Source organism: uncultured Porphyromonas sp., from assembly GCF_938046015.1.
In the GTDB taxonomy this organism is placed as follows: Bacteria; Bacteroidota; Bacteroidia; order Bacteroidales; family Porphyromonadaceae; genus Porphyromonas.
Map to the genome: position 1 here is coordinate 1 of NZ_CALIXW010000036.1, position 57,671 is coordinate 57,671.

At 59.7% G+C, this 57,671-nt stretch carries 47 protein-coding genes and 1 tRNA gene (1 of these 48 running past the window's edge); 25 read left to right on the forward strand and 23 right to left on the reverse strand.

What is annotated here, in order from left to right; all coding sequences use genetic code 11:
- Window positions 1-677 precede the first annotated feature (677 nt).
- From Q0248_RS04035 to Q0248_RS04050, 5 genes are all read right to left on the reverse strand, one after another.
- Window positions 678-1,940, reverse strand: coding sequence for a lipopolysaccharide biosynthesis protein (locus Q0248_RS04035; protein WP_299320002.1), 1,263 nt, complete (start codon window positions 1,938-1,940; stop codon window positions 678-680).
- Between the two features lie 90 nt (window positions 1,941-2,030).
- The gene (gene wecC, locus Q0248_RS04040) at window positions 2,031-3,236 is read right to left on the reverse strand and encodes a UDP-N-acetyl-D-mannosamine dehydrogenase (protein ID WP_299320005.1); all 1,206 of its coding nucleotides are present in this window, start codon (window positions 3,234-3,236) and stop codon (window positions 2,031-2,033) included.
- A 33-nt stretch (window positions 3,237-3,269) separates the two neighbouring features.
- Window positions 3,270-4,310, reverse strand: a complete 1,041-nt coding sequence (locus Q0248_RS07500) for a glycosyltransferase family 2 protein (protein ID WP_363316763.1) — start codon at window positions 4,308-4,310, stop codon at window positions 3,270-3,272.
- Window positions 4,301-5,827, reverse strand: coding sequence for a lipopolysaccharide biosynthesis protein (locus Q0248_RS04045; RefSeq protein WP_299320008.1), 1,527 nt, complete (start codon window positions 5,825-5,827; stop codon window positions 4,301-4,303). The genes Q0248_RS07500 and Q0248_RS04045 overlap by 10 nt, the downstream gene beginning before the upstream one ends.
- Before the next feature lie 3 nt (window positions 5,828-5,830).
- On the reverse strand, window positions 5,831-6,964 hold the full coding sequence (locus tag Q0248_RS04050) for an MraY family glycosyltransferase (protein ID WP_299320011.1): 1,134 nt from the start codon (window positions 6,962-6,964) through the stop codon (window positions 5,831-5,833).
- 907 nt (window positions 6,965-7,871) lie between these two features.
- On the opposite strand from Q0248_RS04050, the gene Q0248_RS04055 reads away from it, so the two are divergent.
- Window positions 7,872-9,728, forward strand: a complete 1,857-nt coding sequence (locus Q0248_RS04055; RefSeq protein WP_299320013.1) for a 2-oxoacid:acceptor oxidoreductase subunit alpha — start codon at window positions 7,872-7,874, stop codon at window positions 9,726-9,728.
- Between the two features lie 4 nt (window positions 9,729-9,732).
- Entirely contained in the window at window positions 9,733-10,776 is a 1,044-nt protein-coding gene (locus Q0248_RS04060; RefSeq protein ID WP_299320014.1) for a 2-oxoacid:ferredoxin oxidoreductase subunit beta, read from the forward strand.
- Window positions 10,777-10,886: 110 nt separating this feature from the next.
- Here the strand turns inward: Q0248_RS04060 and udk are convergent, their stop codons facing one another.
- From udk to metK, 10 genes are all read right to left on the reverse strand, one after another.
- The gene (gene udk, locus Q0248_RS04065) at window positions 10,887-11,510 is read right to left on the reverse strand and encodes a uridine kinase (RefSeq protein ID WP_299320016.1); all 624 of its coding nucleotides are present in this window, start codon (window positions 11,508-11,510) and stop codon (window positions 10,887-10,889) included.
- Between the two features lie 29 nt (window positions 11,511-11,539).
- Entirely contained in the window at window positions 11,540-12,811 is a 1,272-nt protein-coding gene (locus Q0248_RS04070) for a glycoside hydrolase family 3 N-terminal domain-containing protein (RefSeq protein WP_299320017.1), read from the reverse strand.
- A gap of 15 nt (window positions 12,812-12,826) precedes the next feature.
- The gene (locus Q0248_RS04075; protein ID WP_299320020.1) at window positions 12,827-13,228 is read right to left on the reverse strand and encodes a GtrA family protein; all 402 of its coding nucleotides are present in this window, start codon (window positions 13,226-13,228) and stop codon (window positions 12,827-12,829) included.
- Between the two features lie 37 nt (window positions 13,229-13,265).
- The gene (locus Q0248_RS04080; RefSeq protein WP_299320022.1) at window positions 13,266-13,961 is read right to left on the reverse strand and encodes a CDP-alcohol phosphatidyltransferase family protein; all 696 of its coding nucleotides are present in this window, start codon (window positions 13,959-13,961) and stop codon (window positions 13,266-13,268) included.
- 117 nt (window positions 13,962-14,078) lie between these two features.
- Window positions 14,079-16,232, reverse strand: a complete 2,154-nt coding sequence (locus tag Q0248_RS04085; RefSeq protein WP_299320024.1) for an Ig-like domain-containing protein — start codon at window positions 16,230-16,232, stop codon at window positions 14,079-14,081.
- A gap of 25 nt (window positions 16,233-16,257) precedes the next feature.
- Entirely contained in the window at window positions 16,258-17,595 is a 1,338-nt protein-coding gene (locus Q0248_RS04090) for an L-serine ammonia-lyase, iron-sulfur-dependent, subunit alpha (RefSeq protein WP_299320026.1), read from the reverse strand.
- Window positions 17,596-17,607: 12 nt separating this feature from the next.
- A complete protein-coding gene (locus Q0248_RS04095; protein ID WP_299320027.1) occupies window positions 17,608-18,450 on the reverse strand; it encodes a 5'-nucleotidase, lipoprotein e(P4) family in 843 nt (280 codons plus the stop codon).
- On the reverse strand, window positions 18,447-19,046 hold the full coding sequence (locus Q0248_RS04100) for a thymidine kinase (RefSeq protein ID WP_299320030.1): 600 nt from the start codon (window positions 19,044-19,046) through the stop codon (window positions 18,447-18,449). Before Q0248_RS04100 ends, Q0248_RS04095 begins: the two co-directional genes overlap by 4 nt.
- Window positions 19,043-19,495 carry a tRNA (adenosine(37)-N6)-threonylcarbamoyltransferase complex ATPase subunit type 1 TsaE gene (gene tsaE / locus Q0248_RS04105; RefSeq protein WP_299320033.1) on the reverse strand — a complete coding sequence of 151 codons (453 nt, stop codon included), beginning with the start codon at window positions 19,493-19,495 and terminating at the stop codon, window positions 19,043-19,045. The genes Q0248_RS04100 and tsaE overlap by 4 nt, the downstream gene beginning before the upstream one ends.
- Window positions 19,496-20,056: 561 nt before the next feature.
- On the reverse strand, window positions 20,057-21,355 hold the full coding sequence (gene metK, locus Q0248_RS04110; protein ID WP_299320035.1) for a methionine adenosyltransferase: 1,299 nt from the start codon (window positions 21,353-21,355) through the stop codon (window positions 20,057-20,059).
- A gap of 452 nt (window positions 21,356-21,807) precedes the next feature.
- On the opposite strand from metK, the gene Q0248_RS04115 reads away from it, so the two are divergent.
- The 21 genes from Q0248_RS04115 (at window position 21,808) to Q0248_RS04215 (ending at window position 43,025) form a co-directional block, all read left to right on the forward strand.
- Window positions 21,808-21,990: a hypothetical protein gene (locus Q0248_RS04115; protein WP_299320038.1), complete on the forward strand. Its 183-nt coding sequence runs from the start codon at window positions 21,808-21,810 to the stop codon at window positions 21,988-21,990.
- Window positions 21,991-22,416: 426 nt separating this feature from the next.
- Complete coding sequence (locus Q0248_RS04120; RefSeq protein WP_299320039.1) at window positions 22,417-23,142, forward strand: dihydrodipicolinate reductase C-terminal domain-containing protein; 726 nt, start codon at window positions 22,417-22,419, stop codon at window positions 23,140-23,142.
- Window positions 23,143-23,164: 22 nt separating this feature from the next.
- The gene (gene lepB / locus Q0248_RS04125) at window positions 23,165-24,610 is read left to right on the forward strand and encodes a signal peptidase I (RefSeq protein WP_299320041.1); all 1,446 of its coding nucleotides are present in this window, start codon (window positions 23,165-23,167) and stop codon (window positions 24,608-24,610) included.
- Window positions 24,600-25,295, forward strand: coding sequence for a signal peptidase I (gene lepB, locus Q0248_RS04130; protein ID WP_299320043.1), 696 nt, complete (start codon window positions 24,600-24,602; stop codon window positions 25,293-25,295). The genes lepB (Q0248_RS04125) and lepB (Q0248_RS04130) overlap by 11 nt, the downstream gene beginning before the upstream one ends.
- Complete coding sequence (locus Q0248_RS04135) at window positions 25,295-25,951, forward strand: WbqC family protein (RefSeq protein ID WP_299320046.1); 657 nt, start codon at window positions 25,295-25,297, stop codon at window positions 25,949-25,951. Before lepB (Q0248_RS04130) ends, Q0248_RS04135 begins: the two co-directional genes overlap by 1 nt.
- Complete coding sequence (locus tag Q0248_RS04140; protein WP_299320047.1) at window positions 25,944-28,046, forward strand: S9 family peptidase; 2,103 nt, start codon at window positions 25,944-25,946, stop codon at window positions 28,044-28,046. Before Q0248_RS04135 ends, Q0248_RS04140 begins: the two co-directional genes overlap by 8 nt.
- A gap of 429 nt (window positions 28,047-28,475) precedes the next feature.
- Entirely contained in the window at window positions 28,476-29,060 is a 585-nt protein-coding gene (locus Q0248_RS04145) for an FKBP-type peptidyl-prolyl cis-trans isomerase (protein WP_299320049.1), read from the forward strand.
- A gap of 6 nt (window positions 29,061-29,066) precedes the next feature.
- Window positions 29,067-29,885, forward strand: coding sequence for an FKBP-type peptidyl-prolyl cis-trans isomerase (locus tag Q0248_RS04150; RefSeq protein ID WP_299320050.1), 819 nt, complete (start codon window positions 29,067-29,069; stop codon window positions 29,883-29,885).
- A 31-nt stretch (window positions 29,886-29,916) separates the two neighbouring features.
- Entirely contained in the window at window positions 29,917-30,804 is an 888-nt protein-coding gene (locus Q0248_RS04155) for an FKBP-type peptidyl-prolyl cis-trans isomerase (protein ID WP_299320051.1), read from the forward strand.
- Window positions 30,805-31,033: 229 nt separating this feature from the next.
- Window positions 31,034-31,105 (forward strand) — tRNA-Met (locus Q0248_RS04160).
- 110 nt (window positions 31,106-31,215) lie between these two features.
- On the forward strand, window positions 31,216-32,043 hold the full coding sequence (locus Q0248_RS04165; RefSeq protein WP_299320053.1) for a threonine/serine exporter family protein: 828 nt from the start codon (window positions 31,216-31,218) through the stop codon (window positions 32,041-32,043).
- A 43-nt stretch (window positions 32,044-32,086) separates the two neighbouring features.
- On the forward strand, window positions 32,087-32,578 hold the full coding sequence (locus Q0248_RS04170) for a threonine/serine exporter family protein (RefSeq protein WP_299320056.1): 492 nt from the start codon (window positions 32,087-32,089) through the stop codon (window positions 32,576-32,578).
- 114 nt (window positions 32,579-32,692) lie between these two features.
- Entirely contained in the window at window positions 32,693-35,491 is a 2,799-nt protein-coding gene (leuS, locus tag Q0248_RS04175; protein WP_299320057.1) for a leucine--tRNA ligase, read from the forward strand.
- Window positions 35,492-35,532: 41 nt separating this feature from the next.
- Window positions 35,533-36,531 carry a YitT family protein gene (locus tag Q0248_RS04180; protein ID WP_299320059.1) on the forward strand — a complete coding sequence of 333 codons (999 nt, stop codon included), beginning with the start codon at window positions 35,533-35,535 and terminating at the stop codon, window positions 36,529-36,531.
- A 628-nt stretch (window positions 36,532-37,159) separates the two neighbouring features.
- Complete coding sequence (gene nusB, locus Q0248_RS04185; RefSeq protein WP_299320061.1) at window positions 37,160-38,215, forward strand: transcription antitermination factor NusB; 1,056 nt, start codon at window positions 37,160-37,162, stop codon at window positions 38,213-38,215.
- Window positions 38,216-38,255: 40 nt separating this feature from the next.
- Window positions 38,256-38,558, forward strand: coding sequence for a preprotein translocase subunit YajC (yajC, locus tag Q0248_RS04190; RefSeq protein WP_299320064.1), 303 nt, complete (start codon window positions 38,256-38,258; stop codon window positions 38,556-38,558).
- A gap of 156 nt (window positions 38,559-38,714) precedes the next feature.
- Window positions 38,715-39,752 carry a CdaR family protein gene (locus Q0248_RS04195; protein ID WP_299320066.1) on the forward strand — a complete coding sequence of 346 codons (1,038 nt, stop codon included), beginning with the start codon at window positions 38,715-38,717 and terminating at the stop codon, window positions 39,750-39,752.
- Complete coding sequence (gene coaE / locus Q0248_RS04200) at window positions 39,730-40,362, forward strand: dephospho-CoA kinase (RefSeq protein ID WP_299320069.1); 633 nt, start codon at window positions 39,730-39,732, stop codon at window positions 40,360-40,362. Before Q0248_RS04195 ends, coaE begins: the two co-directional genes overlap by 23 nt.
- A gap of 48 nt (window positions 40,363-40,410) precedes the next feature.
- A complete protein-coding gene (locus tag Q0248_RS04205; protein WP_299320071.1) occupies window positions 40,411-40,827 on the forward strand; it encodes a DUF5606 domain-containing protein in 417 nt (138 codons plus the stop codon).
- A 79-nt stretch (window positions 40,828-40,906) separates the two neighbouring features.
- On the forward strand, window positions 40,907-42,097 hold the full coding sequence (kbl, locus tag Q0248_RS04210) for a glycine C-acetyltransferase (RefSeq protein WP_299320073.1): 1,191 nt from the start codon (window positions 40,907-40,909) through the stop codon (window positions 42,095-42,097).
- A 94-nt stretch (window positions 42,098-42,191) separates the two neighbouring features.
- On the forward strand, window positions 42,192-43,025 hold the full coding sequence (locus Q0248_RS04215) for a DNA-processing protein DprA (protein WP_299320076.1): 834 nt from the start codon (window positions 42,192-42,194) through the stop codon (window positions 43,023-43,025).
- Window positions 43,026-43,286: 261 nt separating this feature from the next.
- Here Q0248_RS04215 and Q0248_RS04220 read toward each other — a convergent pair whose 3' ends face one another.
- Genes Q0248_RS04220 through Q0248_RS04255 form a run of 8 tightly spaced genes read right to left on the reverse strand, consistent with a single transcriptional unit; the run spans window position 43,287 to window position 52,718 of the window.
- Complete coding sequence (locus Q0248_RS04220) at window positions 43,287-44,810, reverse strand: MBOAT family protein (protein WP_299320079.1); 1,524 nt, start codon at window positions 44,808-44,810, stop codon at window positions 43,287-43,289.
- A gap of 9 nt (window positions 44,811-44,819) precedes the next feature.
- Window positions 44,820-46,064: a GDSL-type esterase/lipase family protein gene (locus Q0248_RS04225; protein WP_299320082.1), complete on the reverse strand. Its 1,245-nt coding sequence runs from the start codon at window positions 46,062-46,064 to the stop codon at window positions 44,820-44,822.
- Window positions 46,048-47,502: an acylhydrolase gene (locus Q0248_RS04230; RefSeq protein WP_299320084.1), complete on the reverse strand. Its 1,455-nt coding sequence runs from the start codon at window positions 47,500-47,502 to the stop codon at window positions 46,048-46,050. The genes Q0248_RS04225 and Q0248_RS04230 overlap by 17 nt, the downstream gene beginning before the upstream one ends.
- A 43-nt stretch (window positions 47,503-47,545) precedes the next feature.
- Window positions 47,546-49,432, reverse strand: a complete 1,887-nt coding sequence (locus Q0248_RS04235) for a U32 family peptidase (RefSeq protein WP_299320087.1) — start codon at window positions 49,430-49,432, stop codon at window positions 47,546-47,548.
- A gap of 38 nt (window positions 49,433-49,470) precedes the next feature.
- Window positions 49,471-50,124, reverse strand: coding sequence for a uracil phosphoribosyltransferase (gene upp / locus Q0248_RS04240; protein WP_211789250.1), 654 nt, complete (start codon window positions 50,122-50,124; stop codon window positions 49,471-49,473).
- A 45-nt stretch (window positions 50,125-50,169) separates the two neighbouring features.
- Window positions 50,170-51,393, reverse strand: a complete 1,224-nt coding sequence (locus tag Q0248_RS04245; RefSeq protein ID WP_299320092.1) for a class I SAM-dependent rRNA methyltransferase — start codon at window positions 51,391-51,393, stop codon at window positions 50,170-50,172.
- A 16-nt stretch (window positions 51,394-51,409) separates the two neighbouring features.
- Window positions 51,410-52,180, reverse strand: a complete 771-nt coding sequence (locus tag Q0248_RS04250; RefSeq protein WP_299320093.1) for a 3'-5' exonuclease — start codon at window positions 52,178-52,180, stop codon at window positions 51,410-51,412.
- A complete protein-coding gene (locus Q0248_RS04255; protein ID WP_299320095.1) occupies window positions 52,131-52,718 on the reverse strand; it encodes a DUF5063 domain-containing protein in 588 nt (195 codons plus the stop codon). Before Q0248_RS04255 ends, Q0248_RS04250 begins: the two co-directional genes overlap by 50 nt.
- A 591-nt stretch (window positions 52,719-53,309) precedes the next feature.
- On the opposite strand from Q0248_RS04255, the gene ruvA reads away from it, so the two are divergent.
- Entirely contained in the window at window positions 53,310-53,933 is a 624-nt protein-coding gene (gene ruvA / locus Q0248_RS04260) for a Holliday junction branch migration protein RuvA (protein WP_299320098.1), read from the forward strand.
- Window positions 53,934-53,938: 5 nt separating this feature from the next.
- On the forward strand, window positions 53,939-57,671 hold the 5' portion of the coding sequence (sprA, locus tag Q0248_RS04265; protein WP_299320101.1) for a cell surface protein SprA. 3,278 nt of this gene lie beyond the right edge of the window; only the first 3,733 of its 7,011 coding nucleotides appear in the window; the start codon lies at window positions 53,939-53,941; its stop codon lies beyond the right edge, outside the window.

Sequence of the window (57,671 nt, forward strand, 5' to 3'; positions counted from 1 at the left end):
GCCAGACTAGTGTATACGCACCTACAGCCCACGAAAGGTAATTACATTGGGATTTTTTGATCCGTTCATATAATGAGGTGTTATATGTCTCATTATGGGATCGTCTTTTCTCGATTGAATGAAATCCAATGAAAACCAAAATATGTTGTAGCGACAGATAAAACACGCCTAACACAAGAGCTTCGTTTACAGGAGTGGCCCCAAATAGGATGATCTCTCCCGCACTCTGTCGTCCCCATAGAGAAAGGCCGTTAACCCCAACAAACTGTAAAGAAGCCAGCATCAAGATGTGAAAGGGATGGAAATCTCGAGCATATCGTACTTCTCTGATCAGCTGCACAGTGAAAGAACATAAGAACCACAAGCATATAAAGAGGAATAAGGCTGAAGAACCCTCCAACGAGAATCCATATATCAACACTGCGAATAGAATATGTACAAGGAATTGCAGGTACAGGAATTGTTGTCGTAATCTGATAATATTCATGCCTTATCTTGTAATCAAAACTTATAATCAAAACTTACCATTCTCTTTGGGAAAGTCCGATAGAAATGAAATAGCTTAATGTTTTGGCTCTCGATACGCTAAAAATGCTCCCGCTGTCTCTAACTACGATCAAGAGGATTAAAACCACATGCAGTACTGTTCCAAGGAGGCGGATATGGTTACGTGGGGATTATAAGGTTCCGCTATTCAACCTCCTTCCGTACTTCGTTGTATATGTAGCCATAATTATGTGAGCAACTAATAGGCTCAATACGACTTGGGACAAAGAGCTTCTCCAAGATGCTAGGGTAAAAGCGAGGGCAAGAGACGTTAAGGCAGAGGCGATATATAGAACCCCTAGCTTCGTATGATTGTTGGTGGCTATTAGGGTTATGCTGCTTGCTGTCCAAACACTTTCTAAGACGAGTATAACCAAGAATGAAGCCATGAGCGAATAGCTAAAGACAATGGCACCCTGAGTCCAGAAATCATATAGATAAGGACCGATAATAAGCAGTGCTAGTGAAGCTGCTATTGCACCCAAGAAAGTCCACTTTACAGCCTTCCGGTGCAGTGCTCTCATCCGTTCGTAGTCCTTCTCACCATAGGATATCGAATACTCTGGCCAGACGGATGAGTTGATGATCCCCAATAATCCTTTAGTCGAATTGCATAGAGTCCTCGTTGTATTGAATAATACAACACTGTCCGCGCCAAAGAAACGATTAACTAGCAATGTATAACCCTGTAGTACGATTGTATGCCCTAAGGGAAAGAATAAGAAGGATACGGACGGGAATAATAAGCTCCTGAGCTCCCTTAGATTGATTGAATTCCAAGTGAACCTGTAGTTATAAAACTTCTTGGCGTCCCAGACTTTGAATGGTAGCAATACGATGTAGGGGAGAATCAGTAGCGAGCTCAGCCATGTTAATGGTAGATCTAGATAGAGCACAAGCCCAGTTATCGCGATAGTCAATAACGTAGCGACATAGTCCAAATACATTCCCCGGCTCATATTGTGGGTCGCTCTATAGATCGCATTGGGCACCCCGAAGAGCATCTTGATGAAGATATTGACTGCCAGCGCTGTGAAAATCCATGTGGCCTCTAGCGTCGTTAATCTACCTAGGCTCAGATACTCTTTGATGTCAAAAAAGAAGGTCGAGACCCACCATAGCAAAAGGGAAAGTCCACCTACAGCGGCTATGATTAGGATGTTGTTGGTGATTAATGTATCGCACTCTTTTTGCTTGTGTTCAGCTAATCTAATCGCGAATAGATTTTGGGTGACCATATTCAGCCCCCCATCGGTCATTTGGAAGAAGGCAGTCGCAGAGGTCAAGACTATCCAGTCGCCATATAGCTCATTCCCCCAGATGTGTATATAGAATGGAATTAGGACTAGCTGATTGGCTATGTTAAGCAGTATTCCGAGGAATGATGCGAACATATTCTTCCGAATAGGTGAGTTGATTCGCTTGTATAATGATGCAAATGACATAGATACAGTTTCCTCGAATTGCTTGTGTATTTCTTCTCCCTAGCGCTTGAAGACGCCGCAGAAGTCGAGCACGACATTGGTGGTGTCGTGGGGAAGGGCCTTGAAGGGTGTATGTGCCGTCAGGAAGGCGATGATGTCGGCACGCTCATAGGCTTCGCGATACTCGGTGAGCGTGTAGTTCTTATAGCTCGAGACGTTGGGCTCGACGATGAGGAGCTGATGCTCTGGGTGCTCACGCTGTACCTGTTCCATGATGTGGATCGCGGGCGACTCACGCAGGTCGTCGATGTCTGGCTTGAAGGCAAGTCCCATCAGGGCGATGACGGGCTTGCGACCATGCTTCAGCTCAAACTCTAGAGCCGCGCTGTGGATACGTTCAGCGCACCATACAGGCTTGTAGTTATTGCGCTCACGTACGAGGGCAATCATTTGGCTTTCACCTGGGAAGGCAGCCGTGAGGAAGTAGGGGTCTACTGCGATGCAGTGGCCACCGACACCGCAGCCTGGCTGGAGGATGTTCACGCGGGGGTGCTTGTTCGCTAGCTCGATGAGCTCCCATACATTGATCCCAGCCTTATCGCAGATGAGTGAGAGCTCGTTGGCGAAGGCAATCTGAGCGTCACGGCTAGCGTTCTCCGTCAGCTTGCACATCTCTGCTGTACGGGCATTGGTAGGGTGCAGCTTGCCTTGGACGAACTGAGCATAGAAGCTCTGCGCCTTAGCCGTTGACTCGGGATTGATTCCTCCGATGACTCGGTCATTGTGCACCAGCTCGTGGATCACATTGCCCGGGAGCACGCGCTCGGGGCAATAAGCAACGTAAATCTTATCCTTGAGCTCGGGGCGCTGGCTGAAGATGAGTTCAGCCATCAGCTCCGTCGTACCTACAGGAGAGGTGGACTCGATGACAAAGAGGTCTCCTTCCTTGAGGAGAGGAAGTGCTGCGCGGGTGGCAGCCTCTACATAGGATATGTCGGGCTCATGATCTCCCTTGAAGGGGGTGGGGACGACGATGAAATACGCGTCACTAACCTCGGGACTTGTCTGGGCATACATCTGACCCGTGTGTACGACCTCTTGCAGCAGCTCCTGTAGACCAGGTTCTATAATATGCAGTTCCCCCGCGTTGGTCTTTGCGACAACGTCGGGATTGATGTCGACACCGCAGACCTTAACACCATGCTTAGCTGCGATGATAGCAGTGGGGAGGCCGATGTAGCCTAGCCCGAGGAAACAAGCTTTCATAATCCTATTACAGTACTTTTGTTGATTCTAGATCTATTTTTTGCGAAGGTGATGATAGCCTTTGAGAAGCGAATAATACGCGTTGAATAGCAGGTGTTGGAGTGGGATCGGGAGGTAGAGATAGATCCAACACAGGATTCTCTCCCGGCTAGGGCTCGCTGGATTAGTGCTGGCAGAGGCGATATCCTTTCGATATGAACTTAATCGTTCAAGCAAGGCTTTCTGCTCCGGCCCACTCGTTTGTCCCCTGTAAGCATACTCGATGGTGCGTAAGAGAGTTCCCCTTAAAAACCCATTGATATCCTGTCGGTAGTGAGTATCCCTTATGTTAAAGTGGTCTATGGCTTTGTCAAATGCAGTTCGTAGCCGCGCAAGGGAGTGCTCTGACTCTTGATATGGGTGGAGCCTCTTTGATAAACTACCTAGATGCTGTATATATGAATACTCAGTACTAGAGCGGAGGAGTATTTGCTTAACATACAGCATATAGGTTAGGACGAAAAGATGATCCTCATGAAAAAATATGCTAGTATCAAACTGCAAGGAGTGCGATCGTATCAGCTCTGTGCTGTACAACTTCAGAAAAGGGTAGCCTGAATGTAATATTTGATATCTAGGTATAAGCGTATCTACCTCATCTGGGGTAATGAGTTTGTCGGGATAAGCGATAGTCGATAGAGGCTTCCTCCCTAGATCGGTCATAATACGCATTCCCTGCAAGACTAAAGTGTTCTGCTCAGGAATCCCGTGTGCAAAAAATTCCCCGATGTACTTGGGGCCTATAAGATCATCAGAGTCAAGGAAACACAGCCAAGGCGTCCTAGTCTCTAATATGCCTTTGTTGCGAGCTGCTCCTGGCCCAGAGTTCTTCTGAGATAGTACCCGAACTCTAGAATCACGCTGCTGGTATGCCTCGCAAATTTTGAGTGAGTTATCCGTACTTCCATCGTTGATGAGGAGTAGCTCAAACTCCTTGAATTCCTGTTGGAGTACGCTCTCGATACAATCAGCCAGATATTTAGCGGCATTGTACACAGGAACAATAACCGTTACTTGCGCTATATTCATTTCCATACTTTGAGCTTACTCTTTATTAGGGTTGCTATCTGGGTCCGTTCGTTGCGCTCTAGCCCGATGGTGTAGATAATTATAAGAATAAGTAACAGACTACTGGTACTCCGCAGAATAATAGCTCCCAAATTATTGCCCTGGATATAACTTTGGATGCTCCAACTTACGGCAAAGCTCAGCAAAACAACCCCTACAACTGGGAGTAGGTAGCGTATATAACGTCGTATAGATAGCCCAATACTTTTAGTAACAATGTACAGCCGAACGATCTGGGCAATGACTTCAGTTAAAAAATATACCCCAATTACTTGGGAGGGAGATATGCCAGCAAACTTGAGTAGTAGGTATGCAACTGGCACTACCATTAGAAGTACAATCCCCTCATAAATCTGGAATTTGCGAATATTACCAGTGGCATGTATCGCAGATAATAACGGGATCCTGAATGGAGAGATGAGTTCTACGCAAAGGAAAATCACTGACATCTCTGCTGTGTAGGGTGGAATCTCTCCTAGCCAAAGATTAAGTACCGATTCAATGGATATGAGTAATGGGGCTACAAGCAGGAGGGTTAGGTAGAAACCATATTTAGAAGACATGAGGATCAGTGTGTACACAGCCTCCTTTTGACCTTGGGCATACTGCTTGATGATCTGAGGGCGGACCGCTGTCTGAAAACTCAAGATGATGTTCTCAATGGCTGTCTGTATTTGTACAGCAAAGCCTCGGGCAGCATTAGCTATTGGGCCAAAGAATAGGTTGAGCAAGATATTGAGCCCCTGTGTGTAACCAATAACGGAGAGACTGCCAGAAGCATTCCAACCTACAAAACCTAAGACCTCCTTCCCAATGACCTTGTCGTATCTAGGCTTTGCTCGTTCTTCATTGAACAAATAATGGCTAACTAGGCTATAGGTCAGATTTACTAACAGCTGGATGGCCAAAGTAAATAGTCCAAAATATAGGAGGCGGTCTACTTCGAGACGACTAATTAAGATGACAGCACAGAGCCTCAGGAGAGCCTCGCCAATGGCAACGTAAGCATAAATATCCATGCGCTCATGGGCCATAATAAGCGAGCTGTCGGGCACGGAGATAATTGATGCTGCTGCGGAGATTGAGAAGAGTTGAAGTAGCCAGAAGGCCGTGTCCGCTCGCTCAGTAGGAATGTCCAGCATCGAATATACGAGATAGTGAGCGACGAGCTGGGTTGCGATGATAAATAGCAGAGCAAGGCCTATGTGTAGGAACTGTAACGTCGAATAATAGCGTCGAATTTTCTCAACAAGCCCTTCTCCTAGCGCATGGGTAATAAAGCGGGAGGAGGCTCCAGCGAGAGAAGAGTTGAGAAAGGACAAAGATACGATGATCCCTCCGATTAGATTATATACCCCCAAGTCTACTACTCCTAGGCTCTGGAGTAGCACGCGCGAGGTATATAGGCTAACCCCCAGCACTAATATCATGCGTAGGTAGAGGAATAGCGTATTCTTTGCGATTTGCTTGTGTCCAGTTGCCATATTCTATTCTCTATAGAGAGGGCATGAGCTGCTCCGCACTGCCTGCAGCCTGCGGGCTACGACGCCGACGAAGGCGAGGTAGGCGACGTAGTCTAGGACGAGTGTCGCCCAGACGTTCGTAGTCGTGAGGAGTACTAGGTGAAGTACCCCGAGAAGGACTGCGCTCAGCAAGATGATGAGGCGGGTCCTGGCCTGAGAATAGCCCTGGTCGAGCAGATAGTGATGTATATGATGGCGATCCGCAGAGAACGGGCTGCGGCGCCTGTAGATGCGCAGGAAGAAGAGGCGTGCCGTGTCGAACATCGGGAGTAGCAGCGGCGCTGCTCCCAGTGCTAGAGGGGCTACGTCTAGTCGTGTGATGACTTCGCTAGGCAGGCTCAGCGACTGAAGCCAAAAGAAGCTGACTATAGTGCCTAGCGTCAGGGAGCCCGTGTCCCCCATGAAGAGCTTGGTCTGGCTCGTGGACCTGCCCCATACATTATAGTATAGGAAGGGGATAAGGGTCGCGATCACCGCGCAGGCAAAGACTGCAATGCCGCTATGGGCCGCAGTCCCTAGGCAGCTAAAAAGGAGTAGGTAGAAGCCCATCGAGAGGACGACGAAGCTCGCTGCGAGCCCATCCAGGCCATCGATGAGGTTGAAGGCGTTGACGACGAGCATTACGGCTATCACGAGGAGCGCCATCTGCAGGAGATGCGGCAGGTGGGTGAGGGGCTCGAAGCCCGAAAACGGAGCTGCGGGTAGCTTAAGTACCAGCAGGATGGCGGCGAGCATCTGTATCGGAGCTTTGAAACTTGCCTTTAGGCCCGACAGGTCATCAAAGATCCCCGTGACGTAGAGGATGAGTGTAGCCAGCAGCAGGTGTAGGTACTTCGAGTTGACCTCAAAGGGGACCACTCCTGTGAGGAGGGGGGAGAGGAAGGCTGCTAGGGCGAGGCCGAATAAGATGCTGGGGAGGAAGCTCAGGCCTCCAAGACGAGGCACGGGGAGCGAGTGTGAACTGCGTTCGTTCGGTTGGTCGTACAGCTTGTGCGCGTAGGCAATACGGAGCACCTTCTTGAGTAGAACCCAAGAAAGCCCTAGCGCGCCAACGCTAGCTAAGATGACACTTACTAAATCTCCCGTACGCATGTTCATAATGAGCTTCTAGGCTAGAACTTAAGGTGACTTGATATCAGGCGGTTAGCCGATGTCTGCATTATACCGTCATCTAGCCCGGCCTACGCGCAAAGATAGCGCAAGTCTAGTAGTTGTGCAAGTCTAGAGGCTAAATAGTCAGAATGGTAGGAAGATGTCAGTAACTGGAGCTGTAAGTCCGCCCACACTGATCCTCCTCTGGAGGGTAGATTTAGGGGCTGAAGTGAGAGCACTCATGGATAAGCCGCATCGTGCTGAGGGCTAACTGGTGTCGAGAAAAGTAATATAAGAACTGGCGCTGAGGCTTATCAGTCAGCGCGCTGATGGATAAGGGGGACGAGTAGAAGTTATATAATAAATCTCGCTGAGCCCCTGCTCGGGATTTGCTAAGTCCTTGGTGGGAGATCGCCCTAAGACGGCTTGGGGCTCGCCGAGGGAGGGCTGTAGGCTCGATGAAGGCCTATGATTTACTCGCTTGTGGGACTAGCCGCACTTGTCTGAAGGGTAGCTGGGGGGAGGGCTACGGACGGTGAGCTTAGTTGGCCTGCTCGAGGCTTGGGCTGCTCAAGCAGAATATGTCAGTAACAGAATGTCAAGTTCTGAGCGATATGTGGCCCTCCAGGGAGGGAATCTGCCACAAATAGGGTGGAGGGGCGCGCTTCGCAGGGTAGAGTCGGGATGAGACCGTTGAGGCCAAACCTCTAGGCTTCTTGGCATTTTGCTAACTCTAGTTTATTCCTTAGCTTTGTGACAAGCAATAAAGCTACTTAGCTGTTAGAGCAAAGCGGCCTCTATCACTTATCAAACGGTGTCCAACGATGCTACGACCTATGGGCAAGTCCCGTGGGGAGTCCCTCGCGGCCGACTTGCTGTGACATACACATTATTATATAGTTAGTTTAAGACTATGGACGAACAGAAAGCGGTCAAGACGCTCAAGGACATCGTCATCCGATTCTCAGGAGACTCGGGTGACGGGATGCAGCTGACGGGGACGATCTTCTCTGACCTCTCTGCCATGACGGGGAACACCATCTCGACCTTCCCAGACTTCCCAGCTGAGATACGTGCCCCACAGGGTACGCTGAGTGGGGTCTCCGGCTACCAAGTACAGATCGGCTCGCGAGCGGTGCGTACCCCAGGGGAGCGCGCTGATATCCTCGTGGCTATGAACCCCGCGGCCCTCAAGGTCAGCGTGGGCTACCTCAAGAAGGACTCGATCATCATCATCGATACCGATTCCTTCGCAGCCAATGACCTGCGCAAGGCCGAGTTCCAGACCGAGGATCCCTTCGAGGAGCTCGGGCTACGTACCCAGCAGATCATCCCTGCGCCTATCTCCTCGGTCGTGAAGGAGGGGCTCAAGGACTTCGGCCTTGATGCCAAGAGCGCCCTGAGATGTAAGAACATGTTCGCTCTGGGGCTCATCTGCTGGCTCTGTGATCGTCCACTGGGACCAGCTGAGGCCTTCCTCGACCGCAAGTTCGCCAAGAAGCCCCAGCTGCGCGACGCCAATAAGGCCTCGCTCAACCACGGCTTCGACTTCGGGGCCAATACCCACGCCTCGGCAAGCATCTTCCGTATCGAGACGCAGAAGCCTACTCCAGGCCGCTACCTCGATATCAACGGGAATAAGGCTACCGCCTATGGCCTCATCGCAGCTAGCGAGCGTGCCGGGCTGGAGCTCTTCCTCGGGAGCTATCCCATCACTCCTGCGACGGACATCCTCCACGAGCTAGCCAAGCACAAGGCGCTTGGGGTAAAGACGGTGCAGGCTGAGGACGAGATCGCCGGGATCTGTACCGCTATCGGTGCGGCCTTCGGCGGTGACCTCGCCGTGACGACGACCTCTGGCCCAGGCCTTGCGCTCAAGGGCGAGGCGATCGGGCTGGCTGTGATGGCCGAGCTGCCGCTGGTCATCATCGACGTCCAGCGTGGGGGGCCCTCTACGGGGCTGCCTACCAAGAGCGAGCAGACCGACCTCATGCAGGCGCTCTACGGACGCAATGGGGAGGCTCCGCTCCCCGTCGTCGCAGCTACGACGCCTGATACCTGCTTCCTCTATGCCTATTGGGCTGCCAAGCTCGCCCTCGAGCACATGACGCCCGTCATCCTGCTGACGGACTCCTTCATCGCGAACGGCTCCAGTGCCTGGCGCATTCCCGAGGCCGATACCCTCCCCGACATCAAGCCTCAGTACGTCGATCAGCTGCCCGAGGGGACAGAGAACTGGCGTCCCTATCTACGCAACGAGGAGACCCACGTGCGCTACTGGGCCGTACCGGGTACCCCAGGCTTCGAGCACCGACTCGGGGGACTGGAGAAGAACTACAAGACGAGCGCCATCAGTACCGACGCGGCTAACCATGCCCTCATGGTCGCTACCCGTCAGGCCAAGATCGACTATATCGCCAACAGCATCCCGCTGCTGGAGGTAGAGGGGGATCAGGACGCCGAGGTCCTCGTCGTCGGCTGGGGGGGCACCTACGGCCACCTCTACGAGGCAACGCATAAGGTGCGTGAGCGCGGCTACAAGATCGCCCACCTGCACTTCAGCTTCATCAACCCGCTACCTAGCAATGCCGCTGAGCTGCTGCTACGCTACAAGAAGGTTATCGTCGCTGAGCAGAACCTCGGACAGTTCGCCCGCTACCTGCGTGGCCTGATCCCAGGCTTCGCCCCACGTCAGTACAACGAGGTGACTGGACAGCCCTTCGTCCTCTCGCACCTCATCGAAGAATTCATCAAGCTAATCGAGGAGTAAGATCATGGATACGAATGCAAATGCCGTCAAGCTCGATGCTAAGAGCTTCAAGAGCGACCAGTACGTACGCTGGTGCCCAGGCTGTGGTGACCACGGCGTGCTGGCGACGCTACAGAAGGCTATGGCTGATGTAGGGGTGACGACGGAGCAGACCGCCGTGATCTCGGGGATCGGCTGCTCCTCGCGTCTGCCTTACTATATCAATGCCTATGGCTTCCACACGATCCATGGTCGTGCCGCAGCCATCGCTACGGGGCTCAAGACGGCTCGTCCTGACCTCTGCGTCTGGATCGCCACGGGGGATGGTGATAGCCTCGCTATCGGGGGGAATCACTTCATTCATGCCGTCCGCCGCAATGTGGATCTCAACTTTATCCTCTTCAACAACCGCATCTATGGGCTGACGAAGGGGCAGTATTCGCCTACCTCCGAGCGCGGCTTCGTCTCCAAGAGCTCGCCCTACGGCACGGTGGAGGATCCCTTCATCCCTGCTGAGCTCTGCTTCGGGGCTCGCGGTCGCTTCTTCGCCCGCTCGCTGGACATTGACATGAAGCTCCTGGGCACCTGCATGGTAGCAGCCGCTCAGCATAAGGGCGCGGCTATCGTCGAGGTGCTGGTGAACTGTGTGATCTTCAACGACGGCGTACACAAGGGGGTAGCAGATCGCGCCACCCGCGAGGAGCGCTCCATCGTGCTGCATCACGGAGAGAAGATGATCTTCGGTAAGGAGAAGAACAAGGGGATCGTCCTCGATGGGCTTCGGCTCAAGGCTGTGACCATCGGTGAGGACGGCTATACGCTGGACGATGTGCTGACGCACGATGCACACGAGGAGGATCCTACGCTGCACACCATGCTCGCTATGATGGGGACCAATGATGATATGCCCGTAGCTATGGGCGTCATCCGCGACGTCGCAGGCATCAGCTACGACGAGGCGGTCACGCAGCAGATTGAGGAGGTCAAGGCTCAGAAGCCAGGCATCCGCAAGCTAAAGGACGTGCTCCTCAAGGAGGCCTACTGGGAAGTCAAGGCCGAGGATCTCTAGTCCTAAACCATGCCTGGAGCGCCGCATAGCGCTCGGTGGACAGAACGACAAAGGGGTTAGCACCACGTAGGTGCTAGCCCCTTTGTCGTATCCTAGGAGGTCGAGGTCGCCTAGCGGAGGAGGGAATGGATATTCTCCACCAGGAGGGAGAGGGCTACGGGATTCATGCCGCCCTCGGGGATGATGATGTCGGCGTAGCGCTTGGAAGGCTCTACGAAGTCCCGGTGCATAGGCTTGACGGTAGAGAAGTACTGCTTGAGCACCGAGTTCATGTCGCGTCCGCGCTCCTGGACATCGCGCACGAGGCGGCGTGCTAGGCGTACGTCAGCATCGGTATCGACGAAGACCTTGACGTCCATCAGTTCGCGTAGCTCCTTATGTTCGAGGATGAGGATACCATCGAGGATGAGCACCTTGGCAGGGTGTACGAGTACCGTCTGCGGGAGTCGGTTGTGCTCGGTGAAGGAGTAGACGGGGCGCTGGATGCTCTGTCCCTGCTTGAGCTGGCGGATGTGCTCGATCATCATATCCGTGTCGAAGGAGTGTGGATGGTCGTAGTTGAGCTGGGTGCGCTCCTCGAAGCTCAGTTCGTCGTGGGCCTTATAGTAGTAGTCGTGGCAGAGCGTGGTGACGTGCTCCTCGACAAAGGCCTCCTGCAGCTTGCGTACGAGGGTAGACTTACCAGAGGCTGAGCCTCCAGCGACACCAATTACCGTAGTTTGATTAGGACTCATCGGGATGATTTTATGCTGATAGTGATTGTTTACTTGCGGCGAGAGGCAGCGCCCGTGGCTGCCGTGGGGTCTTGCTCCTTGGCCTTCTTGCTGCTGAGCTGCTCGAGCTGCTTCCTGAGGCGCGCTTCGTCGCTCGTCCAGATACGGCGCTTGACTTCTTCGGGGCTGGCCTCCTGGCTGGTGCCAGGGTGGACGATGAGGGCGTACTTGAATCGTAGGATCTTCTTGCACTTCTCCTCCAGCAGCTGGGCGGAGATCTGCCCCTTGGTGAGGGCTTGCTCTAGCTCCCGTAGTGCCTGCTGGGGCTGAGGAGGGCCAAGGAGGATGTCGTTGCCTGCCAGCAGCGCTGCGACGATGAGGGATTCCCCTGGCTTGACTTGTGCGCCCTTCATCTCGAGGGCATCGGTGAAGATGAGTCCCTTGAAGCCCATCTGCTTCTGGAGCAGCTCCGTGGTGATGGGGCGGCTGAGGGAGGCGGGTCGTCCCGTAACATCATAAGCGGGAACACGTAGGTGGGCTGTCATCACACCGCCATAGCCAGCGGCGAAGTAGCTACGGAAGGGAGCGAGCTCGAGTGCCTCCATCCGTGCCTTGCTGGCGCCCACGCTCGGGAGCGTCTTGTGCGAGTCCTCAGAGGTGTCGCCATGGCCAGGGAAGTGCTTTGCTACGGAGAGGACGCCGCCCGACTCGAGTCCTTGGGCGTAGGCCAGTGCTCCACGCTTGACCTCTTCCACAGTGCTGCCGAAGCTACGCGTGCCGATGACAGGATTGCGCGGATTGCTGTTGACGTCTAGCACGGGGGCGAAGTTGATGTGTATCCCCATGAGGCGGCATTGGCGGGCGACCTCACGGCCGTAGGCCTCGAGGAGCTGGGGGGAGGCGGCTGCGATCTGCTGGCTACGGGGATAGCGCGGGGCATCCTTGAGGCGCATATAGAGCCCCCATTCGCCGTCGAGGGCGATGAGCAGGGGGGTACGGGCTGCCTGTTGTAGGCGGAGGGTAAGCTGGCGCTGCTCTGCCAGCAGTCCCTTCTGGAAAAGGATGCCGCCCCACTGCTCCCGCTTCAGGCGCTCCAGCAGCTGTGTGCTGTCGGCGGGGATGGGGTAGATGATGGGCATGAGGAGCTGCCCGAGGCGCTCGCGGGTGCTGAGCTCCTGATATACACTGTCGACCCAGCGCTCCATAGGACGCTGGGGGACACCCTCTAGGATGCGTAGGGATCTAGGGGCAGTGGGGCGCTGGGCTACTAGTGGGAGCGCCGCGAGTAGTAGGAGGGTGCAGCGGAGAAGAGGAGTGATCATCTCGAGATCATGCAGTTACTTAGGCGCGCGGCGGAAGACCCAGAAGCGCTGTAGGGTGTAGTTGAAGAGGACGGAGACGACGAGGTCGGCTGCTAGCTTACCCAGCTTGTAGTCGACACCAGCATAGCGCTGCAGTGCATAGGTGCCTAGGTACTTGAGCAGGATGCTGCCCGCGACGGTGAGGGCAAAGCGGAGGAGCTGCCCCTTGAGACTGCTCGTGTAGCCCGCCTTAGGGTCGCTGCTGCGGAAGGTCCAGTAGCGATTGAGCGTGAAGTTGATGATCGCCCCCACGACACCTCCGATCGCAATCGCCCAGAAGAGGGGGAAGCCTAGGAGCTGACGGCAGCAGACCATCAGCCCATAGTCCACGACAGAGCCAGCACCAGCTGAGACCTGCGCTAGGGAGAAGGTGAGCACTAGGGCTCGGAGACGAGCGCGGATTCCCAAGGGGCTCCTAGGACTCGGATGAGTGCTCCTCCTTCTGCTCGAGGCGTGCAGCAGCGTCACGCTCGTTGGCCAGTGCCAAGAGACCTGCGAAGTCTGTGAGGAAGGCGATGAGCAGGACGACCGAGATAGCGAGGCCTATCCACTGGATGCTGCCTGGGAAGAAGTACTCGCTAGAGAAGAGCAGGGCGAGGATGATACGCACCTCCGTCGGGCCGAGGAGGCCCGAGTCGATGGAGTAGCGGTCGGTGACCTTGTAGCGGAGCTGTGAGATGATCATCTCTGCACCGTAGAGGGCGACGAAGATGAAGCCGACGAGCTTCCACTCAGACGCTACGTAGCTGTAGTAGCCTAGCCCGATAGCTACGATGCCTATCCAGTCGACGACGATGTCGAGGCAGAAGCCGAACCACTTGCGGGGCTTACCTCGGTAGTAGGCGAGGCGTCCATCGAGCGAGTCGCCGAACCAGTTGATGGCGAAGCCCAGGGGGGTGAGTAGGAGCCACCAGCTCTCACCCGTCAGCGCCCCGAGGAGCATGAAGAGGGCTACGAGGAGGTTACCACAGAGCCCGATGGTGGTGAGCATATTGGAGGTGACCCACCGCGGCATACGCTCGACGAGGTAGGCGATGAGGGCGAGCTCCTGGGTGTGGAGCACGTTGGTGCGCTTGCGATCTTGGCTGATCGACTTCTTTGTATCCGACATAGGGTATGATGTCTTTGTGCTGGTTGGCCCCAAGCGGGGAGGGGTGAGGCTGCTGTTCTTATTCCATATTAGAGTACTAGCGAGGGCCAAGGCTTAGTCGCTACCTCGAGTGGCTGGCTAGTGTGGCTGGGCTAGCTGGGGCTGTGAGGCGGCTTTGCCGCCCTTACCCCAGCGCTTGTAGTACTCGATGTTCTTGTCTATGCGCTGCTTCTTAGCCGTGTCGGGCTTGACCTTGCGCAGCTCTTGGGGCTTGGACTCCATAGGATCCGTGGCACGGATGTCCCACTGCTCCTCGGTGGTGAAGCCCTTCTTGATGGCGAAGGTCTGGGGGCAGTAGTAGACCTCCTCGGGCTGTCGGGGGTAGTCCCCTGGCGTGAAAGCGCCATTGTCGTCTGCGTCTACGATGAGGCGCAGGTAGTACTCCCCTGGCTTGAGGTCCTTGAAGCGTACCTCGAGGCGACCTAGGCTATCGGAAGCTGCCGGCTTCGCGCTGGGCTGGCTTAGGCTATCGCGAGCGGCTTCCTTGGGGCGTTGGGTGAGGCTGTCCACTGCTCCACGTGCCTGCTGGCGCTGCTTGCTGAGCAACTGCTGGAGGACGGCATCGGAGGCCTCGGACTGGGGCGTGGGGCTGGCCTTGGGCTGAGCCGTAGTACGCTGCGTGCTGTCCTTAGCGATGGGGAGCGCTTTGGCCTGGGCGATGACGGCGTCGCTCTTGTCGAGGAGCTGCACGAGGGCGTGCTCACGTATGCCCTTGAGTTGGACGGAGAGCTGGCCAAACTCCTGCTCCGCAAGGGTGCTTTGGCGGAAGCTCAGTGAGTCGGCTGCCGCCCCGTAGATGTCGCGTACGGCTGCCGAGTCGAGCTTCAGCTGATACTGCTGTCCATAGCCTCGGGCGAAGTGTAGGCTGTAGCTGAGGCGGTCGAGACTGTCCTGCACGAGGGTGAAGTCAAGGGGCTTCGTTGTGGAGTCCACCGTCACCGTTAGCCGCAGCGCCTCCTTGGACAGCTGAGCGAGGGGACGGCTTGCGGTGATCTTGAGGCTATCCTCTAGGCTTTGGGCGCGTAGCCCAGTGGCGCCGCTGGCCAGTAGCTGCAGGGGGGATTTCTCTACCTCGCCTTTCTTGGTACGCGGTGTCCGTAGACGGGGCTTGAGGAAGCTGAGGGTATCGGTATGCAGGGCTACGCGCTGCAGCGAGTCGGTGTGCTCGTAGCTGAGAGCAAAGCGTACTGAGTCCCCAGCGATGAGCTCGGCATCGCGCAGCCATAGGTCTAGGGTGCGTCCCTTCATGCTCACCAGATAGAGCTGGGCGGCAGGGGCGCTGGGCTTGTCTAGAGAGCGGATGACGGGGAAGCTACCCGTCGGGGAGAGGAACTCTATGCGGCAGAGGAGGCTATCCACGCGGCTGTGGCGCTCTATACCCTTGCGGATGATGTTCGGCACGGAGTAGCGCAGGGCTACATCCTGGGGATAATAATAGGTATAGGGGCGCGTGATCAGGCTGTCGCGGTGGAGTGTGTCGCGCCGCACGATGGAGTCGATGCGCAGGGTGTCGGTGCGGAGGCTGTCCTTGAGCGAGGTGCGGTAGCTGCGCGGGCTGAAGGCGAGCCCTTCGCTGGGCTCGTTGTAGCGGTAGTTCCTATCGTTGTCCTTCGTGGCGAAGACGAGGTAGGTGGAGTCGGGGAGGCCTCTCAGGGTGAAGCGCCCCATCTTGTTGCTCTTCGATACGTAGGGGAAGGTACGCTGGGCCAGCGTGCTGTCGCTCATTTGCGCTGGGTGGTAGGCGCCGATGAGGAGGTCACCGATGGGCTCATAGGTGAGGGCATCGACGACACGCCCCGAGACCTGCATGGAGTCTACCTTGTCCCCCGTGGAGAAGAGGTAGGAGAAGTCCTCGAGGGCGTTGTCCTCATTGTTGTCCATGATTGCGTCATCGAAGTAGAAGCTGTAGGTCGTCGCTGGGCGTAGGCTATCCTCCAGATAGATGATGACGCTGTGCCCGCCCGTGGTGATGCGTGCGGGCTTGAGCTGGGCGGGGGATACGATGATCTTATCCTGGTCGCTGGAGAGCTTGATATACTCGTCGAAGTTGAGGACGAGCCGTCGGCTACGTACCCCCGTGGCCTTGTTCGAGGGGTTGGCCTGCAGGAGGCGTGGAGGCTGGGTATCGTAGGGGCCTCCCTCTGGGGCACCTTGGTTCGCACAGCTGCCGATGAAGAGGGCGCTGAGGAGGAAGGCAAGGACGAAGCAGAGGGTATGCTTGGGATAGGTCATCTAGGAGGTCTGTCGTTGGGAGTCTTTAGTGAGCAGCGGCCTTGGCCTTCTTGCTCGTCATGATCTTGAGGACGTGCTGGTCGGTCAGAGCCATACCCTCACGCCCTAGCTCGGCGAGGTTGCTGATGCAGCGGTCTATGTCCTCATCCACGATCCCCTCGTTACCCGTCACGACCTGCCCCTGCATGGACAGGAGGGCGGCGATCATCGCAGAGCCCACGCCTGTGGAGGCCTTGAGGCTACAGCTGGGCTTGGCGCCATCGCAGATCATCCCTGCGACATTGCCTATCATGTTCTTGATCGCACCGATGGCCTGGTCTCGTGTGCCACCGAGTAGGTAGGTCAGAGCGCAGGCTGTGCCTACCCCCGAGACGACCATGCCGCAGAGGCAGGACAGACGTCCCAGCTGCTGCTTGATGTAGATGACGATGAGGCTGCTGAGCATCAGCGCTCGTGTAGCCTGCTCTCGGGTAGCCCCCTGGTGCTCGGCGAAGGTGAGGACGGGGAGCATGGAGGAGATCCCTTGGTTGCCGCTGCCCGAGTTGCTCATCACCGTCACGGGTGCTCCGTCCATACGGGCGTCGCAGGCCGAGCTCGTGTAGGTGAGCATCTGCGAGAGGACGGTGTTGCCGAAGAACTGCTTCCCGAGGTCGCTCTGCATCATCTTCCCGAGCTGGTGCCCGCAGCTGTGCTCGAGGGAGTACTCGCTGGCACGCTTGTTCTGCTGAGCCGCCTCGTAGATGAAGTCCATGTCCTCGATGGGGCCCGTGAGGGAGTACTCGTAGACGAGGTCGAAGTCGAGGCGGATGTCCGTGTCCTGCTCGGGGCAAGGTGCACCCTCACGCTCTGTCTCGACCTTCTGTCTCGAGGCCTGCTGGGGGACGCCATCCAGCTCCAGCTCTGTAAGACCCGTGTGGGTGCGGCAGAGGACGGCACGTGCGCAGTGCCCTGCAGTGTCCTCCAGGAGTGCCTCCACATAGAGCTTGTCGATGCCCTCGCCCTCCTTGAGTCCGATGGAGATCAGGCCGCTGTCTACGAGCTGCTTGGCGCGCTGGAGCTCCTCGCAGCTGAAGCAGTCGAGGAGCTCCAGCTGCTTCTCAGGACGCGCTAGGATAACCCCGAGGGCAATAGCGATGGGGATGCCGAACATGCTTGTCCCTGGGATGCCGACCCCGAGGGCGTTCTTCAGCATGTTGGCGCTGAGTAGTACCTCGACGCGGGAGAGCTGGTCTCTATCCTCGAGGAGGGAGGCTGCATAGGCTACGGTCAGCGCCACGGCGGCAGGCTCTGTACAGCCTGTAGCTGGTACGACCTCGCGGTGCACCAGCTCGGCGATCTGCTTCAGCTGACAGGGGGTAAGCATAGGTGGGGCGGCTTAGGGGTGGCTACGAAGGAGCTGGGGGAGCTTCTTGTCGCGCTCCTTGAGGGGAAGGTAACCGCCGTTCATAGCGGGCTCCCAGGTGCCGTAGTTGGGGTTGGGCAGCACGATGAAGCGTCGGCCGAACTCGCGGGAGAGCTTCGCCACAGCTGCCTCACGCGTCTGCTCCTGCTTGCTGTCGAAGACGTGGTCGAAGTCCCCGAGGTTGTCCCCGAGGAGCATCAGGATCTCGTACTGCTGGAGTACGGCGTTGCGGCGTGCCGTCTTGTCCGAGTTGCGGGAGGCATCGCGCAGCATCAGGTGCTGGTCGTCGGCCTGCGGTAGCCCGAGGCTGCGGAGGTTGCGCAGCGTGCCCGCACGGTTGGCCTCATCACGGTTGGAGATGTAGAAGATCTGTACCCCGAGGGAGTCCGCCTTGCGGAAGAAGTCGACGGCACCAGCCAGCGCGATGGCGGAGGCCTGGTCGCACCACTTGTCCCAGGAGGCCTGGGTGAAGTCCTCTCCCTTGAGGGCTTGGTGCACGGAGTTGGCACTGTTGTCTACGATCGTCTCGTCGATGTCGGTGACGATAGCCCAGCGGTGCCCGCCTCGGGCTGTGGCGGCCAGGAGTCGCTCAGTGGCGATGTTGTAGGCCTGATGGCAGAGGGCCTTGTATTCGGCGGAGCGCTGGATCCAGGCCGAGGTATAGAGCTTGCCTCCCAGCGTGGGGCTCATCGCCTCGGGGCTGGCCTTGGGCGTCATGACGCTGCGGTCATTACCCACGGCGATGATGCAGCTGGAGGTGGTCGCTAGGGCGAGGGAGCTAGCTAGCGCCATGGTGAGGTAGGTACGGCGGATCATAGGTTCTTGCTTTCGTGTGATGTATGCTGGTGATTGAGGTAACACTTGCGACAGAGCGGGCTGTACTCCTGGGCTTCCCCGAGCATGACCTGCTGGTCGCCCGCTACCAGGCGGTAGGAATAGTTGGCCCAGCTGCCGCACTCGACGCAGATGGCGTGTATCTTGTCTACATTGTCCGCGATGCAGCAGAGCTCGGCCATAGGGCCGAAGGGGCGCCGCTGGAAGTCCATGTCCAGCCCTGCGATGATGACGCGCACGCCTTGGTCGGCGAGCTGCTCGACCACGGAGATCAGGCCCTCGTCGAAGAACTGTGCCTCATCGATCCCGATGACATCCACGTCGGAGGCCATGAGCAGGATGCTGGAGGAGCCTGATACGGGGCTGGAGGGGATGGCATTCTGGTCGTGGGAGACGACCTGCTCTACGTCGTAGCGGGTGTCTATGCTGGGCTTGAAGATCTCCACGCGCAGCCCTGCGATCTTGGCCCTGCGTAGGCGGCGCAGCAGCTCCTCCGTCTTGCCGCTGAACATCGATCCGCAGATGAGCTCGATGCTCCCGCGCTCGCGTGCGTGCCCTGTCTCGAAGAGGTTCATCATCGTCCCACCCCTCCCTCGGCACGTATGCGGAGCTCGCGCGTGCCGTCGGCCAACTCACGCAGCTCTATATATAATGTATCCTCGGGGAGTAGGGGCTCGAGGACCTCGGGCCACTCGATGAGGCAGATCGCGCCGCTCTGGAGGTAGTCGTCGGCGCCAAGATTGAGCGCGTCCTCCAGCCGCTCCAGTCGGTAGCAGTCAAAGTGATAGATCACTTGTCCCGAGGGCTCAGCCTGATACTCGTTGATGATGGAGAAGGTGGGGCTATTGATCACATCCTTCACTCCTAGGCGCTCGCAGAGGGCTTTGATGAAGGTGGTCTTCCCAGTCCCCATGGGAGCTAGGAAGGCAAAGACTCTGCTCTGGGGCAGCACCTCGCGGATGAAGCGATCGGCGACATCGCCAAGCGCCTCAGGGGAGGGAAGTAGATAGCTGGTGTCTAAGTCCATTTGTTCGTTGCCTCGCAGGGTAAGCTATACCCTACATATAGGATATTACAAATTTAGGACATTCGGCGCATATCACCGCATCCCGAGCTGCGGGCAGAGGGCTGATCTCTTGCTAAGGCTCAAGGTAGGCTGCTCTTGCTCCCTGCCCCGGGATGGTGGAGCTATAGGCGGTGCGGTAGGCCTTGCCCTTAGCCCTTGTAGCCTCACGAGTAGACTGCGAAGGCTGCTACAAGAGCTCCTGGCAAAGGACGTAAGGAGGATACCGCAGGGTGAGGCCTTAGCCTCAGCTCTGTGAGGGATATCCCTCGGCCTGCTGACGGCTACCCCTCATGCTCGTGATGGATGCCCCTCAGCGCTCTGACTGATATCCCTCACGAGGGCTCCCTCTATGGGCGCAGTTCACGGCGACTTGACTGTCCTCCCTTCGATTATATATAGGAAGGGTAGGGGGAGAGGCGCTGCTTAGTCCCGATAGAAGCAGCTAGCCCCGATAGCGCGGCAGGTGCCGTCTATCGGGGCTAGTAGAGGATGGGCTTAGCTCCTAAGAGGGAGCTGGAGCTGCTAGGCCTGGATGCCGAAGGCCTCGCGCACCTGATCTACGTAGTCGAGGCGCTCCCAGGTGAAGAGCTCGACGTCGAGGCTCAGCGTGCTACCGTCGTAGTTATTGACCGTGCGGGTCACGCGGCGGGGCTCACGTCCGAAGTGTCCGTAGCTCGCCGTAGCCTGGTAGATAGGCTTGCGCAGCTGCAGGCGCTGCTCGATGGCGTAGGGGCGTAGGTCGAAGAGCTGCTGGATACGCGCAGCGATCTCGCTATCGCTCAGCCCTACGTGGGACGTGCCGTAGCTGTTGACGAAGATGCTGATGGGCTCGGCTACCCCGATGGCATAGGCCAGCTGCACGAGGAGGCGATCTGCGACGCCAGCGGCGACGAGGTTCTTGGCGATGTGGCGCGCGGCGTAGGCTGCCGAGCGGTCTACCTTAGAGGGATCCTTACCCGAGAAGGCGCCCCCACCATGCGCTGCACGACCGCCGTAGGTGTCAACGATGATCTTGCGCCCCGTGAGGCCCGTGTCTCCGTGAGGGCCTCCGATGACGAACTTACCCGTCGGATTGACGTAGAGCTTGAAGTCCGTGTGCTCGATCTGCTCGAACTCAGCAGCGTAGCCAGCAAAGACGCGGGGTAGCAGGTGCTGGCGGATGTCGGCCGTGATCTTGGCCTGCATCGCGGCATCAGCTGCAGCCTGCGCCTCGGGGCTCTTGTCCTCAGGCTGGATGAACTCATCGTGCTGCGTGCTGATGACGATGGTGTCGATGCGCAGAGGCTTACCCCCCTGGCTGTACTCGACCGTGACCTGGCTCTTGGCATCGGGGCGCAGGTAGGGCATCAGCTCGCGCTTCTCCTTGCGGATGCGTGCTAGCTCCTCCAGCAGCGCGTGTGAGAGGTCAAGGGTCAGGGGCATATAGGAGGGGGTCTCACGGCAGGCGTAGCCGAACATGATCCCCTGGTCTCCAGCTCCCTGCTCCTCAGGGCGTGTACGGTCTACCCCACGGTTGATGTCGGCGCTCTGCTCGTGGATCGAGGAGAGCACGGCGCAGCTATTGCCGTCGAAGCAGTAGTCACTCTTGTTGTAGCCGATCTGGCGTATGACCTCGCGGGTGATCTCCTGGAGGTCTATGTAGGCCTTGCTCTTGACTTCGCCAGCGAGGATCACCTGCCCTGTCGTGACGAGGGTCTCACAGGCGACCTTGGACTGCGGGTCGAGGGCGAGGAAGTGGTCGAGGATGGCGTCGGAGATCTGGTCTGCGACTTTGTCGGGGTGTCCTTCGGAGACGGACTCCGAGGTGAAGAGGTAGCTCATAGCTATATATCTTGTAGTTATTTGGTTGATAGGAGGCTGAGCGCCTATAACGTAAAAAGCCTTGGCTGCAGTGGGGCAACCAAGGCGCGATAAGGGCGTTCACTCTGTCCTGCCGCAGCGCTCGAGCCGCTAGGCTACTGGGGGCGGCGTGACGGGTTTAGCATTTTTTCGCGTGGTTGCAAGCATCACAAATCTGTCCACGTACTGGTCTCTTAGCCGCTGCAAAGGTACGAAAAAAAGCGATGTAGCTCATCTCGTCCCTTGTGGCGTGCCCTAGGGAGTGGGGCGGTGCGCTAAGTGCCTCGCTTCCCTTAGGGCGCTTCGGCTTGGGGACGGGAGCTCGGGGGCGCTACTCCTTGTCCTAGTGGGAGCTAAGTTATTTGGCTTATTCCTTGATTTTGGCTACGTTTGTACCAAGCCGTCAACGTGTAAGGTACTAATAACAGTATAGCATGAAAAAAGTCTTAGGTCTCGACCTCGGGGTCGGATCCATAGGGTGGTCCCTCATCGTCCTCGACGAAGACCAGCGTCCCGCCGAGATCCTCGGCATGGGCTGCCGCATCGTCCCCCTCATGCAGCTCTGGCAGCTGCGTGCCGATGCAGCGCCCTCTGGGCGACAGCTGAGCCTACCCTAAGCCATCAAAGCTTGTATCATGATAACACGCACGCTTTACTTTGGGGATCCTGCTTATCTGTCGCTTAGGGACAGACAGCTTGAGGTACACCTAAGACAGGGTTCCCCTAGTAAAGTATCATCACGGACGATCCCGATAGAAGATGTCGGGGTCGTCCTCCTCGATGATTTTTAGATCACCATTACCCACGGCGCCTTGAATGCGCTGCTGGGGCAGAACTGCACTCTCAGCGCTCTGATGGGTATCCCTCGGGTGGGGGATCGGGCTACCGAGGAGGGCGCGGCTACCATTCTATGGGGGAGCTGTGACTGGGTACAGGCTGGGGCATTCCCCTCAGTATTTGTATCTTTGCTCTAAGCTCGCGCTGCGCTAGGGCTGGAGCTTGCCCTCGCGCGCATACCTATTATTAGTATAGACTAGTCAAGGATGAAACAACTCAAGATAGTACTCATCGGCTACGGCAAGATGGGACGCATCATCGAGCATATCGCTCAGGAGCGTGGCCACCAGGTCGTGCTCAGGATAGACCGAGGCGAGGAGGCGCTCTTCGACGATCCGCGCTTCGCTTCGGCGGACGTAGCCATCGAGTTCACCTCCCCCCAGGCAGCTTATGCCAACTGCTTGAAGACCTTAGAGCGCGGCCTACCCTTGGTCTCTGGCTCTACGGGCTGGAGCGAGCGCCTGCCCGAGCTCAAGGCGCTCTGCGAGCGGGAGGGGAAGACCTTCTTCTGGTCCTCCAACTTCAGTATCGGCGTCTACCTCTTCCGTCAGCTCGTGGCACAGGCCTCTCGACTGATGCAGCTGGCGCCTGACTATCGCCTGAGCATGAGCGAGACGCATCACGTGCACAAGCTGGATGCCCCCAGCGGTACGGCCATCACGCTGGCCGAGACGGTGCTGGCCGAGCGCCCAGAGCTCGAGCGCTGGACGCTCGGGACGGCTGCGGAGGACGAGCTGCCCGTCGTGGCCTACCGTGAGGGCGAAGTCCCAGGAACGCATAGCCTGAGCTTCACCTCCGGGGTAGATCGCATCGAGCTGACGCACGAGGCCTTTGGGCGCGAAGGTTTTGCCCACGGCGCTGTCCTCGCAGCCGAATATGCCGCCACGCATCGCGGTTGGCTGACGATGGAGGATCTCGTGCAGTCTCGTTAATCCTAAGTATATTCCTCTCCCTATGAATAGATACCCGCTCTCGGGGCTCAGTCCTCGTCAGCTCCTCATCCGCCGCATCAAGGGCGGGATTATGATTGTACTGCTCCTGCTCTTCGCCTTCTGGGCGGGCTGGTGCTGGCTCTTGTTGCTGCCTTTCTTGGTAGACTTCTACTTCACGCGCTTCATCCCCTGGCGTTACCTCAAGGAGCACCCCAACGGTATGGTACGCCTGTTGGGAGGGCTGCTGGAGGATATTGTCTTCGTTGTGGTGACGGTCTCGATCATCTTCACCTACTTCTTCCAGAACTTTGCCATCCCCTCCTCCTCGCTGGAGAAGACGCTCTTGATCGGGGACTACCTCTTTGTCAATAAGCTCAGCTACGGGCCGCGCGTGCCGATGACGCCGCTGGCGCTGCCGCTAGCTCACAATACGGCCTTCGGGCATAAGTCCTACCTCGATAGCCCTTCACTGCCTTACCGCAGGCTCAAGGGGCTGGGTAAGGTGGAGCGTAATGACCTCGTAGTCTTCAACTTCCCCGCAGGCGATACGGTGGCACTCTCGATGCCGAACCCCGACTACTATACGCTGTGCGCTCAGTATGGGCGTGAGCAGGTGTGGAGCGATCGTCAGCAGTTCGGCGAGGTCGTCGCTCGTCCTGTAGACCGTCGCGACCACTATGTCAAGCGCTGTGTCGGCCTGCCTGGGGAGACGGTAGAGCTACGTGCCAATCAGCTCTACATCAATGGTAAGGCTATGGCCAATCCGCGTCAGATGCAGCTCAACTACTTCGTCCAGACCGACGGGACGCCGCTGCCGCAGGAGCTCCTCGACCAGCTGGAGATCAACGACAGAGATGTGCAGCTCATCTACGACTACCGTACGAGCGATGGGGGAGACCTCTCTCCCTTCCTCGCACAGATGAAGCTGGCCTTCCAGTCCGAGGGCTCGCGTGGCTACGGCCTTATCTATCACCTGCCTCTGACGGCTGAGATGGTGCGCGTACTGCAGGCTGAGCCTTATGTCAAGGGCATTGGGGTGGAGCGTACGACGACTGAGCTCAGCGGGCAAGTCTACCCACTGGGCTACGCTACGGGCTGGACGCGTGATGACTACGGGCCACTCCTCATCCCCCGTAAGGGGCTGACGGTCGAGCTCACCCCAGCGACGCTCGCCTACTATGCCCGCTGCATCCGTGCCTACGAAGGGCACCAGCTGGAGCAGCGCCCCGATGGGGTGATCCTCATCGATGGTCGTCCCGCGACGCACTATACCTTCGCGATGGACTACTACTTCATGCTAGGGGACAATAGGCACATGTCTGCCGACAGCCGCTACTGGGGCTTCGTGCCCGAGGATCATATCGTGGGTAAGCCCGCCTTCCTCTGGCTCTCCATCAATAGCGAGCGTCCGCTCTTCTCTGGCGGGATCCGCTGGGGGCGGATGATGCGTTTCATCAATGGGAAGTAAGCGCCGCCATATTCCTAGCCTACTACGCTACGGAGCCTTGCCGCTGGGAGTCGTACTCCTAGTACTGCTCCTACGCGCCTTCCTCTTCATGCCGCTGACGCTGCAGACCAGCGCTCTGTCGCCGAGCTACCCCCGTGGGGCGTGGGTGCTGGTGCTCAAGAGCTTCGAGCCTGAGTACGGTGACTGCGTCCTCATCGACCTAGGCCGCCTAGGACTAGCGAAGCCCTCAGAGCCTAGCCTCGTGGCGGGACGTGTCGTCGGTCTGCCTGGCGACAGCCTCGAGCTGCGACAGGGACTGCTCTATGTCAATGGCCGCCGCACGCTCGATCATCGCCGTGCCCTGAACGTGCGCGAGCACTACGCGCTACGTCTGCCGCGTGCTCAGGGCGTCTATCCCCTGAGTCCCGTGAGCCTCGTGGCCTATCGCGAAGCCCTCCTGGAGGAGCAGCGCGCTGAGGAGCGCCTGCACCCAGGGCGTGGTCAGCTGGGGCTGGACTCCGCCCGATGGATGCAGCGCCTCAGTGAGCGAGCGCTCTACACCTTCGCCCAGGACTACTACTGGGTGCTGGCAGACGATACCAGCTCGGGGCCTGACTCACGTCACCTAGGGATTATCCCGCGTGAGGCCATCGTGGGGCGTCTGCTCTTCGGCCTCGGCACGCGCAGCCCCTTCGTCTATCCTTGATGTACTACGACCTCCTGCTCTCTACGGCGCTGGCACCTCCCATCAGCTACTTCACCCTCCTGTATCATCACCAGTCGGGTAGGGTAGGCCTCGAAGCTGCCGAGCACTACATCAAGCAGAGCTACCGCAATCGCTGCTACATCCTCGGGCCTAACGGCGTGCAGCCACTGAGCATTCCCGTGGAGCTCCCTGAGGGGACGAAGACCCCCATCACTGAGGTGCGCCTCTCGACGCATAGCCAGTGGCGTGCCGTCTGGCATCAGACGCTCACTACGGCCTACGGCGCTAGTCCCTACTACGAGTACTATATCGACGAACTGGAGGCGCTGTGGAGCGCCCCCGAGGATGATAGCCTCTGGGGGCTGAACCTCAGGCTACTGCTGCACCTCTGTCCCCTGCTTGAGATCGACACGGCCTGCCTCTGCCCGACCGAGACCTTCACGCCGCTGGACTGCCACGAGGCGGACTACCGCTATAGCCTGCGCCCCAAGCAGGGCACACTGCCCCCTGCCTACCTCCCCCAAGCCTATCATCAGCTCGATCGACCCGCTCGTGGCTTCGTCCCGGAGCTCAGTATCCTCGATCTCCTCTTCAATATGGGGCCCGAGAGTCCCCTTATTCTCCAAGCTAGCTACCATCCCTATCCTCATGAATAAGCCTAAGCAATCCGCCTTCGGCCCAGCCCCTCGTGTGGCTCCGCGCCCCGAGGAGCTGCGTCACCTCGACGACCTACGTATCGACCCCTACTACTACCTGCGGGACAAGGAGCTCCCCGAGCTGCAGGACTACCTCCGTGCAGAGAATGCCTACACCGAGCAGGTGATGGCCTCGACCCAGGAGCTGCAGGAGGAGATCTATCAGGAGATCGTGGGGCGCATCAAGGAGACCGACCAGAGCTATCCCACACTGCGCCGTGGCTATTACTACTATACCCGTACCGAGCAGGGCAAGCAGTACCCCAGCTATTACCGCTACGAGGAAGAGGCCTTCGAGGAGCGCTGGAGTGAGCGCCCGCAGGAGGTGGAGGGGGGCGAACTGATCTTCGACGTCAACCTCATGGCCGAGGGGCAGCCCGCCTATATCTTCGCTGGCTACAGCGTCAGCCCCGATAATCGCTGGGTGGCCTATATGTCCAATACGACGGGCTCCTATGCAGAGTTCGACCTCAGGATCAAGAGCCTCGAGACGGGGCAGGAGCTGCCGCTGTGCATCGCGGGCGTTGCTTCGCTGGCCTGGGCTGAGGATAGTGAGACCATCTACTACAGCCTGATCGACGAGACGCTGCGCTCTAGCCGCGTCCTTCGTCAGCGCCTCGACGAGACCGAGGGGCAGCTGATCTACGAGGAGCTGGATAGCCGCTTCTCCTGCAGCGTCAGCGAGACCAAGACGCACGAATACCTCTTCATCTCCTGCTCGAGTAGCACCAGTAGCGAGGAGTACTACCTCGCTGCGGACGGTCGGGACACGGAGCCCAAGCTACTGCTAGCTCGCCAGCCCGACGTGCGCTACTCGGTGCTGACGCACCGCGATCGCCTCTACCTATACTATAAGGATAAGGAGCAGCTCAACGGCGCCCTCTATGCGACGAGCCTCGAGGGCGTGGCAGACCGCTCCTCCTGGCGTACGATCCTCGCACATCGCCCTGAGGTGCGCCTCGAGAGTCTCGGCATCTACGAGCACTATGTGGTGACTGAGGAGCGCGTCGAGGGGCTCTCGCAGATCCGCATCCTTGATCCGCTGGGGCAGCCGCTGCGGGAGGTCGCCTTCCCCGAGCCCGTCTATACGCTGGCTCTGAGAGGTAGCAGCCAGTACACCACGCGCAAGGTGCGCTACACCTATTCCTCGCCTAATAGACCCAGCAGCCTCTATGAGTACGACCTCGAGACGGGTGAGAGTCGACTGCTCAAGCAGCAGGAGGTAGGCGGAGGCTACCAGCCAGAGTACTACGTCGTGGAGCGTCGCTGGGCGCTGGCCGAGGACGGGGTGACGCGCATCCCTATGGCCTTGCTCTACCGCAAGGGTCTCAAGCGCGATGGCTCGGCACCTGCCCTGATCTACGGCTATGGGAGCTATGGGATCTCGATGGAGGCACAGTTCAGCGTCTCTATCCTTAGCCTGGTGGATCGTGGCTTCGTCTACGCGCTGGCCCAGGTCCGTGGCGGGAGCGAACTCGGGGAGCAGTGGTACGAGGATGGCAAGTTCCTCAAGAAGGAGCATACCTTCACTGACTTTGCTGCCTGCGCTCGTCTCCTCCTGGATGAGGGTTATACCTCCCCCGAGCGCTTAGCCGCTATGGGGGGCAGTGCGGGCGGTATGCTGATGGGGGTAGTGGCCAATCGCTGGCCTGAGCTCTTCGGCTGCATCGTCGCCCAGGTGCCCTTCGTGGACGTCGTGACGACGATGCTCGACGATAGTCTACCTCTGACGACAGGGGAGTACGAGGAGTGGGGCAATCCCAATGAACCCGAGTATTACCACTATATGAAGGGCTATTCCCCCTATGACAACCTCCGTGCGCAGCGCTATCCTGCCATGCTCGTCACGGGCGGAATCAATGACTCGCAGGTGCTCTTCCATGAGCCGACCAAGTATGTGGCGAAGCTCCGTAGTCTCAAGACGGATGATGAGCTCCTCTTGCTGCGCATGAATATGGACTCGGGCCACGGCGGCGCTACGGGGCGCTACAGCGGGATACGCGACACGGCCTTTGAGTACGCCTTCATCCTCTACGCCCTAGGGCTCGTCTCCTAGGGAGCGGGGAGTCGGCTCGGGGAATGTTGCCGAGCGGCGGGCTTAGCCCAGCCTCCCCAGTATAGTCCCAGAGGGGACGGAGCGCGCTCATAGCCTGCTCCTAGCTTCGCGAGGGATAGCAGTCAGCCGCCTGACTGCTATCCCTCGCGCGCTTTAGGGGTATCCCTCAGCGCGCTGACTGATATCCCTCAGCAACCCTCCCCCTTAGACCCGAGCTTTGGCGTGGGCTTGGTGCCCCTTCGTCTCGTCCTAAGCTAGGGAGGGGGGAGGGGCTGCTGCCTCCGCCCTGAGGCGCTTGGCGCAGCCTCTAGTGTAGTGCAGTAAAATTCATTACCTTTGTCTCCGTATTATCCCAGTCTCTGTGGTGCGGGCTCTTGCCTCGCCCTTCATAGGGCTGCGGACACACTAGGTACATTATATACAAAGGATATGAACAAGGTAAGCTATGCCCTAGGGCTAAGCATCGGGCAGAACTTCCGTGCCTCGGGCTTTGACGAACTGATCTTCGAGGACTTCCTACAGGGCGTACGCGCCGTCTACGACGAGGTACAGCCCGAGATGAGCTACGACGAAGCGAAGCAGATCATCAACGACTACTTCCAGGAGGTGCAGCGCAAGGCTGTCGAGCGCAACAAGGAGGCTGGTGAGGAGTTCCTCAAGATCAACGGCCACAAGGCCGGCGTCGTCACGCTGCCTAGCGGTCTCCAGTACGAGATCCTGCGCGAAGGCGATGGTCCCAAGCCTAAGCTCACCGACAGCGTAGAGTGCCACTACCACGGTACGCTCATCAACGGGCAGGTCTTTGATAGCTCGATGGACCGCGGCGAGACGGCTACCTTCCCTCTGCAGGGCGTCATTAAGGGCTGGACGGAGGTCCTTCAGCTGATGCCCGTAGGCTCTAAGTGGAAGGTTACGATCCCTGCCGACCTGGCCTACGGCGATCGTGGTGCTGGGCAGATGATCCAGCCTGGCAGCACGCTCATCTTCATCATTGAGCTCATCGCGATCAAGTAAGGCTAGATGAAGAAGACCGCTGTAATGGGCCTTGGGCTGGCTACGGCCCTGCTCCTAGGGGCTTGCTCCCCCCGCCTCAAGCCGCGCACTAGTGCCCTGCCCTCAGCGCAGGACTCGGTGGCCTATGCCTTTGGGGTGCTGAATAGCCAGGCCTTCTCCTCTGCCATGGCAGGTATGCCCGGCGATAGCCTGAGCCGTGCGCAGATCCTCGAGGGCTTCGCCGACGCCTTCCTCAGCCGTCCCGCTCAGGTGCTGAGCCTAGAGCAGGCACGCCGCATCTATGAGGGCTATATCAATGGCCTGAGAGCTGTAGAGGCACGCGAGCGTAGCGCTCGTGCCGACTCGCTGCTGCGCCTCAATGCTCAGCGCCCTGGCGTACAGACGACGGCGAGTGGCCTCCAGTGGCGCGTGCTACGTGCTGCCGAGGGGCAGCACCCCAGCGCACAGGACACCGTAGTGGTGAACTACGTGGGTCGACTGGCCGATGGGGGTAAGGAGTTCGATAGCTCTTACAAGCACGGCGAGCCCGCGACCCTTCCGCTGAGTGCTGTCATCAAGGGCTGGACGGAGGGCATTGGTCTGATGTCTAAGGGGGCTAAGTACGAGTTCCTCATCCCTGCGCCCCTGGCCTACGGCGAGCGTGGTGCGGGTGGGGTGATCCCTCCTGGAGCGCCCCTCGTCTTCGAGGTCGAGCTCCTGGATATCAAGCCCTACGTCGCACCCCAGGCCACCGACGAGGTCGCTGAGGCACAGGCACAGCCCAGCTCCAGCACCAAGGCTAGCCCTCGGACAAAGGGGAGCAAGCGCACTAAGCGCACCAAGTAAGTAAACTTCAAATCAATTCTATAAGACGACAATGAAAAAGTTCGCAATGATCCTGGCTGCATCAGCCATGGCCCTCGGTACCTACTCCTGCCAGCAGGGAGGCTCCACGCCCAAGGACAGCGTAGACAGCGTAGCCTACGCTATGGGCTTCAGTAATGCTGCTGAGCTGATGAACGCCATCAAGGGCGCTCAGGCTCAGGGTCAGCAGATTGACTCCGCACTCTTCTTCAAGGGCTTCGAGGAAGGCTTCAACAGCGATACGACCAAGCTCTGGTACTACGTAGGTCAGATGCAGGGTGTACAGGCTGCTCAGCGCTTCAAGGAAGACTCCACGCTGATGAACAAGAAGGCCCTCTTCCTCTCTGGCTTCAAGAAGGCGCTGGCTCTGGACTCCGCTACGCGCGTAGGCCAGGTGGATAGCCTCGGTGCTGTCGCTCAGAAGTACTACGAGAAGAAGTACGAGGAGGAGCAGAAGAAGCAGGAAGCTGAGATGGCGAAGCAGATGGAGCAACAGTATGGTGAGAACAAGACCAAGGGTGCTGCCTACATCAAGAGCTTCGCTGCTGAGCCTGGTGTCAAGACCACGGCTAGCGGTATTGCCTACAAGGTGATCAAGGAAGGTACGGGCGCTACGCCTACGGCTAACGATGTCGTGAAGGTCAACTACAAGGGTATGCTCATCGATGGTACCGTCTTCGACGAGTCTAAGGATAAGCCCGTCGAGTTCCCCGTCAACGGCGTCATCAAGGGTTGGACCGAAGTACTCCAGCTGATGAAGGTCGGTGAGAAGATCAAGGTGGCTATCCCTCAGGAGCTGGCCTACGGCGCACGCTACCAGGGCGACAAGATCCCTCCCTTCAGCACGCTGGTCTTCGAGATCGAACTCCTCGAGGTCAAGCCCGCTGCTGCCCAGCAGTAGGGTAGTAGCCTTGGGCTAAGCCTAAGACTTTAGTGCGCAAGGGCAGCTGCTCCGTATGGAGCGGCTGCCCTTGCTGCTTCTCTGGCTCGGTGACGGGAGGCTAGGGGCTCCGTCTAGGCTTGCTTCTCGCGCGCGGGATACCTTAATAGAGGGGGCGTCGAGGGATGAGTTTCGGTATGGATTTGGAGCGTATGGATAAAAGTGCTACCTTTGCAGTGCAAAAAGATAGCGCGGAGTGGAGCAGTGGCAGCTCGTTGGGCTCATAACCCAAAGGTCGTAGGTTCGAATCCTGCCTCCGCAACTAAGTAAGGGTATCCTTATCAGAAGAGAGTCTCCACAGTCACTAGCGGGGACTCTTCTTGCATTTACGACAGCGTACTACTCACCTCCCCAAGGCAGCGATCATCTACTATGGCCCAGTCCGTCCCCCTAGCACTAAGAGATATTGACAAGGAGCAGCTCCTGGAGTTCCTCCTGCGCTACGCGACGACGCAGACCAGCGTCGGGGTGCAGACCTCCCGCATCGTCGTCAATACGACGCGTATAGCCCATGCCTATGGCTATGAGCTGACGATCATGATGTTCCAGCGCAACATCGCCATGACGCTGACCCCTGTGCTGGAGGGAGCCGAGGGCAGCTATCAGCGCCTCGACTACGCCCACCCCGTGACGGGCATGAGCCAGCATAAGCACAGCCCCCTGAACTTCTATCTTAATGCCGAGCTTAGCCGCCTGAGCTGGTACACCTATGATAACCACCCCGATCTGGCGGAGCTGGAGGCACGCTTCGAGCGCATCCTCACCACACAGCCCGTCAATCGCTGGCTCGTGCTCTACCTCATCAGTCAGGCCAATATGTGCCTGTGTCTGCTCTTCGGCGGCGATCTCGTCTCCTCGCTCTTTGTCTTCCTAGGGACCTTCCTCGGCTTCTTGCTGCGGCAGGAGCTCAATAGACGGCACGCCTATATCTACCTGACGATATGCCTCTCTGCCTTTATTGCCTCCTTCATCGTAGGGCTGGGGGCAAAGTGGGGGCTGGAGGGCTCCCCTGAGATCGCCCTAGGGGCCAGCGTCCTCTACCTCATCCCCGGCGTCCCCTTCATCAATGGCATCATGGACCTGCTGGACGGCTATATGCTCAATGGGCTCTCGCGCCTGATGACCGCGGCTATGATCGTGGTGAGCATTACGGTCGGGCTCAGTGGTACGCTCCTGCTGCTTGGCCTATCGCTGCTCTGATCCCCTTGCCTTGCCTCTATCCCTTATACGACACGCCTTCCCTATGGACTTCGTCTTGATCTTTCAGAAGGGCTTCTTCGCCGCCATCGCAGCACTCGGCTTCGCCGCCGTTGGTAACCCCTCGCCTGCCGCCTTCCGCTATGCCCCGCTCCTAGCCTTCTTCGGCAATGTGATCCGCTTCTCTTTGATGCAGTACGCAGAGGTGAACATCGCTGTGGCCTCCTTCTTCGCCGCCATCTTTATTGGCTTCATGGCCGTGGGCTTCGCCTTCTATGCGCGCTATCCGATCGAGGTCTTTGCCTTCCCGGCCTTGCTCCCGATGATCCCAGGACAGTATGCCTACCGCTCCCTCCTGGCGATGATCCGCTTCATCGAGACTAGCAGTACACAGATGCAGGAGCAGTATCTCCCGATGATCATCAGCAATGCGATCACCGCGCTCCTGACGATGTTCGCCCTTGGCGTTGGGGTCGCGATCCCGCTCTTCATCTTCTACAAGACCTCCTTCCGTATGACGCGTGGCGAGGCCAAATAGGAGGTTGCTCTAAATGATGTACCTTTGTGTTGCGCTTACCTATACCCCTTGACGGAGCTATATGTAGGCGCAACGATTATTTAAGGAATACGTATCATCATAGTAAGGTCATAGATGGAATACAACTTTAGAGCGATAGAGGCTCGCTGGCAAGAGTACTGGAGCGCACACGAGGTCTACCGAGTCACTGAGGACAGCACGCGTCCAGCGTATTATGTGCTAGATATGTTCCCCTATCCCTCTGGTGCAGGGCTGCACGTGGGGCATCCACTGGGCTACATCGCCTCGGATATCTTCGCTCGCTACAAGCGTCTACGCGGCTTCAACGTACTCCATCCTATGGGCTATGATGCCTTCGGTCTCCCCGCCGAGCAGTATGCGATCCAGACGGGCCAGCACCCCGAGGTCACGACCGAGGAGAATATACAGCGCTACCGCAGTCAGCTGGAGCGCATCGGCTTCAGCTTCGACTGGTCGCGCGAGCTCCGTACCTCGGACCCCGAGTACTACAAGTGGACGCAGTGGACCTTCATCCAGCTCTTCCACTCCTACTATGATAAGGCGGCGGACAAGGCCCGCCCCATCGCTCAGCTCGTGGCCCAGCTGGAGCGCTCGGGTACGGATGGGCTAGATGTCGCCCAAGGCGAGGAGCTACACTTCACGGCAGCCGACTGGCAGAGCTGGTCGGAGACCAAGCGCATGCAGGTGCTGATGAACTATCGCCTGGCCTATCTCGGCGAGACGATGGTCAACTGGTGTGCTGCCTTGGGTACCGTGCTGGCCAATGATGAGGTCAGCGATGGCGTCAGCGTACGTGGTGGGCACCCTGTCGAGCAGCGCAAGATGCAGCAGTGGTGTCTGCGCGTCTCGGCCTATGCGGGGCGTCTACTGAGTGGCCTCGACGGGCTGAACTGGAGCGAGTCGCTCAAGGAGTCGCAGCGCAACTGGATCGGCCGCAGCGAGGGTGCTGAGGTGTGCTTCCCCGTGCTTGCTTCGCCCGAGGGCACTGAGGAGAAGGGAGCCCTGACGATCTTCACCACGCGTGTTGATACGATCTATGGCGTGACCTTCATGGTGCTCGCTCCCGAGAGTGACTACGTCGCCGAGGTGACCACTCCAGAGCAGGCAGCGGCTGTCGAGGAGTACCTCGCCGCCACGCGCCGCCGTACCGAGCGCGATCGCATGTCCGATCGCCGCGTCTCGGGTGTCTTCACTGGCGCCTATGCTCGCCACCCGCTGACGGGTGCGGCTATACCCATCTGGATCAGTGACTACGTCCTGGCCGGCTATGGTACGGGTGCTGTGATGGCCGTACCCGCGCATGACAGCCGTGACTTCGCCTTTGCACGTCACTTCGATCTGCCCATCGTGCAGGTCGTCGTCCCTGAGGGCGAGGAGCCCAGTGATACCAGCGAGTGGACGGAGAGCAAGGACAGCAAGCAGGGCGTGCTTATCAATTCGGGCATCCTCGATGGCTGCTCCGTGGCCGACGCCATCGCGACGATGAAGGCCTATGTTGAGGCTGAGGGCCTCGGCCGCGTCCAGACCAACTACCGCCTACGTGATGCTATCTTCAGCCGCCAGCGCTACTGGGGCGAGCCTTTCCCTATCTACTACGACGCTGAGGGCATAGCCCGCACGCTCCCCGAGGATCAGCTGCCGCTGCACCTCCCCGAGGTCGATAAGTTCCTCCCCACGACGGACGGGCAGCCACCGCTGGGCCGTGCCAAGGGCTGGCATACCGCCGAGGGCTACCCCTACGAGCTGAGCACAATGCCTGGTTTCGCAGGGAGCTCGGCCTACTACCTCCGCTATATGGACCCCTACAATGAGGAGGCACTGGTTAGCCCCGAGAAGAACGCCTATTGGCGTAGCGTCGACCTCTACGTCGGCGGCGCTGAGCACGCTACGGGTCACCTGATCTATAGCCGCTTCTGGAATAAGTTCCTCTACGACCTCGGCCTCATCGTCGAGGACGAGCCCTTCCAGAAGCTCGTCAATCAGGGCATGATCCAGGGACGCTCCAACTTCGTCTACCGTATCAAGGATACCAATACCTTCGTCTCGCTCGGCCTACGCGACCAGTACGACACGACCCCTATCCACGTGGACGTCAACATCGTCTACAACGACCAGCTCGACCTCGAGGCCTTCAAGGCCTGGCGCCCTGAGTACGCCACCGCTGAGTTCATTCTCGAGGACGGGAAGTACATCTGCGGCTGGGCGGTCGAGAAGATGAGCAAGTCGATGTTCAACGTGGTTAACCCCGACATGATCATTGAACGCTACGGCGCCGACACGCTGCGCCTCTACGAGATGTTCCTTGGGCCACTCGAGCAGAGCAAGCCTTGGGACACGAACGGTATCGACGGGGTGCACCGCTTCCTGCGTAAGCTCTGGGCGCTCTACTACGGGGCTGAGGGGCTGCGCGTCACAGACGGGGCGGCCAGCCAGGACGAACTGAAGAGCCTGCACAAGCTGATCAAGAAGGTCACGCAGGACGTCGAGCAGTTCTCCTTCAATACCTCCGTAGCTGCCTTCATGATCTGTGTCAACGAGCTGCAGGCGCTCAAGGCCAGCTCCCGCGAGGTGCTGCAGCCGCTACTCATCCTCCTAGCACCCTTCGCTCCGCACATAGCCGAGGAGCTGTGGCACGCCATCGGCGAGACGACGACGATCGTCACGGCGCAGTGGCCCGAGTGCCGCGAGGAGTATCTGGTAGAGGACCAGGTCAAGTATCCCGTCAGCTTCAACGGCAAGACACGCTTTACGATGAACTTCCCCACCGCGGCCTCGCCCGCCGAGATCCAGGAGGCTGTGCTCGCCTCGGAGGAGGCGCAGCGCTGGCTCGAGGGTAAGACGCCCAAGAAGGTGATCGTCGTCCCTGGGCGCATCATCAACATCGTCCTCTAGCTCCCCTTAGCTACTACTACCACTCATTATATCTATCACCTATGTCTGCTCAGTTTAACCTCCTGCACTTCTTCGGGCGTAAGTTCAAGGAGCTAGGAGAGGAGCTCTCGCGTCAGCTGGTATCGAAGTACTTCTGGCGAGACCTTCTTGTCGTCTTCGCTGGGGTGCTCATCTACACGGTGGGCTTCAGCTTCCTCATCTATCCCCAGCGTGTCACTACGGGGGGGCTGATGGGGATCTCCAACATCATCACCATCATCACGGGGGTGCCCGTGGACGTGCCGTACAACCTGATCAACATTACCCTGCTGGTCATCGCCTTCCTCTTCCTTGATAAGAACTTCTTCATCAAGACGCTCATAGGCATTGGTCTCCTGGCGGTCATCGTCCCTATAGCCACGCGCTACGTGATCCCTGATCCCAGCAATGAGGCCTATTGGCACCTGATGGTACTGAAGGATCAGCCGCTCCTGGCACTTATCCTTGGGTCGATGATGACGGGGCTTGGGCTAGGCTTTGTCTTCTCGGTGAACGGCAGTACGGGTGGGACGGATGTGATCGTGGCGCTTATCAGCCGCTATCGCAACATGTCCTTCAGCCGCCTCTATGTGGCTACGGACTCCACCATCGTCCTCTTCTCCTTCATCGCCAACGTGTATCTGGCGGACATCAAGATTGACCCGCTGGTCGCCTTCGACAAGATCGTGATGTCCTTCATCCAGGTCGTCCTGCTCGGCATCACGATGGACTGGTACACCAGTGGCAATAGGCAGTCCATCCAGTTCCTTATCTTCAGCCAGAAGTACAAGGAGATCAACGACGCGATCACCTCACGCCTGCACCGCGGCTGTACCATCCTAGAGGCTACGGGCGGCTATACGGGGCAGCCTCAGAAGGTGCTGTTGGTCGTCGTGCGCAAGCAGCAGTCCGTCGCCATCTCTCGCGTCATTGAGGAGATTGACCCTAAGGCCTTCGTCTCGCAGGGGGCGGTCAAGGGCGTCTACGGCGAAGGCTTCGAGAGCCTCAAGAGCCTCAAGTAAGGTCGTCCGCATCCCTCCTGCACTTATCTAAGGCTCTTAGCCTAAGCACGGATCACTTCCTCTTATAGGAGCTTATTACGAGCGCCCCACCTGCCTTAGTGGTAGGTGGGGCGCTCGCTTTTTATTGGGCGGCCCCCTTGGCCTTCCGAGGCTTTCGGCTGATGAGGTATGTCGCTGGTGCTTCTTGGAGCTTACGAAGGGCCTCCCTGTCCTTGCTTCTTAGGCAAGCTGAGGGATATCCCTCAGCGAGCTGACGGACGTCCCTCAGCTTGCTGACTGATAGCCCTCACGATGCTGAAGGATATCCCTCAGCCCCCGTCTGACTAGGCTCAAGGCTCACTGCTGGGCGGGCTAGGCCAAGTCCTTGCGCCTGTCCTCCTTGCGTGTGGGCTGATTGCCTTAGGCGTCTTCGCCTGCTGTGGAGCCTTAGGAGAATGCTCCCTAGGGGAGAGCTGTGGATCGTAGCTTGCGCTCCTTCGGCTTTAGGCGGTGCGTACTAATTGGCCGAATCATCGTATCTTTGTCGTACAGCTAGAGGATAGCCTGGTGATCTTTGCTCATAGGGACTGGTAGTCGTCACACCGAAGAGTACTGTCATCCGTCCCGAGAGCTCAAGGAATCAAACGATATGATCAACAGAGTACTGATACGCACCCGTGTGCTGCAAGTGGCCTACGCCCACCTACATCGAGGAGAGCTAAGCCTCTCAGCGGCTGAACAAGATCTAGAGCTGAGCCTTCAGCGTACCTATGATCTCTACCTCTACCTACTGCAGCTGATCCCTTCCCTTACCGACTTCTATCGCGAGGTGCTCGAGGTACGCCGCCGTAAGCATCTGGCCACGCAGGCCGAGCGTACGCCGAATATGCGCCTGGTCGAGAACCGCCTAGCCGCTCAGCTCTCCGAGACCCCCGAGCTCACGGCCTGGTATGCGGGCTTCGGCCTCCGTTGGGAAGACGATGAGGCACTCCTGCGTCATCTGCTGCGTAAGATCGAGCACTCCGAGCTCTACCAGGACTATGCTCATGCTCGCAGTGACAGCTGGGCCGCTGACCAGGCCTTTTGGCTAGAGGCCTTCCACCAGCTCATCGCGGGCGACGAGCTCCTCAATGAGTACCTCGAGGCACACTCCATATACTGGGAGGATGACCTCGCCGTGGTCGAGAAGGCTGAGGTAGAGGAGCGTCCACACAGTGAGGAGGAGCAGCTACAGCAGGCCCTCCAGGCAGCCCGTGAGGCCGGTACCTACCAGGCTGTACGCCTGGAGAATGGTCCCGTAGAGGTCGTCAAAGACTTTCTGGAGAAGACGCTACGTCGTGCCACCGAGGAGGAGGGACTGCAGGGGCAGATCCTACCGATGTTCCGCGACGAGGAGGACGAGCTCTTCGCCCGTCACCTCCTTCGCCAGCTCCTGATGAAGGGGGGTGACTATATGCAGTTCATTGAGCCTGTCCTCTCTGAGGGTTGGAGTACCGAGCGCCTTGCCGACATCGACGCGCTGTTGCTGCGTCTAGGCGTGACCGAGTTCCTCCACTTCCCCGCCATCCCTACGCATATCACGATCAACGAGTACGTCGAGCTCGCCAAGCACTATTCGACGGCGCACAGTGCAGCCTTCGTCAATGGGGTGCTAGATGCTGTAGCACGTCAGCTCAAGGATAGTGGAAAGATCATCAAGCAATAATTCAACCTTTTCTCAAAAGAACTAAGAACAAGTACAAACAATGGTAATGACGATCCTACAAGCCTCCTCTCAGGGTGGAGGTATGATGAATATAGCGATGATCGTACTGATCTTCGTCATCTTCTACTTCTTCATGATCCGCCCACAGCAGCGCAAGCAGAAGGAGCTCCAGAAGAAGCGCGAGGCGCTCGGGACCAATGACCGTATCGTGACCAGTGGCGGCCTCTATGGCGTCATCAAGGATATCAAGGAGACGGAGTTCGTCGTCGAGATCGCCGATGGCGTGCGTGTACGCGTCGATAAGGGCTCGGTCTTCCCTGCTGGCGATAGCTCAGCTCGATAAGCGCTCCCTAGAGAGGAGCAGATCCTACCACGTGAGGGCTGCCCTCGGAGCGTACCGCGCTCGGAGGGCAGCCCCGCTGTTTGTCCCCTAGCTGGGAGCCTTGGGCAGCCTTGGCCTTAGCCCCTATGCCCTGCTAGGACCCATAGATCATATAGGATGCGTCTCGAGATAAAGAACCTCCCCACGACGAATGCCGACAGGCAGCAGCCCCAGCAGCGCCCTCGGCGGCAGGGAGCTAGCCGCCAGCTGCTGACCTTCCTCTTCTTCGTCTTGCTCTCCGCTGCCCTGTGGTTCATCCAGAGCATGGAGCGCCGCTTCACCTACACGCTGCATATCCCCGTCCGCTATGACTCGGTACCGCCAGCGGTAGGGATCAATACGCGTCTGCCGGAGGAGATCCAGGTGACGCTGGAGGATACGGGGGCGCACATCCTCGAGTATGCGACGCGCGGAGTCAATGTCCTGCACGTCCCGCTGAAGCTCGACCAAGGCGTCCCCGTGGGCTTCAGCCTCAGCGTGGAGGAGCTGCAGCACGCTGTCAGTCAGCGCCTCTACAATACGGCGCGCGTCAGCCAGATCACTCCGCAGACGCTCCAGGCGACCTCCTACCGTAGGCAGCGCAAGGTCGTGCCCGTAGAGCTGGGAGCGCTGCCTCCCATCGTCTCGGGCTTCACGGTACAGGATCGGGAGCTGACGCCGAGTGAGGTGACGATCTTCGGCTCACGAGAGCAGCTCGATGGCATCAGCAAGATCTATACGGCAGCCTTTGCCGAGGAGCAGCTCTCTGGGACGACGACGACCAAGGTCGGGCTCCAGCTCCCCGAGGGCATCTATGCCTCGACGCGGGTCATCCAGGTGCACCTAGCCATCGAGCGCCTGATCGAGAGTAGCCTCACGCTACCGCTCTCCGTCCTCGATGTGCCCGAGGGGCAGACGCTCTACCCACTGCCTAGCCGTGCCACGCTCCAGCTGCGCATCCCTTATTCGCGTAGTGGGCAGGTGCGTCCCGAGGACTTTGCTCTCACCGTCAACTATCCTCAGCCTACGCCAGACGAACATGGGCAGCTGCGCTACCCGCAGAATCTAGCCGTCGAGCTGAGCAAGAAGCCCAGCTGGGTCAAGTACTGGAGCATACAGCCCGATAGTATCCAGTACGTCATCGAGTCGGACCATGAGCACACACGATCCAAGTAATTCCTACCGCGAGCCGCGTATCCTCACGCTCGGGCTGACGGGGGGTATAGGTAGCGGCAAGAGTTACGTCTCGCGCCTCCTCGAGGGGGCGGGCCTTCCCGTCTACGATAGCGATCGGCGGGCTAAGGAGCTCTACGATGAGGATACCCAGCTACGGCAGGGAGTGCAGGAGCTCTGTGGGCGGGATGTCTATGATACCGAGACGGAGCGCCTCGATCGAGCGCTGCTGGCCTCGCGTATCTTCGCTGACCCGAGGCTCCTCCAGCAGGTCAATGCCTTGGTGCATCCTGCCGTGCGTCAGGACTTCCAGCGCTGGCGCCGCGAGCAGCTCGAGGCGGGCGCTGCGCTTTGTGCCCTAGAGAGTGCCCTTCTACTAGACTCGGGGCTACGGCACTATGTCGATCGGGTCGTCGTCGTGGCGGCCTCAGAGGCGCTGAGACTCGAGCGGGCGATGGCTCGTGATGGGGTGGAGGCGGAGGCGATACGGCAGCGTATGGCGCGTCAGAGACCCCAGGCGGAGCTCATCGCCGAGGCCGATCACGTGCTCTACAACGAGCTAAACAGTGATCTCGAGGCTCAGGTCTCGAGCCTCCTGGCCTCGTTAGCGTGATATTGCTTACATTTGCACTAGCAATATATAGAACCACATAGCAATCATATGTTACAGACCATCCTCTCCGTCTCAGGTAAGCCTGGGCTCTATCGCCTCCTATCGCAGGGTAAGAATACGCTCATCGTCGAATCGCTACAGACGAAGCAGCGCCTGCCCATCCTCCCTAAGGATAAGGTGGTCTCGCTGGGGGATATCTCTATGTTCACCATCGAGGAGGACGTGCCTCTGTCGGAGGTGCTGACCCGCGTACAGGAGCATCAGGCAGGGGTACCCTTCGCCGAAGAGCTCCTCAAGGACGGCGATGCGCTGCGTGAGACCTTCGGTGAGATCCTCCCCAGCTACGACAGAGAGCGTGTCTACACCTCGGACATCAAGAAGCTCTTCAGCTGGTACAATATCCTCCTCTCCGCTGGCATCACCAGCTACGGCGACGAGGAAGAGGCCCCCGAGGCAGAGCAGTAAGCACAAGTAAAAGGGTAGCGCAGCACGAGGCTGCAGCTACCCTTATCAGTTAATATACCTACATTAAGACACAAGTACTATGTTCGCAGGCATGAAGGAGTTCCTCTCCAAGGAACTGCAAGCCATCGATGAGGCTGGGCTCTACAAGCGTGAGCGCATCATCGTCACCCCACAGACGGCCGACATCAAGATCAGCACGGGACAGGACGTCATCAACTTCTGTGCGAATAACTACCTCGGGCTCTCCGACCATCCCCGTCTCGTGGCTGCGGCCAAGGCAGCTATGGATAGCCATGGCTTCGGCATGAGCTCGGTGCGCTTCATCTGCGGCACGCAGGATCTGCACAAGGAGCTGGAGCAGGCCATCGCCCGCTACTTCCACACCGAGGATACCATCCTCTACGCTGCGTGCTTCGATGCCAATGGCGGGCTCTTCGAGCCGCTCTTCGGCCCTGAGGACGCGATCATCAGCGACGCCCTGAACCACGCCTCGATCATCGACGGTGTGCGTCTGTGCAAGGCTCAGCGCTACCGCTATGAGAACGCCAACATGGAGGACCTCGAGCGCGTACTCAAGGAAGCCCAGTCCGCACGCTTCCGCATCATCGTCACCGACGGGGTCTTCTCCATGGACGGCAACGTCGCTCCCATGGACAAGATCTGTGACCTAGCAGAGAAGTACGATGCCCTCGTGATGGTCGATGAGTGCCACTCGGCAGGGGTCGTCGGTGCTACGGGGAGAGGCGTGGCGGAGCAGTTCGACTGCTACGGCCGTATCGACATCCACACCGGGACGCTGGGTAAGGCCTTCGGTGGCGCGGTCGGCGGCTTCACCACGGGCCCTAAGGAGATCATTGATATGCTCCGTCAGCGCTCGCGTCCCTACCTCTTCAGTAACTCCATCCCCCCCGCAGTCGTCGGCGCAGGCCTCGAGGTCTTCAAGATGCTCGAGGAGAGTGACGAGCTCCACACTAAGCTGATGGAGAACGTCAACTACTTCCGCGACAAGATGCTGGCAGCGGGCTTCGACATCAAACCCACGCAGTCGGCCATCTGCGCTGTGATGCTCTACGATGCCAAGCTCTCCCAGGAGTACGCTGCTCGTCTCCTCGAGGAAGGGATCTACGTCACGGGCTTCTACTATCCCGTCGTCCCCAAGGGGCAGGCACGTATCCGTGTCCAGCTCTCGGCTGCACACGAGCGTCACCACCTCGACAAGGCGATCAACGCCTTCATCAAGGTAGGGCGTGAGCTCGGCGCGCTGAAATAAGCTCAGCACTCCCCGCCTAAGATCACTAAGGCTACCGCCCTGCCCTCGCTATGGGGTAGGGCGGTAGCCTTACTTACTTCGTCCTCTCGGTGAGATGACAGACCTTTTAGCTAATCGCCTGATCGACCTCCTAGCACTGCAGCAAGCGGGGCTAGCACGTCGCGAGCTCCTGCAGCTCTTCGACCCAGCGGTGGCTGAGCCCGAGCTGGGGCTAGACCTCCCGCCGCTACTTCGTGCCTATGGGGCAGAGCTAGAGCAGGGGAGGGCGACTGCCTGCGCACTCCTCGAGCGCTGCCAGCAGCTTGGGATTAGCCTCCACCCCATCTTTGCCCCGAGCTATCCCCAGCGGCTGCGACGCCTCGGAGCAGGGCGTCCGCTCCTCCTCTATAGTCGGGGCAATAGCGAGCTCATTCAGGCTCCGAGCACGGTCTGTATCGTGGGGACGCGGCAGCCCGACGCCGCGGGAGCAGCCCGAGCCTACCAGCGGGGCTATGAGGCTGTACGACGTGGGGCGGTAGTCATCAGTGGCCTGGCGCGAGGCTGTGATGCTGAGGCGCACCGTGGGGCGCTCTCTGCAGGAGGGGCGACGCTGGCTGTCGTCGCCACGGGGCTTGACGTGACCTATCCCGAGGAGCATGCCGAGCTCTCCGAGCAGCTCCTAGCGCACGGCGGCCTCCTTCTCTCAGAGTACCCTCCTGGTGTCGGGGTCGCCCGCGAGCGCTTTGTGCAGCGGGATCGCCTACTCGCGGCACTCGCCGAGGAGGTGCAGGTCGTGCAGTGCGGCCTCGATAGCGGTACGCTGCATACGGTACGGGCGGCTCGGAGGCTGCACATCCCCGTCGCGGCCTGCAGCTATACCCCGTATACCGAGCAGAGCCGTGGCAATGAGTACCTCCTGGAGGCGGGGCTTGCACGTCCTCTAGACTAGCTCAAAGGCCTCCTAGCCTTAGGCCAAGGGTAGAGGCTACTATGCTTAGGCGAAGCCCAAGCATAAAGGGAAGGCTTCTGAGGGGTATCAGTCAGGCTGCTGAGGGACGTCCCTCAGAAGTGCGAGGGCTATCAGTCAGCGCGCTGAGGGCTATCCCTAGCGGAGCTCGTGTCTTGCTCCTATTTCCTTTCGACTATAAAGACAAAGCCCCGAGCGCCGTAGAGCGCTCGGGGCTTCCTTGTACCCTAGGGGAGGCTGGGACTAGAAGTTGAAGTAGATGAAGGGCTGGGCATCTGCGCTGCGTATTTGGATGAGTAGGAAGATGACGCCTACGAAGAGCAGCAGCTGCACGAGGAAGCCGCTCTCGGTGATCCACTGGCGCAGCGCGAGCTCCTGCCTGCGGCTGGTGAAGTGCAGCAGATAGCCCACCGCCAGCATAGCCAGCGGTCGCCAGTAGCCGAGTACGAACTGGCCGAAGATCTCAGGACTGAAGTGATCCTTGATCTGCCCGATGACACCTAGGGCACTCTCCATGCTGTCGGCACGGAAGAAGATCCAGGCGAAGCAGACCAGGTGGAAGGTGATCACACCCCCGAGGATGCGCTGGATGCGCCAGGGCTGCTTGCGCCTTATCCCCATCCAGCTAGTCAGCTGCACGTAGAGCTTGTGCAGTGCTAGCGCTACGCCATGGATAGCGCCCCAGAGGACGAAGCGCATGGCAGCCCCGTGCCACAGCCCACCCAGCAGCATCGTCACGATGAGGTTGACATAGGTGCGTACGGTGCCCTTGCGATTTCCCCCGAGCGGGATGTAGAGGTAGTCCCTTAGCCAGGTGGAGAGCGAGATGTGCCAGCGCCGCCAGAACTCTGTGATCGAGCCTGACTGATAGGGCGAGTCGAAGTTGATATTGAAGCGGAAGCCCAGCAGCAGCGCGATCCCGATGGCCATGTCGGAGTAGCCCGAGAAGTCGCAATAGATCTGCATCGCATAGCCGTAGACGGCGAAGAGGTTCTCCACGCCCGTGAAGCGCGTCGGCTCGGCGAAGATCTGATCGACGAAGTTCGTGCCGATGAAGTCCCCGATGATGGCCTTCTTGATGAGCCCCGAGAGGATGAGCGTCAGCGCCTCGCCATACTCCGCCTTCAGCAGCTGCGGGCGGCGGTAGATCTGCGGGATGAAGTCGCGTGCACGGACAATCGGCCCAGCAACGAGCTGCGGGAAGAAGGAGAGGTAGAAGAGGTAGTCGATCCAGCGCCTGAGGGGCTTGATCTCCCCACGGTAGATGTCCACCGTATAGCTCAGTGTCTGGAAGGTGTAGAAGGAGATCCCAGCGGGGATGAAGTAGTCGCGTGCCTCCAGCGGCACGAGCGGCGCACTGGCCCAGCCGAGGTAGCTGAGGAGCTCCTGTCCGAGGTCGAGGATGAAGTAGAAGTACTTGAAGTAGGAGAGTAGCCCGAGGTTGACGAGGATGCTCAGCGTCACGAGCCGCTTGCGTGTGCTCGGGTCCTCGCTAGCTCCCATTGCCCGCCCGATGAGGAAGTCCATCGTCGCCGAGAAGAGGAGGATCAGGACGTACTCACCGCTGCTCTCGTAGTAGAAGAAGAGCGAGAAGAGTGCGACGAAGAGGATGCGCAGCGTCGTCGTGCGCCGCAGCATCATGTAGATGGGGAGGAAGAAGAGGGCGCAGAAGAGGAAGAGCCCCGAGGAGAAGATCATCGGGCTCGACTTGGAGAAGCGGAGCACCTCAGGGAGGCGCCCCCAGTCTATGCTGTTGATATAGTCCATGCGTGTGGCTTAGGGCTTAGGTTCGAGTTGAGCGAGGAGTGCCTCGGTGAGCAACTGCCCCTGGCGCTCGTAGCCCTCCTGAGCGTAGTGTACACGATCCCCGAGGAGGAGGCCCTCGGCGATCCAGCTCTTGATCCCCTGCTCGCCCCCCATAGCGCTGTGGAGGTCAAAGGCGGCGATGCCTTCCTCCTCGGCTAGACGCATCAGCGCTGCGGCGAATTCACGTGCCTTCGTATTGTAGCTGTAGACGGTCGTCGTCACACGACGGCGACGGCGCTTCTTGCGCTTGCCCGTGTAGACATAGCTGACACTGGCGCTGCGGAAGTAGCTCGGGGGCGGAGTAGTGAGTAAGATCTTGGTCTTCGGCAGCAGCTCACGGACCAGCTGTACGAAGCTACGGGCCTGTGCCAGCGCTTCCTCGACATTGGCCTTGGTGCTGTAGGTGTCGTTGGTGCCCAGGGAGAGGATGAGGAGCTCGGGATGAAGCTGGGCCAGCTGCTCGGCGTAGTCAGCCGCGAGGTAGTGGCGGTAGGCAGCGCCGTTGATGCCGATATCGCTGACGAGGGCACCGCCCTTGCCCGAGAGCAGCGCGCAGCCTGCATAGACCGCCTCATCGCCCTCCGAGAGCTGGGGGCTGAGGCTGGTATCCATGATGGGCGTGCTCCAGCTGAGGGTGTCGGCGACATAGCTGCCGATGGCGAACCGCCCGCGCTGTGCACCGCTTTGCCCCGTACCCACCAGAGGATAGGAGAGTGCGGAGCGTAGGACTACGAGCTGACGAAAGGGACGTCCTAGGCTGCTGATGGATAGGGTGAAGGAGCGCCCTGCGGGGGCAGAGAGCGAGTAGCCTCCGAGGCCGATGGGACGCGTAAGCTCGCTGCGCAGCACCGTCTCTCCACTCCAGGGGAGGCCCAGGCTGGTGACGCTGTAGTCGCGTGGGGCGTTCGACCCATAGAGTCGATACCAGCCTATCCAGCCACGGCCTGCATCCCCGTAGCGCTGCTGCAGCGCCTGGCGTAGGGGACGCGTCGCATAGCCTGCCTGGATGTGGCTGTCGCCGAGCTGTATGATGGAGACGCTGCGCTGCTCCGCTTGGGCGGCCTTGAGGCTCGTGCTGAGCTCCGTGAGGTAGCCCTTGGGGGCATACCAGTTGGGGAAGCTCATAGGGCTGGGGGGCGCGGCCTCGGCGTGACCAGCCCCGAGGGTGAGGCTGAGCGTGAGGGCTGTGTATCGTAGCTTATCGAATAGCATCATAGTATTTGGCTTCGAGCGTGAAGGCATCGAGGAAGATCCGAGCGAGCTCTGCTCCGCCTCGATGCGAGAGATGGGTGAAGTCCTTGCTGGCCCAGCCCTTGGCTGCGAGCTGACCTATGCCCCCGAGCTGTAGCACGGCCGAGCGGGTGCTCCAGAAGGCGAGCCCCTGCGCTGCCGCCAGACGTATCTGTGCCTGCTCGAGGCTGCGCACGGCGGGCATGGTGACGACCACCCCGTCCTGCTTGGTGCCTCGGTCCGAGACACCGAGCAGGAGGTAGTCGGCACGGCCGGTCTGCTGTCTGAGGTGCTGGATAGCCCCCGCCATCTGCTTGGCGTAGCCCGCGTAGTCGAGCTGCTTGGGTGAGATGATGTTGAGCCCGTACTGCAGGATGATGAGGTCGTAGGGGCGTGCGGCGCAGAAGGCGGCGTTGAGATCGCTGGCTACGGAGCGCAGGCCCGTGCCTGAGTGCCCTCTTATGGAGAAGTTATCCAGCGAGATGCCGCTCTTCCCGTCGAGGGAGATCCCGTAGCAGGTGAGGGCGCTGGCCTCAGCTCCTACGCTGAGGTAGATACTGCGCACCTGCCCTTCGGCGAGGGTATAGCTACGCATCGCCTCTCCCTCGGTCGCGGGGAGGGTGAGCTCCTGTGCCTCGCCGCCATTGACCTTGAGGCTGAGGCTGACGGGGCTCGTCGCCTTGTAATAGATCGTCGCCAGCTCGCAGGGACGGCTAAGGGTGTAGCGCGCCCAGTCGCCTGGAGCTGCCGTGTAGTAATGCCCCGTGATGGGGAAGCGTCCCTTGGCATGCAGCTGGTTACGCTCACGCCAGCCCTTGAACTCGTGGCGTACCGTCTTGCGGAAGCCAGCCGTCTCGCTGCTCATCGGGAGCCAGCCGACGCCGCTACCGCCGTAGCGCTCCTGGAGGGCCTTACGTAGGCTGCCCGTGAAGATGTCGCCCTCGATGAAGGAGTCGCCGAGCACAGCGATGCGTACGGGGCGTCCGAGGCTCGTGCGGCGGTGCAGCGCGTCGTAGAAGTGGATCAGCGCGTCGTGCTGGGGGCTCATGTCTACGAAGTTATTATGCGCCTGCAGTGTCGAGTCTGCAGGGAGGGCGGCGTCGGTATCGATGCTACCCAGCGGGGCGCGGGGCGTCGCCTGCTGCTCGGCCTGCTGCTCCTGGATGAGCTTGAGGTGGATGGCTTCGCGCTCCTTGGTCACTTGGTCGTCCTTCTTCGCCGCTTGGCTCAGGGCGAGGGCATCGACCTCAGTCTCTGCCGTGCTGTCGGCCGCACTGCGGCGTAGGTCGCCGAGGAGGTCTACCTTATTGAGCTCCCAGGAGCCGATGCGCTCGGGGAGGAAGTAGAGCGCTCCCAGCACAAGGGTGATGCTCAGGGCTAGGAGCCAGAAGCGCAGGAGCCAGTCGGGTTGTTTCTTATTCATTGTATGAGTGGGGTCGAGCAGAGCCCGAGGGGGTAGGAGAGGCCTAGGCCTGATAAATCTTCATCTGGCAGACGGCGCAGTCGAACTCTAGGCGCAGTCTGTTGCCCTCATGCAGCAGGTACAGCGGTTCGGTATAGGGGAGGGGCTCCTTCGTCTCACGTATGCAGTAGCCCAGCTCGTGCTTGATGCAGTGCTTGGTACACATCAGTTCGGCATCAGCCACGGGGCTGAGCTCGAAGGCATCGGCTGCCTCCGTATAGCCCATAGCCGCGTAGTAGGCATGGGCCAGCTGGTTGGCGATGTTCGCGCGGTAGTCTGCCTGCTTCATGCGGCGTGGGGGGACGTCGCTCTGCGTCTTGGTGTGCATCAGCGGAGTCTTATCTGAGCTCAGCGGAGGGAGGGCGCTACCCCAGCGCTCGAGGAAGCGCTCACAGACGGCTCGGCGTAGAGGTGCTAGCAGCGATACGGGGATGAAAGGCGGGGTATCCCCGAGCTCGAGCTCTACCTTAGCGGCTAGGAGGTCGGTATCCCCGAGCTTGCTCAGCTCCGTACGCAGGCGCTCGGGCTGGTAGCGCTGGGCTGGCTCGAGGCTGAGCTCAAGGACCTGGCTAGCCTCGATCTCGGGCTTGTCGAGGGAGCGTATCGAGAGCTCCAGTCCGAGCTCATGGAGGCGCAGCGTCAGGGCGACCCTCAGACGGCGCTCTGCGGTCGGGGCAGCCAACAGCCGCTCGAAGGCTTGGTCATAGTTGCGGTACACCTCGCTCCCCTCGGGGATGGACTCGCGGCGTGCTAGGAGCAGCTGCCCACGCTCATCTACCCGATTGACCTTGATGCCCCCGACCTGGCCTGCGGGGGTGATGAAGAGCAGGCCGTCGCCGTTGCTCATCGTCTGCTTGCTCTCGAGGATGAGGCTACCGCTCTTGCTGCGCTTAGCCTTGCCGAGGTATTCGCCCTGGCTCTTAGGGGAGTGGACGTTGATGACGGAGGCGTTGGGCTTGCTGGGCGTGGCGAGGTGGAAGAGGTAGGGGGTGAAGCCTCGGTTGAAGCTCTTGCTAGGGTCAGGCGTGAAGCGCAGCTGCACCTCACCGTAGCTAGCCCGGCAGTAGCGCTCGGGGTAGCGTGCGATCAGCTGGTCGAGAAGCTGGCGGTAGTGTGCCGTGATGTTCTTGACGTAGCTCTCACTCTTGAGGCGCCCCTCGATCTTGAGGGAGGAGGCTCCCGCATCGAGTAGCGCCTCCAGCTGGGCCGAGCGGTTGAGGTCACGGGGGGAGAGGAGGTGCTCGTCTTGGCGTATCTGTCGTCCCGAGGCATCGATGAGCTCGTAGGGCAAGCGGCACTGCTGGGAGCACTCCCCGCGGTTGGCCGAGCGCCCCGTCAGGGCGTGCGAGAGGTAGCAGCGCCCGCTATAGCTCACGCAGAGGGCGCCGTGGATGAAGACCTCGAGCGGCACCTGGGTCACCGCATGGATACGTCGTATCTGCTCCACATTGAGTTCGCGCGCTAGGACGACCTGCTCGAAGCCCAGCGCCTCGAGGTGCTGGACGTCGCTTGGCTCCAGCGTGTCGCACTGGGTGCTGGAGTGTAGCGGTATGGGCGGTAGCTTCATCCGCGTGATCCCCATATCCTGAATGATCAGGGCATCCACGCCTGCACGCCACAGATCCCAGATCATGGCCTCGACCTCGGAGAGCTCCTCGTCGTAGATGATCGTATTGCAGGTGACGTAGATGCGCACCCCGAAGCGATGCGCCTCCTCAGTGAGCGTCCGTATGTCCTCTAGGGAGACCCCAGCGGCAGCACGAGCCCCGAAGCGAGGCGCACCTATATATACGGCATCAGCACCATGAGAGATGGCCACGCGCGCGGTGCTGAGGTCACGGGCGGGCGCTAGGAGTTCGATCGGGCGTGGGCGTGGGGCTGTCTGCGGCATCTACTAGGGGCTAGGTGAGGAAAGGGCGGTGTGCTGGACTAGAGCTTCTCGCCGTAGGCTAGGTCGCCAGCATCCCCGAGTCCGGGGACGATATAGGCGTGCTCGTCGAGCTGAGGGTCAATGGCTGCGACCCAGAGGGTGATGTTGTCCTCGGGGAAGAGCTGCATGAGGTTGTCCACTGCCTGCTGGCTGGCGATGATGGAGACTAGGTGTACCTCGGCGGGCTTCCCCTTGGTCAGCAGCGCACGGTACGCTAGCTCCATGGAGCTCCCCGTGGCGAGCATGGGGTCTACCAAGAGGAGGGTCTTACCCTCGAGTGCGGGGGAGGCGATGTACTCGATGAAGATGTCGAAGTTCAGTCTATCCTTGTACTTGCGGTAGGCCGAGACGAAGGCGTTCTCCGCCTTGTCGAAGTAGTTGAGGAAGCCCTGGTGCAGGCTCAGCCCCGCGCGGAGGATGGTGGCGATGACGACCTGGTCGGAGATCTGGGCGCAGCTGGCTACGCCGAGCGGGGTACGTACCTCGCGCTGCGTGTAGTGAAGTCGCTTGCTCAGCTCGTAGGACATGATCTCGCCGACGCGCTCCACGTTGCGGCGGAAGCGCATGGAGTCACCCTGTACAGTGACGTCACGCATCTCGGAGACGAAGTGACAGAGGAGGGAGTTCTCCTCGATGAGGTGTTGGACGCGCATAGTGCTTGTGTTCCTTAGTCGTTGAGGGGATGGAGAGGGGCTACTCTATTCAACGTAGAGCACGAGCCCCTTGAGGTATTCGCCCTCGGGGTGATAGATATTGATGGGGTGATCCACGGGCTGCGTCAGCTGGTGCAGGATGCGCACGCGGCGTCCCGAGCTGGCTGCGGCGGTGAAGACCGCTAGGCGGAACTCCTCCTTGGACACCGCCTGCGAGCAGCTGAAGGTAAAGACGATCCCGCCAGGGGCTACCTTCTTGAAGGCAAGGGTATTGATCTTGCGGTAGCCCATCAAGGCATTGCGTAGCACCTTGCGATGCTTGGCGAAGGCGGGGGGATCAAGGATAATCAGGTCGTAGGCATCCTGGGGCATCTGCTCCAGGTATTCGAAGGCGTCCTGCGTGATGGAGCGGTGGCGTGGGCAGTCCTTGCCGAAGTTCAGCGCGACATGCTCCTCGGTGAGGTACATCGCCTTGGCCGAGCTGTCCAGCGAGTCCACCTGCTGGGCTCCCGCATGGAGGGCGTAGATGGAGAAGCCGCCCGTGTAGCAGAAGGCATTGAGCACGCGACGGCCTGAGGCGTAGTCCGCGACGAGCTGGCGGTTGTCGCGCTGGTCGATGAAGAAGCCCGTCTTCTGTCCCTTGAGCCAGTCGGGGATGAAGCGTATGCCGTGCTCATAGACGGGCTGCGCCTCGCTGTGGCCGATGAGGAAGCCATCCTCGGCCAGCTCGCGCAGCTCTTGCGTGGGTAGCGTCGTCTCGGACTTGTAGTAGACGGCCTCCAGAGGGATGGGAGCACCTTCGCTCTGGTAGACCTCCATCAGGACCTCGGCGAGCGTCTGGCGGATGAGGTGCATCCCTAGGCTGTGAGCCTGCATCACGGCGGTGCTGCCGTAGACGTCGATGATGAGTCCAGGTAGGCCGTCACCCTCGCCATGGACGAGGCGGTAGCAGGTATTGGGGCACTCCGTCCCCTCGGGGCGCAGCAGGTGACTACTCAGGCGCAGGCGTAGGGCCTCACTCAGGCGCTTGTGGTAGAAGGCTCGGTCAATCTCCGTCGAGGGCTCGAAGGTGAGCATGCGTACGGCGATGCTCCCCGAGGCGTAGTGCCCGAAGCCGTGGCTGGTGCCGCGGCTGTCGCGTACCTCGACGAGCGAACCTTCACTGGGCTGCCCCTCGATGCGGGCTATAGCCCCAGAGAAGATCCAGGGATGGAGGCGCTGTAGGGACTCCTCCTTGCGAGGATGTAGGTGTACAGTAGGGTACTTCATAGCTGGATGATGGGGGCTAGAGCAGGGCAAAGTAGACGGGGGAGGGGTTGGGCTGCTGACGGAGCTCCAGGAAGATGCGCAGCGCGGCCCAGGCATCGAGGGCAGCGTAGTGGATCTGCGCGGGGCTAAGCTCCTTGGCCTCCCAGTTGCTCATGCGAGAGGCCTTGCTCATGCGCTCCTTGAAGAGGATGGCGTAGATCTTCTGCAGGCCGAGCTCGCGTATGCCGTAGCCGAAGCAGAGCTTCTGCAGCTCGACAAAGGAGCCGGGCTCGAAGGGACGCAGACGTCTCAGACAGCGTACATCGTCCGAGAGGCTCAGGCCGATCTTGAGGATCTTCTCATCCGCGAGGAGGTTCGCCAGGGCTACGGAGAAGCCGATGTGGTTTAGGCGGAAGAGGTAGCAGTCCGTCGGGGTAGCTATCTGCAGCAGCGATACCTCGTAGCGTATGCCCTGCGTGAAGCTCGGGCGCGTCTCGGTGTCGATGCCGATGACCTCGTGGCGGCGTATCTTGGCGATGGCCTTGCGCGCCTCCTCCTTGTCGGTGATGACGTGCAGGGGGACGGGGCACTTAGCTATGGGGAGTGCCTCGAGTTCGCTCTCGAGGATATGGCTGGGGTAGAGGTAGGGTGGGTGGAGCTGTACCTTGGGCTGCTCCTTGCGGCGCTTCTGCTCCTTGCTCTCGGCCCCCTCTGGGCGCTCGGTGCGCTGAGCCTTGGAGCTGCTGCGCTTGCTGCTTTTAGAGGTACTCTTCGTCCTCTTCGTTGTCGTCTGCGTAGTCTTCGTCATCTTCTTCTAGTCGGAGTAGCTGGGTGTAGGTGCGATGGAGTGAGGTCAAGGCCTCGAGTAGATGTGCTCCCCAGTATTCTCGGAAGTAAAGGATACAGCGCCCGATGGCTGCCGGTAGTGCCCGCTCGTTCTCGTCGCGCAGCACCCCGAGGAGGTTGCCCACCTGCTGGTAGACATCGGCCAGATACTCCGATACGAAGACCGCCAGCGGCGTATCGCTGTACTGCATCTCCTCGCTCTGGCAGGAGAGGAAGCTGTCGTCCTCGTCCAGCAGGGAGGCGATACCAAGGCGTATACGCTCGTAGCTCTCCTCGCTGACGAACTCAGGGACGAGGCCTTCCTCCGCATTATATAGGTAGTCGGGCAGTCGGAGCGTCGCGTAGTAGAGTTGGGGGAGTAGGCTGAGTGCCTGCTCGATGAAGGGGCGCTTCTCTAGGGAGCGTCCCTCGAGAAGGGCAGCCGTCTTCACCCCAAGGGCAGCAAACTCTAGGACCTCGGTCGTGTAGAGGGTCCCGGTGACTTGTTCCTTTGATTCCATAACGTCTGCAAAAATACCGCTTATTCCGCTAATACTCCTTGTCCTAGCTCAGCGCCGAGGTCTAAGCCCCCTCCTCTCCTGGTTGGCTCGCCCCTATGAGCGGCCGAAGAGCCGTGCTCAGGCAGGCGGAGCGGAAGCCTCAGCCTAGCGCTGTGCGGGTAGGCCGAGACGGGGGCAAGGCGCCTTACTGAAGCCTCACAAGGAAGCCTCGAAAAGGGTACCGCGAGGCCCCAGCCTAGCCCCAGCTCCGTGGGGGATATCCCTCAGCTGCGCCACTGGTAGCCCTCAGCCCCGTCACTGATATCCTTCACACACCCTCCCCCTTATATCCCAGCAGCGCCTAGCTATGGACGTCGCTCTCGCCTCTGTGTAGGGGCAGCCTCGGATCAGTCCTCTTTTTGCCTGCCTAGAGCAGACTAGGGACTGAGCTGCCTCGCGAGGCTGTCTTGCTCCCTTCCTTATTATAATGTAGGGGAGCCGCTGCTGCTCATACGGCTACCCTTGGCACTCCTTTAGCGCTTGAGGCGGCGACATAGTGCGCCTATTTGGCTATTTTTGTGCCTACTCAAGGATACGACTAATCTCACCTCTATGATTGCTTACCTCAAAGGACTATATACCGAGCTGAGCCCTACGGCTGTGACCGTGGAGTGCGCGGGCGTCGGCTACGCTGTCTCCATCTCACTGACGACCTACTCTGCCCTGATGGGGCAGCGTGAGGGACGGCTGCTCATCACGGAGATCATCCGTGAGGATGCCCATCTGCTCTACGGCTTCGCTACGAGCGCCGAGCAGGAGCTCTTCCGTCATCTCATGAGCGTCTCGGGCGTCGGGCCCAATACGGCGCGCATCATCCTCAGCTCTTACCCCCCGATGGAGCTCAATAGCATCATCACCCTCGGGCAGATCGAGCCGCTCAAGGCCATCAAGGGCATAGGGCTCAAGACCGCTCAGCGCATCCTCGTCGATCTACGTGGCAAGCTGCCCCCTATGGACGAACTGCCCTCGGACGAAGCCCGTCCCAGCGGCGCCCCCGCCTCTTCGCGCTCGCGTCAGCAGCCGCTCGATACCGCCACGCCCAGCGAGGCCATCAGCGCGCTCAAGATGCTGGGCTTCCCCGAGGCCGCAGCACAGAAGGTCGTACGCCAGCTCATCGCCTCCGATCCCACGATCTCGGTCGAGGAGCTGATCAAGCAGAGTCTCAAGCTCCTCTAGAGCGCGTGCGTCGGGGCTGGGTCGTCTATGTCGTCTGTCTCGGGCTGGGCCTCGCGCCTAGCTCGCAGCCCTCAGCGGCGCAGCGCTTAGCTAGCACCCCCGATAGCACAGCTCTCAGCCTCAGCTACCGAGGCGGACTCCTAGAGCAGCGCTTCGTCTACGATCCCCGCACGCAGCTCTATCTGCTGACCAGCTACGTGGCGGGGCAGCCCCTCGGCGACGCCGTGCCCTATACTCGTGAGGAGTATCTGAGGCTGCGGGCGCAGTGGGGAGAGGCACGCTACTGGGCGGAGCTCAATAAGGAGGGAGGTGTACGGGCGCAGGGCTTCGACCTGCTTAGTCTGCGTCCGCAGCGGGTCTCGGCTATTGATCGCGCCTTTGGCCCAGGAGGCCTGCAGCTAAGCCTCCAGGGTTCTGTGGAGCTAAGGGGCGGTGTGCGCAGTGTCCTCAATCCCAATCCGCTGCTCAGCCAGCGGGCGCGTCGGAGGGATGATTTTGACTTCGGCGAACAGATACAGGCCAGCCTCGATGCTCGTCTCGGGACACGCCTTGGGCTCAAGCTCCACTACAATAGCAGCTCTACCTTCAGCGTCGACAGCCGACAGCTACGCCTGCGCTATGAGGGCCGTGAGGATGACATCCTGCGCTTCGTCGAGCTGGGGCAGGTGCAGCTCCAGTCACGCAATAGACTCATTCATGGCGGTGGCTCGGCGCTCGGGCTGCGGGCGCAGATGCAGCTGGGACGCCTGACGGCCGACCTGCTGGTGAGCCAGCAGCGCAGCCAGCTACATACGCTTCAGGCGCAGGGCGGGGTCCAGACGCAGGAGTTTAGCTGCCGCTCCAGCGACTATGATGCCTCGCGTCACTTCTTCCTCTCGGGCTTCTTCCGTGCACGCTATGAGGAGGCGCTGCGCCAGCTGCCCCACGTCCGCTCCTCGGTGCGCATCACGCGCGTCGAGCTCTGGGTGACGAATAGGCGTGGGGACTACAGCGCCTCGCGTAGCCTGCTGGCGCTGGCACAGCTCGCCGATCCCGCCCAGAGTGATACGCGGCAGCCCCCGCACAACGAGGCGGGCTTGGGCTACCGCAGGCTCAGTGCCCTGCCGCAGCTCCGCGGGCAGGGGGGCGTCGAGACGACGCTGGCGGGGGTCGGGCTACGCTCCAGCTGGGACTACGAAGCGCTGGAGCATGCGCGACGCCTCGAGCCTAGTGAGTACACGCTGCAGCCTGAGCTCGGCTATATCAGCCTCAAGACGGCGCTAGCGCCCGACGAGGTGCTGGCGGCGGCCTTCGAGTACAGCTATGAGGGACGTATCTATCGCGTGGGGGACTTCGCCAGTGGCGAGGCGAGCCCTCAGGGTGGGCGGCTTTTCGTCTCGCTCCTCAAGGGGACCGAGCCGAGCCCCGAGACGCCCTACGGCTCCTTGATGATGCGCAATGTCTACCGCATCGGCTCGGGGACGACGAAGCTGGAGCCTAAGGGCTTCGAGCTCGAGATCAACTATCAGGATGCCGCTACGGGGCTTAGCCTCCCTTACCTAAGTGAGGGTCCGCTGAAGGGGCAGGCGCTACGCAGCCTCCTGGGGCTCGACCGCCTCGACCGTAGTGGGGCGCAGCACCCCGATGGGCACTTTGACTTTGTCGAGGGCTACACGGTGCGCAGCAGTGAGGGGCTTATTATCTTCCCCACGCTGGAGCCCTTCGGCAGCACCCTCGAGGGGCTGCTGGGCTCTGAGCCTTGGAAGGGGCGCTACAGCTACCCCGAGCTCTACAGCCAGACGAAGGCAGAGGCTGCGCGTGCGACGGCCAAGGACAGATACCAGCTGCGTGTGCGCTACCAGGGACGTACCCTCGGGGAGCTCGACCTCGGGCGCCGTGAGGTAGACCCCGAGTCGCTGCGTCTACGTGCTGTGGGGCAGGAGCTGAAGCCCGGAGTCGACTACCTCCTCGACGCCAGCGCGGGTAAGGTGCGCATCCTCAACCAGCAGCTCCTCGAGAGCAATACCACCATAGAGGTCTCGCTGCAGGGCGCCGCCGAGCAGGCGATGACGCGCCGCAACCTCGTGGGGCTGGAGCTTAACTATGAGCTCAGCAAGCAGCTGAAGCTGGGTGCGACCCTCATGCACCTCAGCGAGCAGCCCGGGAGTAGTTGCCTCAGGGTAGGGCAGGAGCTGCTGCGCAATACCATGTGGGGGGCCCATCTGAGCTACGAGGCCGAGAGCATGCGCCTGACCGACTGGCTCAATAAGCTCAGCTGGGGGCACTTCACCGCGCCCTCGCGCCTCCAGCTGACGGGGCAGTTCGCCCAGCTCCACGCGGGGGCGGGGACAGACGGCTATGATGATGGGGCAAGCAGCTTGGATGACTTCGAGCAGGCACGTAGCGGCATCGACCTGATGAACCCGATGAGCTGGCACCTCGCCGCTACCCCCGTGACACTCAGCCCGCACTCGGGGCAGGGGCTCGAGGCCAATGGCGAGCGAGCACTGCTCTCGTGGTTCAGCATCGACCCGATATTCTCCCAACACCGCAGCAGCCAGACGCCCGCCTACATCCGCAATAATCCTGACCTCGTCAGCAACCACTTCGTCCGCGACGTGCTGAGCTCGGAGCTCTATCCCTACCGCGAGCAGCTCCTTAGCCAGGCGAGCTATCTCCCGACGCTCTCCCTTAGCTACTACCCTCGGGAGCGCGGCCCCTACAACCTCAATGCCGCAGCCCTCACCTCCGAGGGCTATATCGCCGAGCCCGAGCGCAGCTGGGCGGGGATCACGCGGAGGGTAGACCAGACGGACTTCGACCAGGCGGGGATCGACTACCTTGAGTGCTGGCTGATGGATCCCTTCGTCTATGAACCTAGTGCCCGTGGAGGCTCGCTCTTCATCAACCTCGGGGAGATCTCGGAGGATGTCCTTCCCGATGGCTACAAGGCCTATGAGAACGGCCTCCCCCTGACCGACGATCCCGCCTCGACGCGCAGCACGCTCTGGGGGCGCGTCTCCACACAGCCCAGTGTGGGCTATAGCTTCGCTACCTCTGCCGAGGGCCTGAGGAAGCAGGACGTAGGCCTTGACGGCCTTGCCTCGGAGGCCGAGCAGAGCCATCCCAGCTACGGCAGTTACCTCGCCCAGCTGCGCAGCCGTATGAGTGCCGCGACCCTCACGCGGTGGGGACAGCAGCCCATGAGCCCGCTGAGGGATCCCGCAGGGGATGACTTCCACCACTACAGAGGCTCTGACTACGATGCCGCTCAGCTACCCATCCTCGAGCGCTACAAGTACTACAACGGTACGGAGCGCAACTCGACGGATGCCGACTATGCGGCCAGCGCGAGCCCCGACACCGAGGATATCAATAGAGACAATAGCCTGAACGAGGCCAACCGCTACTACGAGTATGAGGTCAAGCTAAGCCCCGAGGCGCTGCGTGTCGGGCAAGGCTTCGTCGTCGGCGAGCGTAAGGTCGAGGTGCAGCTACGCAATGGGCAGACCTCGGAGGTGCGCTGGTACCAGCTGCGTATTCCGCTGCAGGCGCCCACGCGTCGCGTCGGGGGCATCGAGGACTGGCGTAGCATACGTTTCATGCGCCTGTACCTAAGGGGCTTCGATAGGACGACGCAGCTGCGCTTCGGGGCACTCCGTCTGATGCGGGGCGACTGGCGCGCCTGGCAGGGGAGCCTCGGAGAGGAGCAGGGGGCGTCAGCTACCGCATCTCCGAGTGCAGAGGATGGCGGCCTGC

What these genes read in the sequence shown, in the direction of transcription:
- Q0248_RS04035 (WP_299320002.1), bottom strand. Translation starts at nt 1,940, where the DNA reads ATGTTCGCATCATTCCTCGGAATACTGCTTAACATAGCCAATCAGCTA.
- wecC (WP_299320005.1), bottom strand. Translation starts at nt 3,236, where the DNA reads ATGAAAGCTTGTTTCCTCGGGCTAGGCTACATCGGCCTCCCCACTGCT.
- Q0248_RS07500 (WP_363316763.1), bottom strand. Translation starts at nt 4,310, where the DNA reads ATGGAAATGAATATAGCGCAAGTAACGGTTATTGTTCCTGTGTACAAT.
- Q0248_RS04045 (WP_299320008.1), bottom strand. Translation starts at nt 5,827, where the DNA reads ATGGCAACTGGACACAAGCAAATCGCAAAGAATACGCTATTCCTCTAC.
- Q0248_RS04050 (WP_299320011.1), bottom strand. Translation starts at nt 6,964, where the DNA reads ATGAACATGCGTACGGGAGATTTAGTAAGTGTCATCTTAGCTAGCGTT.
- Q0248_RS04055 (WP_299320013.1), top strand. Translation starts at nt 7,872, where the DNA reads ATGGACGAACAGAAAGCGGTCAAGACGCTCAAGGACATCGTCATCCGA.
- Q0248_RS04060 (WP_299320014.1), top strand. Translation starts at nt 9,733, where the DNA reads ATGGATACGAATGCAAATGCCGTCAAGCTCGATGCTAAGAGCTTCAAG.
- udk (WP_299320016.1), bottom strand. Translation starts at nt 11,510, where the DNA reads ATGAGTCCTAATCAAACTACGGTAATTGGTGTCGCTGGAGGCTCAGCC.
- Q0248_RS04070 (WP_299320017.1), bottom strand. Translation starts at nt 12,811, where the DNA reads ATGATCACTCCTCTTCTCCGCTGCACCCTCCTACTACTCGCGGCGCTC.
- Q0248_RS04080 (WP_299320022.1), bottom strand. Translation starts at nt 13,961, where the DNA reads ATGTCGGATACAAAGAAGTCGATCAGCCAAGATCGCAAGCGCACCAAC.
- Q0248_RS04085 (WP_299320024.1), bottom strand. Translation starts at nt 16,232, where the DNA reads ATGACCTATCCCAAGCATACCCTCTGCTTCGTCCTTGCCTTCCTCCTC.
- Q0248_RS04090 (WP_299320026.1), bottom strand. Translation starts at nt 17,595, where the DNA reads ATGCTTACCCCCTGTCAGCTGAAGCAGATCGCCGAGCTGGTGCACCGC.
- Q0248_RS04095 (WP_299320027.1), bottom strand. Translation starts at nt 18,450, where the DNA reads ATGATCCGCCGTACCTACCTCACCATGGCGCTAGCTAGCTCCCTCGCC.
- Q0248_RS04100 (WP_299320030.1), bottom strand. Translation starts at nt 19,046, where the DNA reads ATGATGAACCTCTTCGAGACAGGGCACGCACGCGAGCGCGGGAGCATC.
- tsaE (WP_299320033.1), bottom strand. Translation starts at nt 19,495, where the DNA reads ATGGACTTAGACACCAGCTATCTACTTCCCTCCCCTGAGGCGCTTGGC.
- metK (WP_299320035.1), bottom strand. Translation starts at nt 21,355, where the DNA reads ATGAGCTACCTCTTCACCTCGGAGTCCGTCTCCGAAGGACACCCCGAC.
- Q0248_RS04115 (WP_299320038.1), top strand. Translation starts at nt 21,808, where the DNA reads ATGAAAAAAGTCTTAGGTCTCGACCTCGGGGTCGGATCCATAGGGTGG.
- Q0248_RS04120 (WP_299320039.1), top strand. Translation starts at nt 22,417, where the DNA reads ATGAAACAACTCAAGATAGTACTCATCGGCTACGGCAAGATGGGACGC.
- lepB (WP_299320041.1), top strand. Translation starts at nt 23,165, where the DNA reads ATGAATAGATACCCGCTCTCGGGGCTCAGTCCTCGTCAGCTCCTCATC.
- lepB (WP_299320043.1), top strand. Translation starts at nt 24,600, where the DNA reads ATGGGAAGTAAGCGCCGCCATATTCCTAGCCTACTACGCTACGGAGCC.
- Q0248_RS04135 (WP_299320046.1), top strand. Translation starts at nt 25,295, where the DNA reads ATGTACTACGACCTCCTGCTCTCTACGGCGCTGGCACCTCCCATCAGC.
- Q0248_RS04140 (WP_299320047.1), top strand. Translation starts at nt 25,944, where the DNA reads ATGAATAAGCCTAAGCAATCCGCCTTCGGCCCAGCCCCTCGTGTGGCT.
- Q0248_RS04145 (WP_299320049.1), top strand. Translation starts at nt 28,476, where the DNA reads ATGAACAAGGTAAGCTATGCCCTAGGGCTAAGCATCGGGCAGAACTTC.
- Q0248_RS04150 (WP_299320050.1), top strand. Translation starts at nt 29,067, where the DNA reads ATGAAGAAGACCGCTGTAATGGGCCTTGGGCTGGCTACGGCCCTGCTC.
- Q0248_RS04155 (WP_299320051.1), top strand. Translation starts at nt 29,917, where the DNA reads ATGAAAAAGTTCGCAATGATCCTGGCTGCATCAGCCATGGCCCTCGGT.
- Q0248_RS04165 (WP_299320053.1), top strand. Translation starts at nt 31,216, where the DNA reads ATGGCCCAGTCCGTCCCCCTAGCACTAAGAGATATTGACAAGGAGCAG.
- Q0248_RS04170 (WP_299320056.1), top strand. Translation starts at nt 32,087, where the DNA reads ATGGACTTCGTCTTGATCTTTCAGAAGGGCTTCTTCGCCGCCATCGCA.
- leuS (WP_299320057.1), top strand. Translation starts at nt 32,693, where the DNA reads ATGGAATACAACTTTAGAGCGATAGAGGCTCGCTGGCAAGAGTACTGG.
- Q0248_RS04180 (WP_299320059.1), top strand. Translation starts at nt 35,533, where the DNA reads ATGTCTGCTCAGTTTAACCTCCTGCACTTCTTCGGGCGTAAGTTCAAG.
- nusB (WP_299320061.1), top strand. Translation starts at nt 37,160, where the DNA reads ATGATCAACAGAGTACTGATACGCACCCGTGTGCTGCAAGTGGCCTAC.
- yajC (WP_299320064.1), top strand. Translation starts at nt 38,256, where the DNA reads ATGGTAATGACGATCCTACAAGCCTCCTCTCAGGGTGGAGGTATGATG.
- Q0248_RS04195 (WP_299320066.1), top strand. Translation starts at nt 38,715, where the DNA reads ATGCGTCTCGAGATAAAGAACCTCCCCACGACGAATGCCGACAGGCAG.
- coaE (WP_299320069.1), top strand. Translation starts at nt 39,730, where the DNA reads ATGAGCACACACGATCCAAGTAATTCCTACCGCGAGCCGCGTATCCTC.
- Q0248_RS04205 (WP_299320071.1), top strand. Translation starts at nt 40,411, where the DNA reads ATGTTACAGACCATCCTCTCCGTCTCAGGTAAGCCTGGGCTCTATCGC.
- kbl (WP_299320073.1), top strand. Translation starts at nt 40,907, where the DNA reads ATGTTCGCAGGCATGAAGGAGTTCCTCTCCAAGGAACTGCAAGCCATC.
- Q0248_RS04215 (WP_299320076.1), top strand. Translation starts at nt 42,192, where the DNA reads ATGACAGACCTTTTAGCTAATCGCCTGATCGACCTCCTAGCACTGCAG.
- Q0248_RS04220 (WP_299320079.1), bottom strand. Translation starts at nt 44,810, where the DNA reads ATGGACTATATCAACAGCATAGACTGGGGGCGCCTCCCTGAGGTGCTC.
- Q0248_RS04225 (WP_299320082.1), bottom strand. Translation starts at nt 46,064, where the DNA reads ATGATGCTATTCGATAAGCTACGATACACAGCCCTCACGCTCAGCCTC.
- Q0248_RS04230 (WP_299320084.1), bottom strand. Translation starts at nt 47,502, where the DNA reads ATGAATAAGAAACAACCCGACTGGCTCCTGCGCTTCTGGCTCCTAGCC.
- Q0248_RS04235 (WP_299320087.1), bottom strand. Translation starts at nt 49,432, where the DNA reads ATGCCGCAGACAGCCCCACGCCCACGCCCGATCGAACTCCTAGCGCCC.
- upp (WP_211789250.1), bottom strand. Translation starts at nt 50,124, where the DNA reads ATGCGCGTCCAACACCTCATCGAGGAGAACTCCCTCCTCTGTCACTTC.
- Q0248_RS04245 (WP_299320092.1), bottom strand. Translation starts at nt 51,393, where the DNA reads ATGAAGTACCCTACTGTACACCTACATCCTCGCAAGGAGGAGTCCCTA.
- Q0248_RS04250 (WP_299320093.1), bottom strand. Translation starts at nt 52,180, where the DNA reads ATGACGAAGACTACGCAGACGACAACGAAGAGGACGAAGAGTACCTCT.
- Q0248_RS04255 (WP_299320095.1), bottom strand. Translation starts at nt 52,718, where the DNA reads ATGGAATCAAAGGAACAAGTCACCGGGACCCTCTACACGACCGAGGTC.
- ruvA (WP_299320098.1), top strand. Translation starts at nt 53,310, where the DNA reads ATGATTGCTTACCTCAAAGGACTATATACCGAGCTGAGCCCTACGGCT.